This is a genomic window from Nocardioides sp. (genome assembly GCF_047607365.1).
Classification (GTDB): Bacteria; Actinomycetota; Actinomycetes; order Propionibacteriales; family Nocardioidaceae; genus Nocardioides.
Genome location: NZ_JASGDD010000117.1, coordinates 1 through 56,693, shown reverse-complemented (window position 1 = coordinate 56,693; position 56,693 = coordinate 1). Strand labels below are relative to the sequence as shown.

General features: G+C 67.3%; 44 protein-coding genes. 28 read left to right on the top strand and 16 right to left on the bottom strand.

Annotation, left to right across the window (positions count from 1 at the left end; all coding sequences use genetic code 11):
• On the top strand, nucleotides 1-237 hold a 237-nt coding region (locus QM572_RS08960), incomplete at its 5' end, for a hypothetical protein (protein ID WP_415092208.1).
• Nucleotides 238-251: 14 nt separating this feature from the next.
• Entirely contained in the window at nucleotides 252-1,943 is a 1,692-nt protein-coding gene (locus tag QM572_RS08955; protein WP_415092206.1) for an HtaA domain-containing protein, read from the top strand.
• A 15-nt stretch (nucleotides 1,944-1,958) separates the two neighbouring features.
• Here QM572_RS08955 and QM572_RS08950 read toward each other — a convergent pair whose 3' ends face one another.
• From QM572_RS08950 to QM572_RS08935, 4 genes are all read right to left on the bottom strand, one after another.
• A complete protein-coding gene (locus QM572_RS08950; protein ID WP_415092204.1) occupies nucleotides 1,959-2,531 on the bottom strand; it encodes a TetR/AcrR family transcriptional regulator in 573 nt (190 codons plus the stop codon).
• Between the two features lie 78 nt (nucleotides 2,532-2,609).
• Complete coding sequence (locus tag QM572_RS08945) at nucleotides 2,610-5,288, bottom strand: Ig-like domain repeat protein (protein WP_415092202.1); 2,679 nt, start codon at nucleotides 5,286-5,288, stop codon at nucleotides 2,610-2,612.
• 161 nt (nucleotides 5,289-5,449) lie between these two features.
• Nucleotides 5,450-6,109, bottom strand: coding sequence for an HtaA domain-containing protein (locus QM572_RS08940; RefSeq protein ID WP_415092200.1), 660 nt, complete (start codon nucleotides 6,107-6,109; stop codon nucleotides 5,450-5,452).
• A 291-nt stretch (nucleotides 6,110-6,400) separates the two neighbouring features.
• Nucleotides 6,401-7,219 (bottom strand): purine-nucleoside phosphorylase, encoded by an 819-nt coding sequence (locus tag QM572_RS08935; protein WP_415092198.1) that lies wholly within the window; start codon nucleotides 7,217-7,219, stop codon nucleotides 6,401-6,403.
• 40 nt (nucleotides 7,220-7,259) lie between these two features.
• Between QM572_RS08935 and QM572_RS08930 the strand changes: the two genes are divergently transcribed.
• Nucleotides 7,260-8,024: a DUF4184 family protein gene (locus QM572_RS08930; RefSeq protein ID WP_415092196.1), complete on the top strand. Its 765-nt coding sequence runs from the start codon at nucleotides 7,260-7,262 to the stop codon at nucleotides 8,022-8,024.
• Here QM572_RS08930 and QM572_RS08925 read toward each other — a convergent pair.
• Complete coding sequence (locus tag QM572_RS08925) at nucleotides 7,994-8,446, bottom strand: gamma-glutamylcyclotransferase family protein (RefSeq protein ID WP_415092194.1); 453 nt, start codon at nucleotides 8,444-8,446, stop codon at nucleotides 7,994-7,996. The two genes, QM572_RS08930 and QM572_RS08925, sit on opposite strands and share 31 nt — an antisense overlap.
• A gap of 37 nt (nucleotides 8,447-8,483) precedes the next feature.
• On the opposite strand from QM572_RS08925, the gene QM572_RS08920 reads away from it, so the two are divergent.
• Both QM572_RS08920 and lpdA read left to right on the top strand, forming a co-directional pair.
• Nucleotides 8,484-9,428, top strand: coding sequence for a nitroreductase family protein (locus tag QM572_RS08920; protein ID WP_415092192.1), 945 nt, complete (start codon nucleotides 8,484-8,486; stop codon nucleotides 9,426-9,428).
• 31 nt (nucleotides 9,429-9,459) lie between these two features.
• Nucleotides 9,460-10,857, top strand: coding sequence for a dihydrolipoyl dehydrogenase (gene lpdA / locus QM572_RS08915; protein WP_415092190.1), 1,398 nt, complete (start codon nucleotides 9,460-9,462; stop codon nucleotides 10,855-10,857).
• Nucleotides 10,858-11,020: 163 nt separating this feature from the next.
• Here lpdA and QM572_RS08910 read toward each other — a convergent pair whose 3' ends face one another.
• The 4 genes from QM572_RS08910 to QM572_RS08895 form a co-directional block, all read right to left on the bottom strand.
• Complete coding sequence (locus QM572_RS08910) at nucleotides 11,021-13,723, bottom strand: ATP-binding protein (RefSeq protein WP_415092188.1); 2,703 nt, start codon at nucleotides 13,721-13,723, stop codon at nucleotides 11,021-11,023.
• On the bottom strand, nucleotides 13,720-13,851 hold the full coding sequence (locus QM572_RS08905) for a hypothetical protein (RefSeq protein WP_415092186.1): 132 nt from the start codon (nucleotides 13,849-13,851) through the stop codon (nucleotides 13,720-13,722). The genes QM572_RS08910 and QM572_RS08905 overlap by 4 nt, the downstream gene beginning before the upstream one ends.
• Nucleotides 13,852-13,969: 118 nt before the next feature.
• On the bottom strand, nucleotides 13,970-14,695 hold the full coding sequence (locus tag QM572_RS08900; protein ID WP_415092184.1) for a toxin glutamine deamidase domain-containing protein: 726 nt from the start codon (nucleotides 14,693-14,695) through the stop codon (nucleotides 13,970-13,972).
• Entirely contained in the window at nucleotides 14,695-15,504 is an 810-nt protein-coding gene (locus QM572_RS08895) for a hypothetical protein (RefSeq protein ID WP_415092182.1), read from the bottom strand. The genes QM572_RS08900 and QM572_RS08895 overlap by 1 nt, the downstream gene beginning before the upstream one ends.
• A gap of 369 nt (nucleotides 15,505-15,873) precedes the next feature.
• On the opposite strand from QM572_RS08895, the gene QM572_RS08890 reads away from it, so the two are divergent.
• The 5 genes from QM572_RS08890 to QM572_RS08870 all read left to right on the top strand — a co-directional run bounded on the left by QM572_RS08890 (nucleotide 15,874) and on the right by QM572_RS08870 (nucleotide 26,234).
• Nucleotides 15,874-16,095, top strand: a complete 222-nt coding sequence (locus QM572_RS08890) for a hypothetical protein (RefSeq protein WP_415092180.1) — start codon at nucleotides 15,874-15,876, stop codon at nucleotides 16,093-16,095.
• Entirely contained in the window at nucleotides 16,092-18,656 is a 2,565-nt protein-coding gene (locus QM572_RS08885) for a vWA domain-containing protein (protein WP_415092178.1), read from the top strand. Before QM572_RS08890 ends, QM572_RS08885 begins: the two co-directional genes overlap by 4 nt.
• A 43-nt stretch (nucleotides 18,657-18,699) precedes the next feature.
• The gene (locus tag QM572_RS08880) at nucleotides 18,700-22,053 is read left to right on the top strand and encodes a tubulin-like doman-containing protein (protein ID WP_415092176.1); all 3,354 of its coding nucleotides are present in this window, start codon (nucleotides 18,700-18,702) and stop codon (nucleotides 22,051-22,053) included.
• A 35-nt stretch (nucleotides 22,054-22,088) separates the two neighbouring features.
• Nucleotides 22,089-24,626: a hypothetical protein gene (locus tag QM572_RS08875; protein WP_415092174.1), complete on the top strand. Its 2,538-nt coding sequence runs from the start codon at nucleotides 22,089-22,091 to the stop codon at nucleotides 24,624-24,626.
• Between the two features lie 72 nt (nucleotides 24,627-24,698).
• Complete coding sequence (locus tag QM572_RS08870; protein ID WP_415092172.1) at nucleotides 24,699-26,234, top strand: hypothetical protein; 1,536 nt, start codon at nucleotides 24,699-24,701, stop codon at nucleotides 26,232-26,234.
• 105 nt (nucleotides 26,235-26,339) lie between these two features.
• Here QM572_RS08870 and QM572_RS08865 read toward each other — a convergent pair whose 3' ends face one another.
• Nucleotides 26,340-26,999: a DUF2201 family putative metallopeptidase gene (locus QM572_RS08865; RefSeq protein WP_415092170.1), complete on the bottom strand. Its 660-nt coding sequence runs from the start codon at nucleotides 26,997-26,999 to the stop codon at nucleotides 26,340-26,342.
• Between the two features lie 182 nt (nucleotides 27,000-27,181).
• Between QM572_RS08865 and QM572_RS08860 the strand changes: the two genes are divergently transcribed.
• The 8 genes from QM572_RS08860 to QM572_RS08825 all read left to right on the top strand — a co-directional run bounded on the left by QM572_RS08860 (nucleotide 27,182) and on the right by QM572_RS08825 (nucleotide 36,362).
• Complete coding sequence (locus QM572_RS08860) at nucleotides 27,182-28,210, top strand: hypothetical protein (protein WP_415092168.1); 1,029 nt, start codon at nucleotides 27,182-27,184, stop codon at nucleotides 28,208-28,210.
• 1 nt (nucleotide 28,211) lies between these two features.
• Nucleotides 28,212-29,309 (top strand): hypothetical protein, encoded by a 1,098-nt coding sequence (locus tag QM572_RS08855; RefSeq protein ID WP_415092166.1) that lies wholly within the window; start codon nucleotides 28,212-28,214, stop codon nucleotides 29,307-29,309.
• A gap of 65 nt (nucleotides 29,310-29,374) precedes the next feature.
• Entirely contained in the window at nucleotides 29,375-29,788 is a 414-nt protein-coding gene (locus QM572_RS08850; RefSeq protein WP_415092164.1) for a hypothetical protein, read from the top strand.
• Nucleotides 29,785-31,917: a type IV secretory system conjugative DNA transfer family protein gene (locus QM572_RS08845; RefSeq protein ID WP_415092162.1), complete on the top strand. Its 2,133-nt coding sequence runs from the start codon at nucleotides 29,785-29,787 to the stop codon at nucleotides 31,915-31,917. Before QM572_RS08850 ends, QM572_RS08845 begins: the two co-directional genes overlap by 4 nt.
• Entirely contained in the window at nucleotides 31,914-32,261 is a 348-nt protein-coding gene (locus QM572_RS08840) for a DUF5663 domain-containing protein (RefSeq protein WP_415092160.1), read from the top strand. The genes QM572_RS08845 and QM572_RS08840 overlap by 4 nt, the downstream gene beginning before the upstream one ends.
• A gap of 248 nt (nucleotides 32,262-32,509) precedes the next feature.
• Nucleotides 32,510-34,507, top strand: coding sequence for a hypothetical protein (locus QM572_RS08835; RefSeq protein ID WP_415092158.1), 1,998 nt, complete (start codon nucleotides 32,510-32,512; stop codon nucleotides 34,505-34,507).
• Nucleotides 34,508-34,518: 11 nt separating this feature from the next.
• A complete protein-coding gene (locus tag QM572_RS08830) occupies nucleotides 34,519-35,430 on the top strand; it encodes a patatin-like phospholipase family protein (RefSeq protein ID WP_415092156.1) in 912 nt (303 codons plus the stop codon).
• Nucleotides 35,431-35,582: 152 nt separating this feature from the next.
• Nucleotides 35,583-36,362, top strand: coding sequence for a hypothetical protein (locus tag QM572_RS08825; protein ID WP_415092154.1), 780 nt, complete (start codon nucleotides 35,583-35,585; stop codon nucleotides 36,360-36,362).
• A 22-nt stretch (nucleotides 36,363-36,384) separates the two neighbouring features.
• On the opposite strand, the gene QM572_RS08820 is transcribed toward QM572_RS08825, so the two are convergent.
• Genes QM572_RS08820 through QM572_RS08805 form a run of 4 tightly spaced genes read right to left on the bottom strand, consistent with a single transcriptional unit; the run spans nucleotide 36,385 to nucleotide 41,037 of the window.
• Complete coding sequence (locus QM572_RS08820) at nucleotides 36,385-37,635, bottom strand: DUF2201 family putative metallopeptidase (protein WP_415092152.1); 1,251 nt, start codon at nucleotides 37,633-37,635, stop codon at nucleotides 36,385-36,387.
• Nucleotides 37,636-37,640: 5 nt separating this feature from the next.
• Entirely contained in the window at nucleotides 37,641-38,774 is a 1,134-nt protein-coding gene (locus tag QM572_RS08815) for a hypothetical protein (protein ID WP_415092150.1), read from the bottom strand.
• Complete coding sequence (locus tag QM572_RS08810) at nucleotides 38,771-39,913, bottom strand: hypothetical protein (protein ID WP_415092148.1); 1,143 nt, start codon at nucleotides 39,911-39,913, stop codon at nucleotides 38,771-38,773. The genes QM572_RS08815 and QM572_RS08810 overlap by 4 nt, the downstream gene beginning before the upstream one ends.
• Nucleotides 39,910-41,037: a hypothetical protein gene (locus QM572_RS08805; RefSeq protein WP_415092146.1), complete on the bottom strand. Its 1,128-nt coding sequence runs from the start codon at nucleotides 41,035-41,037 to the stop codon at nucleotides 39,910-39,912. The genes QM572_RS08810 and QM572_RS08805 overlap by 4 nt, the downstream gene beginning before the upstream one ends.
• Before the next feature lie 145 nt (nucleotides 41,038-41,182).
• Between QM572_RS08805 and QM572_RS08800 the strand changes: the two genes are divergently transcribed.
• Nucleotides 41,183-41,674, top strand: a complete 492-nt coding sequence (locus QM572_RS08800; protein ID WP_415092144.1) for a hypothetical protein — start codon at nucleotides 41,183-41,185, stop codon at nucleotides 41,672-41,674.
• Between the two features lie 47 nt (nucleotides 41,675-41,721).
• Here QM572_RS08800 and QM572_RS08795 read toward each other — a convergent pair whose 3' ends face one another.
• On the bottom strand, nucleotides 41,722-42,828 hold the full coding sequence (locus QM572_RS08795) for a hypothetical protein (RefSeq protein ID WP_415092142.1): 1,107 nt from the start codon (nucleotides 42,826-42,828) through the stop codon (nucleotides 41,722-41,724).
• Between the two features lie 569 nt (nucleotides 42,829-43,397).
• On the opposite strand from QM572_RS08795, the gene QM572_RS08790 reads away from it, so the two are divergent.
• Together QM572_RS08790 and QM572_RS08785 are read left to right on the top strand one after the other, a co-directional pair.
• Nucleotides 43,398-44,288, top strand: coding sequence for an AAA family ATPase (locus QM572_RS08790; protein WP_415092140.1), 891 nt, complete (start codon nucleotides 43,398-43,400; stop codon nucleotides 44,286-44,288).
• A gap of 2 nt (nucleotides 44,289-44,290) precedes the next feature.
• Nucleotides 44,291-45,907: a hypothetical protein gene (locus QM572_RS08785; RefSeq protein ID WP_415092138.1), complete on the top strand. Its 1,617-nt coding sequence runs from the start codon at nucleotides 44,291-44,293 to the stop codon at nucleotides 45,905-45,907.
• Here QM572_RS08785 and QM572_RS08780 read toward each other — a convergent pair.
• On the bottom strand, nucleotides 45,904-47,205 hold the full coding sequence (locus QM572_RS08780; protein WP_415092136.1) for a hypothetical protein: 1,302 nt from the start codon (nucleotides 47,203-47,205) through the stop codon (nucleotides 45,904-45,906). The genes QM572_RS08785 and QM572_RS08780 overlap by 4 nt on opposite strands.
• Nucleotides 47,206-47,878: 673 nt before the next feature.
• Here QM572_RS08780 and QM572_RS08775 point away from each other — a divergent pair.
• From QM572_RS08775 to QM572_RS08745, 7 genes are all read left to right on the top strand, one after another.
• Nucleotides 47,879-48,847: an AAA family ATPase gene (locus QM572_RS08775; RefSeq protein ID WP_415092134.1), complete on the top strand. Its 969-nt coding sequence runs from the start codon at nucleotides 47,879-47,881 to the stop codon at nucleotides 48,845-48,847.
• Nucleotides 48,840-51,398: a S8 family peptidase gene (locus QM572_RS08770; RefSeq protein ID WP_415092132.1), complete on the top strand. Its 2,559-nt coding sequence runs from the start codon at nucleotides 48,840-48,842 to the stop codon at nucleotides 51,396-51,398. The genes QM572_RS08775 and QM572_RS08770 overlap by 8 nt, the downstream gene beginning before the upstream one ends.
• 508 nt (nucleotides 51,399-51,906) lie before the next feature.
• On the top strand, nucleotides 51,907-52,506 hold the full coding sequence (locus tag QM572_RS08765) for a hypothetical protein (protein WP_415092130.1): 600 nt from the start codon (nucleotides 51,907-51,909) through the stop codon (nucleotides 52,504-52,506).
• Nucleotides 52,507-52,563: 57 nt separating this feature from the next.
• On the top strand, nucleotides 52,564-53,397 hold the full coding sequence (locus QM572_RS08760) for a PP2C family protein-serine/threonine phosphatase (protein ID WP_415092128.1): 834 nt from the start codon (nucleotides 52,564-52,566) through the stop codon (nucleotides 53,395-53,397).
• Entirely contained in the window at nucleotides 53,394-54,488 is a 1,095-nt protein-coding gene (locus QM572_RS08755) for an FHA domain-containing protein (RefSeq protein WP_415092126.1), read from the top strand. Before QM572_RS08760 ends, QM572_RS08755 begins: the two co-directional genes overlap by 4 nt.
• Nucleotides 54,489-54,490: 2 nt before the next feature.
• Nucleotides 54,491-56,026, top strand: coding sequence for a serine/threonine-protein kinase (locus tag QM572_RS08750; RefSeq protein WP_415092210.1), 1,536 nt, complete (start codon nucleotides 54,491-54,493; stop codon nucleotides 56,024-56,026).
• A 2-nt stretch (nucleotides 56,027-56,028) separates the two neighbouring features.
• Nucleotides 56,029-56,693, top strand: a 665-nt coding sequence (locus QM572_RS08745) for a hypothetical protein (protein ID WP_415092124.1), incomplete at its 3' end; no start/stop codon positions are given.

Sequence of the window (56,693 nt, the reverse complement as noted above, 5' to 3'; positions counted from 1 at the left end):
GTGCCCGGCGCCGGCGTCGTCGCGACCGCCGCCGGCTCTGCCGCCCATCCCGTCGAGACCGTCCTCGCCCTCAGGTCCGCGACCACCGCCGCACCGGCGGACGCCCCGCGCTGGCCCTGGGCCGCGGGCGCCCTCCTCCTCCTGATCGCCGCGGCCCTCGTCCTCCTCGAGGTGGGACGCCTCCGACCCCGCCCCGATCACGCCCCCCATCCCGAGAGCCGGCGACCGCTGGCATGAAGAGAGGAAACACCATGTCCACCACCACCATGCGCCGAAGGGTCGCGGCCCTGGCAGCCGGCTCCCTCGGCGCCGGGGCCCTCGCGTTCGTCGCGGCAACCCCCGCCGCCCACGCCGCCGAGGCCACCCCCGTCAGCAACGCTGCGCTGACGTGGACCTTCGCGCCTCAGGCGGCCTCGTGGGGCATCACCACGACGGGCAACGTCGCGGCGACGAACCCGACGACGGCCACGCCGTCGTACGCGACCGGCGACTCGTTCACGAAGGCCGAGGGCTTCTCGCTCAGCAGCGGCTCGGGTTCGTTCGACTCATCGACCTCGACCGGCGAGATCGACTTCACCGGCTCGGTCACCTACAGCCCGTTCGCCAACTACGGCTCGCTCGTCGCCGACAAGTCGACGGTGACCTTCACCGACTTCGAGCTCGACATCACCTCCGCGACCCGTGGTGCGCTCACGGCCCAGGTCTCCTACCACAAGCCCAGCGGCGACCTCGCCGCGACGGAGGCGACCGTCGCCAACTTCGACATCACCTCGCTCACGGTGGACGACAACGGCAACCTCGCTCTCCAGACGGCGGCCCCGGACTGGACCGACGTGACGAAGGACACCGGCGGCAACCCCGGCGCCACGTCGTACTACGACTCGTGGCCGATCAACCTGGTGACCACGCTGCGGACCAACGTCGAGTCGAGCAGTGACATCTCGGTCTACTTCTACCGGACCGGGAACACCAGCGGGAACACGGCCAAGATCCCCGCTGCCTTCAGCGCGACCGGCTCGCTCCGCACGGTCACTCCGAGCGTCTCCTACGGCGACGGGTCCGGGACGGTCAGCGTCTCGGGCACGTACTTCAGCCCGACGGACGGCAGCAGCTCCGCCAACAACGGCATCTACGTGGGCGTGGCTCCGTCCGGGGGACTCCCGGATGTCTCCTCGCAGGCTGCGATGGCGAACTTCGCCGGCGCGAACTGGGTGAGCAACTCCGGGATCGTCGACGGGGCATTCTCGACCTCCTTCGCCATCGACCGCACCAAGCTGGACCCGACGAAGTCCTACAGCGTCTACACCTGGCGCGCGCACTCCCACTCGGAGACCACCCAGGACAGCGAGACCCCGCTGGCGATCGACTTCGACAAGCTCAAGTCCACGATCGCTCCCGCGGTCTCGGGCACGACGAGCCTCACCTACGGCCAGTCCTCGGTCCTCAGCATCACCGCACCGGCCGCGGGCACCGTGACCATCAGCGGCCTCGGCGCCACGACGACCGTGGCCGTGGCCGACGGCAAGGCCAGCTTCACGATCCCCGCGACGCTCGCGGGCGGCTCCTACACCGGGACCGTCGCCTACACGCCCGCCGAGGACGAGACCTGGTACAACGCCACCAGCACCACCGTCGCGGTGACCGTGGCGAAGCTCGCCGCGGCCGTCGCCCCGACCGTGCCGAAGAAGGCGTCGAGCAAGAAGGCGCTGGCCGTCACCTACTCGCTGGGCACCGCGGCGACCGGGAAGCTCACGGTCACCTTCAAGAAGGGCAAGAAGAAGGTCGTCAAGACCGTCACGCTCAGCGGCGGGAAGGCCACCGTCAAGCTGACCAAGAAGCAGGTCAAGAAGCTCGGCAAGGGCACGTGGAAGATCACGACCTCGTACGCCGGCAACGCCGCCGTCAAGGCGTCGAGCTCGACCACCAGCCTCAAGGTCAAGTGACCCGGGGCTGACCTCTCACTCTGAGCCCGCGGCACCGACCGCCCGGAGAACGAACGCCTCGATCGTCTCCGGCGGGACGTGCCGCGGGCTCAGGCATGCGTGGACCAGGCGCATGGTCGCCTCGAGGTCGTCGACGACGAACTCGCCCGAGTCGCGCCCGGCCACCAGGATCTCCGCCAGCACCTGCTCGACCGCGGCCACGTGCTCCCGGATCTCGCCGAGCGAGGAGGCCGGCAGCACGCCGTAGAGCTGGGGGCCGAGGCCCATGTGGAACTCCTCGCCGGAGTCGAGGTGGCTGCGCACGTAGATCCGCAGCTGCTCCGACGGGGTGTCGGCGACGGCGAGCCGCTCGGACAGCCGTGCGACGTACCGTGCCGTCTCGTGGCCGGCGAAGGCGACCACGACCGCCTCCTTGTCGTGGAAGTGGTGGTAGATCGCCGTCCGGCCGAGCCCGGCCCGTTGGGCGAGCTGTGCCATGGTGATCGCGTCGTAGCTCTGCTCGCCCATCAGCGCCGAGAACGCGCCGAAGACCCGCTCGAACACCAGGAGGCGGTGCTCGGGCAGGGTCTCGGCTTGGATCCGTGGCACGGACGGGACTCTAGACGACGAGCGTCATGCCGGCCGTCCGCGCCACGGACGAAGGACGTCAGTGTCCTCGGCGGCCGATCACCGCTTGATCCGCAGCGTCAGCGTCTTGGTCGTGACGGCGCTGGTGCCGGACGTGGGCGAGAGGCTCCCGGTGAGCTTCCACGTCCCCTTCTTCAGCTTGGGCAGCCTCACCGTGGCGGCACCGCGAGTGACGGTCCCCGTGACCCGCTTGAGGGCCTTGCCCTTCTTCAGCGTGACCGTGACCCGGCCGGCGACGGGCACTCCGGTCGCCGAGGTGAAGGAGAGCCGGACGAGCCCGCGCTTCTTCGAGGTCGGCTTCTTCGCGACCTTGAAGGTGGTCACGCGGACCGTCGCGGGCGACACGGTGAGCGTCGCCGTGGCGGTGGTGCCCAGATGGGTGGCGTCGCCGGCGTAGGTCGCCGTGAGCGGATAGCTGCCGACGGCCAGGGTGGCCGGCAGGGTGAAGCTCGCCGTGCCGCCTGCGAGCTCGGCCGTCTGGGTCGACCCGGCGCCGGCGAGCGTGACCGTGCCGGTCGCCCCCGGGATGCTGAGCGTCGCGCTGGCCTGGGCGCCGTAGGAGCTCGGGGGAGCCGTCAGCGTCGCCGCGGGCGCCGTCTTGAGCTCACTCGGCGCGACGACGGTCAGGAAGCCGAACGCGCTCCCGCTGTAGAGGTCGAGCCCGGCCTTGCTCGCGAAGGCTGCGTTGAGCGTCGCGGGAGCGAACGCCCAGGCGTTGGTGTCTCCGTCGGTGCGGGGGCCGGAGTGGCTGAGATCGATGTCGAGGACGCGCACGTTGGTGAACGGCACCTGCTCGGCATTCCCGGCCTGGGCGTCGGACATCGAGCCCGAGGTCTCGCCGTCGGCGTAGAGCCGTGCGCTCAGGCCGTCGTTCGCGATCTCCAGGCGCGGGTTGGTGATCTTGATGTCGATGCAGTGGGCCTCGAGGACCCACCGCAGTGTGCCCTGGTACTGCACGACCGTCTTCCCGGCGGCGTTCTCGTAGGCGCCGGTCTGGGTGAAGCGCCATGACGTGTCGTCGGTGTCGGAGGGGAGGCTGGCTCCGTCGCCGACCTCGATGCCGTGCAGTCCCTTCGGGCAGGCGGTGCCGCCGCTGGCCCAATCCGTCTTGATGTAGTTGAGCCACGACTTGACGTTGCTGCTCCCGCCGACGCCGCGCGCCGTCCACTCCACGCCGGTCGACCGTGTGGCCGTGGAGGAGATGGTGGCGGGCAGGATCGTTCCGGTGGTGACGCCGGCGTAGTAGGCGGTCCAGCCGACGCTGGCATCCCCGAGGACGTCTCCGGCCAGGGAGTAGGTGGCGCCCGCGGCGAGGCCGGTCACGGTCGTGTCTCCGGCCGCCGAGCTGTTGTCCGGCTGCGTGTACGTCGTGGTGGCGCTCCAGGCGGCCGTGCGGTCGTCACGGGTGGCGACGAAGACCTCGCCTCCCGTGAAGATGACCGAGGGAGCGACCACCTTGACCGTGATGGCACGCGTCCAGACCGCCGTCGCGCGCCCCCCTTCGCCGAAGGCGATCAGCGGCGCGACCACGGGGTTGTCGGTGGTGTTCGTGCCGACCACGACCGGGTCGCCCCAGGTGCCGTCGGGTGCGACGGTGGCGACCTCGACCCGCGAGTCGGTGTCGGTGATCTCCGGCCAGGTCACGCTGGCGGTTCCGTAGGGATCGAAGGCTGCCGACGGCACCCCCTTGCCCGCAGTGAGGGCGCTGTCGGCGCCGACGGCGTTCGTCGTGCCTGTGCTGAGCTCGTGCGGCGTGCTCCAGACCCCGACGGCGGCACCGGCGAGACGGACCGCCGCCCTGGCGCCGTCGTTGCTGCCCCACGTGGCCACGGCGGCACCGCTCGTGTCGACGGCGATCGAGGTGCGCCGCGCCGTGGGCACGTCCTCGGCCAGAGTCACGGCATCGCCGGCCCAGGAGCCGCTGCTGTTCTGGGTCCGCGCCTTCACGTCCCAGGCGGAGGCGGTTGCGTCGTAGCTGCGCCAGGCGAGAGTGGCACGGCCCTCCTGGTCCAAGCCGAGTCCGACGGTGTCGAGCGGCTGGGTGCTGCTGGACGTCTCGACGCTGGTCTCGGTGCCCCAGGTTCCGTCCGCCGCTCGGCGGACGATGTGGACTCCGTCGCCCGCGGGCCAGGCGAGGGCGGCCTGTCCGTCCGGGTTGACGTCCAGGGCCGGCGGCACGCTGGTCGGAGAGGTCGACGAGGTCAGGGCACTGGTGCCGACCGTCGCCGCCGAGCTCCAGGAGCCGTCTGCTCCGAGCGCCACCGTGGTGAGTGCGACGGAGGTCGGTGGGTTGTTGCCCGCGGACCCGCTGAGGACGGGCCAGGCGACGGTCGGCCGGCCGGCGCCGTCGACGTCGATCTGCACGCTCCTCGCCGTGGGGTACTGCGAGCCGGCCGCACGGTCGAAGGTGCTCAGCAGTGCGGGCGCCTCCCACGCTCCGCCGGCGTCGCGGTGCGAGGCGTAGATCCAGTACGTCGCGGCGGAGCTGTAGGAGCCCTTCTCGGTCGAGGCGACCCAGGTGAACCACGCCGAGCCGTCGGAGGCCACCGCCAGGTCCGAGCTGAGCCTGGAGAGGGCGCTCGGGTCGTCGGAGGGATCCTCCGAGAGAGTGTCGGGCCCGGTCCAGGCTGCGTTCGCTGCCGCGGGGAGGCAGAGGGCGGAGACGACGAGCGAGGCTAGTGCGCCGCGCTTCCAGCGCTTCCGGATGAGATGGGGCATGGTGCTGGTCTCCTGCGTTCTCGGGTGGAGGAGTGGGCGGTGGATGCGGGGAAGCGTGAGGGGATCGGAGGGTGGGTGGTGCGCGCGGTGTGGAACGGCTGCGGAGTGCGGACGAAGCGCGCGCACCACCCGGATTCAGCGGGGATGGACCCGGCTGAAGCTCAGCTGAAGGCGACGGAGCCGAAGGCGTCGCCCTCGGCGTAGCTGCCGTTGCTGCCGCCGTTGAAGATCTCGGCGCCGTCCTCGGTCAGCGTCACCGTGTAGAGGCCGCTGGTCGCGGTCTCGGAGATCTCGAACGCCGCGGTGTCGTAGAGATGCTGCTCAGTGCCGCCCACAGGCACGTAGCTGGCGTCCACGAGGAGCTGCTCCGGTCCGGACGAGTTGTCCTGGATCTTCAGGTCCGACAGCGAGATGTCGATCGAGTGGGCGCTCATGTCGAAGTCGAGGCCGCCCTCGAGCACGACCGTCCGCGGTGAGCCCGAGTCGGAGGCGACGTCGAAGGCGTAGTCGTAGGCGTAGTTGGTCGGGGTGAAGCCGATCCCGAAGGACCAGCTCGTGTCGGGGGAGCCGGCTGTGGAGGTGCCGCCGTTGCTCGATGTCACGGCGACGGAGCCCTGGCCGGTGTAGCCGTACCAGGCCGGGTTGGTGAGGTAGTCGACCCAGCTGGTGCGCAGGTTCCAGGTCACGGAGCTGACGGGGGAGGGGGTGCTCGCCTCGGCCGCGGTCGGCGCCAGCGTCGATCCGGCGATGAGCGCAGCGCAGGCCACGGTGGCTCGTGTGAGCCAGCGGGCGGAGCGAGGGGTGGGGAGGATTGCGGACATCGATGTCCTACCTTTCGGCATAATCGCCATCGGCCCTGTCGCCGATGTGTCGTGTGTGCATTCGCGTGTCGCAAACACGAGGCGGCGGTGCTGCCGGGGTGGCGCTCTTTCCACGGGGAGCCACCCCGGCCCACCGGGCCTCGTCGCCAAACTCGGGAGTATTAGGCAAGGCAACCCTAAGTTCGACGAGAGGAACGTTAAGAGTTTCCTGACAACCGGTCAAGACCGCAGCACAAGGAGCCGTCGCACGCAGGTGCGACGGCGGGTGGCGATGTGAGGAGCCCGACTCCTCTAGAGGCGCGGGACGATGGTCGCGAGCAGACGGCCCATGCGCGTGGCAGCCTCGCGGCCCGCGTCGATGACCTCCTGGTGCGACAGGGGGGCGTCGGAGATGCCCGCCGCGAGGTTCGTCACCAGCGAGATCCCGAGGATCTCCATCCCGGCCTCGCGGGCGGCGATCGCCTCGAGCGCGGTGGACATGCCGACGAGGTCGCCGCCGATGACGCCGGCCATCCGCACCTCGGCGGGCGTCTCGTAGTGCGGGCCGGGAAACTGCACGTAGACGCCCTCGTCGAGGCTCGGGTCGAGCTCGCGCGCGATGCCGCGCAGGCGCGAGGAGTAGAGGTCGGTGAGGTCGACGAAGTTCGCGCCGACCAGCGGCGAGGCGCCGGTGAGGTTGATGTGGTCCTTGATCAGGACCGGGGTGCCGGGGGACCAGGCCTTGTTGAGGCCGCCGCAGCCGTTGGTGATGACGATCTTCGAGACACCGGCCTTGGCCGCCGTACGGATCGGGTGGACGACCGCCTCGACGCCCTTGCCCTCGTAGTAGTGGGTGCGCGCGAGGAAGGCCAGCACGTTCAGGTCGGAGCCGTCGGCGGCCGGGATGCGGATCGACCGGATCTTGCCCGAGTGGCCGGCGACGGCGGCGGCGGAGAAGCCGGGCAGGTCCGCCCGCTCGATCTCGGCGGTCAGCTCGCCGGCCTCGGCCAGCATGTCGGCGGCGGGCAGCCACCCCGAGCCCAGCACGAGCGCGACGTCGTGGCGCTCCACCCCCGTCAGCTCGGCGAGGCGGATGGCGGCGTCCTGGGCGGCGGTGTAGGCATCGGTCACCTGCCGAACCGTACCCTGAGCCGCCCCTACTCTGGAGCGTATGCCGATCACCCTTGCGCATCCGGCCGCCGTGCTGCCCCTACGGCGCACCGGCCTGCCGATGACCGGCCTGGTGCTCGGCTCGATGGCGCCCGATGTCCCGCTCTTCCTCTTCGGGGCGCACGGCATGAGCCTCACGCACAGCTGGTGGTCGGTCCCGACCCTCGACACGGCGATGGCGGTGGGGGCGGCGCTGGTGTGGTTCCACTGGCTGCGCGACGCCCTCGTCGCCATGTCACCGGCCTGGGTGCGGGGGCGGCTGGCGCCGCACTGCGTCATCACCCGGCGGCAGCAGGTGCTCACCCCGCTGGCCGCGGCCGTCGGCGCGGCCACCCATGTGATCTGGGACTCCTTCACGCACGCCGACCGGTGGGGCGTACGCCGGATCGCATGGCTCCACGAGTGGCACACCATCGGGCCGCGATCGGACTGGGGCTACCACTGGGCGCAGTTCGGCTGCGGGATCCTCGGGATGGCGGTGGTCCTGGCGGCCGCGGGCCTCTGGCTCCGTGGGCAGGCGCCGCACCGCCCGGTGCAGCCCCACCGCGTCGGGCCCGCGATCCAGGCCGGCGTCGTCGCCGTCGGCATCCTCGCGGGGCTTGTCGCGGCGGTGCTCTACCGGCGCCACGGCCTCGAGCTGATGGCGGTCAACGCGGTGGTCTGGAGCCTGGTCGTCGTCGCGGTCGGCGGCATCGTGGCCGCGGCGGCCTGGCCGCTCGTGCGTCCGGAGCGCGATCAGAGGCCGGTCGAGCGACAGGGCCGATGACGCAGCGCCGTCACGTAGTCCTCGGGAGCGCCGGCCGCCTCGGCGGCGTCGGCCAGCACGCTCAGCAGGTGAGCCGAGGGCAGCCCGCCCTCCCACGCGTCGAGCACGTAGGCCCACGCCAGCTCCTCGCCCGCGAGGGTGGAGACGCGGATCCGGGTACGCCGGTACAGCCCGGTGTCCATGGCCTCCCACTCGTCCAGCACCCGCTGGTCGGCCGGCGTGACGTCGTACACGGCGACGAAGACCTGCGCGGCCGGGTCCTCCGCGATGGTCGGCAGCGCGCCGTCCCAGCCGTGCTCCTCGCCGCCGAACGTCAGCCGCCAGCCGATCAGCCAGCCCGTCGTCCGGAGCGGCGAATGGGGGCACCGGACGCCCATGAGGGCGGGGTCCATGTTGGCCCCATAGGCGGCGTACAGCGTCACGACAGGGAAGCCTACAAATCCGTTACGATGCGGGGCGATGCGACGCTGGTGGAAGAGGGAGTCCGAGCCCACTGAGCGCTCGCCGTGGGAGGAGCTCCTCGCGGAGATGCGGCTCGACGCGGAGCGCTACTTCGCCCACATGATCCGGTCCGGCGGCGATGAGCGCTTCTCCGAGATGACCGGGATGCAGCTCGACGCGGCGACGACGCGGCACTACCACCGGATCGAGAAGGGCTTCTCGATGCCGGGCACCAAGCGCCCCTTCGGCACCCGCGCGATCCCCGTCCTGACGCGTGCGCTCGCCAACCCGGCGCTCGACGAGGAGTTCATCTACCCGGCCGAGGCACGCTCGGTGCTCACCGCCCTCGAGCGGTGGAACGCGGAGCAGGTGCGCGAGGACGTCGTCGCCCCGCTCGGGGAGTCGCTGCCGACCAACCCGCTCGACCCGGAGACGCTCGCCACCTTCATCACCTCGCGGCACAGCATCCGCGACTTCGACGCCCGCCCGGTCGACCGCGCGATGGTCGAGGAGGCGGTCCGGCTGGCCAGCCATGCGCCCTCGGTGTGCAACCGGCAGGGCTTCCGCGCCTACTGGTTCGACGACCCGGCCGACATCGCCCGCGTCCTCTCGGAGCACCAGGGGTCGCGCGGCTTCCGGGAGAAGGTCCCCGGCCTCTTCGTCGTCACCTTTGACATCCGGGCCTTCGAGGACGTCCGCGAGCGCAACCAGGGATGGATCGACGGCGGCCTCTTCGCCATGACCCTCATGCTCGCCCTGCACGGTCTCGGCCTCGGCACGGTTCCCCTCAACTGGTCGCGGCGCAACGGCGTCACCAACCGCCTCCGCACGCTGGCGGCGATCCCCGAGCACGAGAACGTCGTGATGCTGATCGCGGCCGGGCACCCCGCCCCGGGCTACCGCGTGGCACGCTCCACACGCCGGCCCGTGAGCGAGATCCTGCGCATCGGGATGCCCCGGTAGCCGCCTCCCCACGCGGGACTAGGCTTGGGCCGTGACCCACTTCGATGTCCTCGTCCTCGGCGCTGGCCCCGGTGGCTACGTCGCCGCCATCCGCGCCTCCCAGCTCGGCAAGTCCGTCGCCGTGGTGGAGGACAAGTACTGGGGTGGCGTGTGTCTCAACGTCGGCTGCATCCCGTCCAAGGCGCTGCTCAAGAACGCCGAGCTGGCGCACACGCTGACGCACGAGAAGGACAAGTACGGCATCGAGGGCGACGCCACGATGTCCTTCGGCCCGACCCACAAGCGGTCGCGTCAGGTGAGCGCGGGGATCGTCAAGGGCGTCCACTACCTGATGAAGAAGAACAAGATCACCGAGATCGACGGCTGGGGAACCCTCACCGGCCCGACCGGGATCGACGTGAAGGGCCACGACGGCGAGGTGACGTCGTACACGTTCGACAACCTGATCCTCGCCACCGGCGCCACCGTGCGACTGGTGCCGGGCGTGAGCATCTCGGAGAACGTCGTCACCTACGAGGAGCAGATCCTCACCGACCAGCTCCCGGGCTCGATCGTCATCGGCGGCTCCGGCGCGATCGGCGTGGAGTTCGCCTATGTCCTGGCGAACTTCGGCGTGGACGTGACCATCGTCGAGTACGCCGACCGGATGGTGCCCACGGAGGACGCCGACGTCTCCAAGGAGCTCCTCAAGCACTACAAGAAGCTCGGCGTGAAGGTGCTGCTCTCCACCGCCGTGCAGAAGGTCGTCGACGACGGCTCCTCGGTCACGGTGACGGTCGCGCCGGCCGGTGGCGGGGAGGAGCAGACCCTCACCGCCGACAAGTTCCTCGCCGCCTTCGGCTTCGCCCCGCGGCTCGAGGGCTACGGCCTGGACGCCGTCGGCGTGAAGACCACCGACCGCGGCGCCATCGAGACCGACGCGTACGGCCGCACCAACGTCGAGAACGTCTACGCCATCGGCGACGTGACCGGCAAGATGATGCTCGCCCACGTGGCCGAGGCCCAGGGCGTCGTCGTCGCCGAGGTCATCGCCGGCGAGGAGACGATGCCGGTCGAGATCGACTTCATCCCGCGTGCCACCTACTGCCAGCCCCAGATCGGCTCGTTCGGCTACAGCGAGCAGCAGGCCAAGGACAAGGGCTACGACGTCAAGACCGCCACGTTCCCGTTCTCGGCCAACGGCAAGGCCCAGGGCCTCGGCGAGGGCGTCGGCTTCGTCAAGGTGATCGCCGACGCGAAGTACAACGAGATCATCGGCGCCGCCATGATCGGCCCCGACGTCACCGAGCTCCTCCCGGTCCTCACCCTCGCGCAGAAGTGGGACCTCACCGCCGACGAGGTCTCCCGCAACGTCTTCGCCCACCCCACCCTCGGCGAGGCCGTCAAGGAGGCCGTGGAGGGCATTGTCGGCCACATGATCAACTTCTGATACTGGCGCTCTGGCTCAGAGCTCGAACGATCAGTGCGCTGGTCTAGACCGCTGAGCCTGCAACGCCTTGGCCGATTGCATCGGTTGATCAGAGCCAGTCGTTCCACGGACCTGTTCGAAGCATGAACCGAGGTCGGGCCGTCTACCGCCTCGCTGTCGAGAACTACGTTGCGAGCCCGGCGCGGCGTGCGATTCCGTCCGCGACGCCGCTCTGGAGCTGGGCATCGCGAACACCTTCACGGATGCCAGCAGTCAGCACGCTGCGCGCGAAAGGTGCGTCAACGAGTCGCGACACTTCAAGGAGTTGCCCCTTCGCCCAGTTGATGACGTCGAGGAGACTTTCGTCCCACCGAGTGCCGCGTAGTTGGGAAAGTGGGAACTGGTCGGCGGGGTAAACGGCGTTAGCAATGGCGCGTGCGCCAGTAGGGGTCGTTCCTGATGCGCGGTCCCTGGCGTTGGACCATGCTTCGAACAGGTTGGCCAGGGAGCCGTCTTGGGACGCCTCGGCGAGTTCGTTGAACTGGAACTGCGTGGTGACGATCCTCCGGATTCCGCACCAGGCGAGGCACTGGGGATTGGTGCCCACCTCCAATGCGAGAGTCTTCAGGTCGTCCGTGCTGCGTGAACGCAACTCGGACGAAAGGCCAGCCGTGGCGTAGAGCGCGCCGACAGGAAGCGCCATGATGCGCGCGGCCTGATCTTGAGCGTTCCATGCCCTGTAGTGCTCGGTTGCGGATATGCACCCGCAGGGCCACGGGGACGGTTCAGCGGTCAGCGAGGTCATCTCCGCCTCGAACGCGCGAGCCGCCGGGGAAACGGAGATTGTTTGCGGCGTCGGCTGCGTCCGGGTCGACATGACCGCTTCGCCCCTCGCGAGTGATCCGAGAGACTGGAGTTCGATCTCTTCCATGCCGAGCGCCCCAGCCATCAGTTTCTGGTCGTCGGGGTGGGTGATCCGGTGACAGATCTTGAGATTCGTGTTTCGGATGACTTCGGAGCTGACCTTGGCCGGGCTTTGGTCGACGACAACTACCTGCTGCCCGTAGGACCGAACCTCCGCGAGCATCGCGGCCAACAGCTCAGAGGAAACTCGCTGCGCCGTTCCGCCCTCGCCGGCGGCATCAGAAGGGCCAAGTTCCGGGAGTACGCGGTGCGCTTCTTCCAGCACGAGGAGGTGTCGGACGGCGTTACCTCCACGGTGGTGCTTCGCGTTGGCCCATGTCGCAAGTGCGAGCACCAGCACGATGAAGCTGCGCTCCTCGTCATCAGGAATGTCAGCGAGGGTGACGACCGTGGGTTGGCTGAACAGATTGGCGACGAGATCGGAGTCTGCCCAGCAGAAGCGGTGGGCCCGCGACGGCGCCAGCAGGAGGTTGAGTCTCGTGCGCAGTGAAGCCTCGATGTTCAGGCGGGCTTCGACGGCGTAGCCCAGATCCTCAACGGTGTCCTTCAGAAGCCCCCGAACATCGAACAGAGAGCTTCCGCGCCCCTGGTCTGGGAGTTCCGTCAGGCGATCGAACAGTTGAGTAACGACGTAGGGCGTCGGGGACGGCATGACGAACGACCCCTTGAACGCCTGTGCGACGCGCGCGATGTGCTCCACCTGGTCTTCGCCGGGCCACGCGGCCAGGAGGTTGAGGCTCAAGGCACGGCCGGTGAGTTGGCGCATCCCACCTCGGACTACGCCAGCCATGTCGGAGTAGTCGTCTTTGACCGGGTCGATGATGAGGAACGGAACACCGTGCTGGTTCCAGGCGTCGACGATGAGGCGGTGGAGTGTTGTGCTCTTGCCTGATCCCGTGGTGCCTGTGACGAAGGCGTGTCCTTCCAGGTCAGCGATGCCGACTCGGGCGTCCAAGTCCGTGCCGGAGTAGGTGCCGAGAGTGATCGAAGCCGAAGAGGTGTCCGGTCTCCGGTGCGGGGGCGGTGCGTCCTGAACGAGCAGGCCTGGCGTGGACACGGGCGGCGATTGCAGTAGCCCGGCTACGTCGCGCGTTGAGAGCAACGAGATCGGCGGTGGTGCGGTCTGTCCGAAGTCGAGGTCGTGTGCCCAGAACTGGCGTCCTTGCCTGTCGTGTACGCCGCCGTGCAGCGCGCCTAGCACTCGGTTGAGGGTTTCGTCGTTGGGCGCCGTGGCCCAGGTTGAGACGGCCCATCCACCTTGCGATCCGCACTCGGTGAGGTGGCCTTGGATCAGGTTCATCCAGTTGACGATTCGCTGCCATTCACTGGAGACCTGCGTGACTGACTCCACCGCAGAGAGTTGGAGAGAGGCGGTGACTTGGCCAGACGCCTGTTCGGCGATCTCGCCGGCGTGCTCGCGGGTGTCCATCAACTCGTACTGGCGTAGCCCGCGCAGGTGTAGGTCGACACTCCAAGGGCCTCGGACGGCGGAGAGCCGTTCCAAGAGCGAGCCTGGGACTCGCTGGTTGTAGTCCAGTTGCAGTTGGTCTGCTTGGAGACGGAAAATCACACCTGCGCCCTTGGGGCCGACCAATGCCGGAGCCCGCTCATCCACCGCGACTCGGTAGAACGGCGTCAGCATCCTTCGCGCTTGCTCGATGGTCGGGTCGTCGGCAGCGGTGAGATGCACCGATGTCTCGCCAGATGCTGATTGTCCTATCCGCACCCGCAGCTCACGAGGGACGCCTGCGAACGCTGCCAAGCCCCGCTCAAGGGCCCCCGTCTTCTGAGGATCGTGCTTGGGTAGCGCGGTCAGGCGCAGCCATGGACGTCCGAAGTCGTCCATCGGGGGATGGCAGGTTCGGTCTGAGTACGGCCCCAACGCCAGTTCTTTCAGGATCTCCGTCGGGTTGCCGTTGCGTCCGGCGTGAACGCCAACGATCCGATCAAGCGCGCTAGTCACGAGGACTCGTCCTCAGCAGTCTTGCGCAGGAATGCGAGGGAGTCCCATCCGATCAGGACGCGTTTGGCAGCGCCTGCGTCGGTGACGATCCACGGCGCCTCACCCATCGGCAGCTCGACATCGGCCACCGCCCAACTGAAGATCCAGCCGAGGTCGTATCGGTGCGCTCCGTATCTGCTTGCGTCCTGGGCGGGACTGCCAAGATGAGCCAAGATGCGGCGAGCGTCCGCCTCTGAAAGTTGCTGACTACTCAACGGGGCGCCCCTTCGCGTCCCAGACGAGCACCTGGTGCTTGCTGATCGGTGAGATTCCGGGTCGCACGGATTGATCATCAAAGGGCAACACCTCGTGAGTCTGGGCGTCGGCGACTTTGATCTGCCCGTGGTCGTTGACCACGTTGTACGCGTGACCTTGCGGGTGCCCGGACTCGTCTATCCACCGAGTGTGGACGATGGCGCTGCCGCCATGGCCTTCCCTTTGCAGTTCCTCCCTGAGATCGGTCGGTTCGAGGATGCCTCGCATGTCCCGGCCGGCCCACTCTTCCGTCATCGCGCTCGGCTCGCCGCCGACGTACAGCCCCGGCAGGTCGGAGTCGTGCTGGGAGTTCACCTCATAGGCGCGGCCAGCGGCCTCCTCGATGTTGCCGCGCCACGACCGCTCGAAGCACCGGGCGGAGTCCGCGCAGTTGCTTCGGTACGACTCGTCTGTGGCGTAGTCGGGGTTCACACGCTCGACCAGATATTCCGGAGCAGTGTGCGGTTCGACCTTCTCGCTGACCCGGTTCATTGGCTCCAGGAACTGCTCGGCGTGCTGGCGCCGGAACTCGCTCTCGGGTTGGTCGACGTAGGACTTCTCCGTGTTGGGGTCAACTTGCTCAATCTGCTCGTGCGCGATGCGCTCTTGCTCGACTTGCCGCTCGGCTTCCTCAGCGGCGCGTTCGGCAGCGGTCCCATCCAGGCCTGTCGTGGCCATCAGAAGGCGCTCACTAGGAACCAAATCACGAGGATCAGGAAGACGACCATGAGCACGGCCCGCAGGTTCCCACCCCTGGCTCGCGGATCGACGTAAGCGGTCGTTGTGGCGCCGGTGCGGGCATTGACCATGGACGAGACGGTGAGGACGCCGTGACGACTCAGGCGTCCTTCGACGTCCACTTCGTCGCCTTGCCGAAGTGAGCCACCACGCAGTTCGCCGCGCAGCATGCACTCCACGCTGTCGCCGCTGTGTGTCTGGAGCAAGAAGGTGTTGATCGGGATCGAAAGTTGGTCTGGTCCCTGGGGGCCACGGAACATCATCGAGGGGATCATCAGGAAGCGCAGCGGCGCGAAAAATATGCCCATCAGTATGCCCATCGCCCGGAATGGCGCGGTCAGGCATCCGCTCGCGGCCATCTGGGCGGCCTTGTGTCCGGAAAGGCTGACGGTCTCGCTACGCGGCTGGTCGACCTGCACCACGAGTCCGGACATCCTCAGAGGTGAGAACTTGGCGAAGAAGCCGCCTCCGCCGCCGGCCTCCTCGATGACACCTGAATCGTGGCCGGCGGGCACCGGTGACGCCACGGCGCGCTCAATCGCGGGAGGTTCTGCGTCGTAGCGCGACGACGAGTCCCGAGCTTCCCACACCACCGGCGTGTCGCTTCCCAGCCAGTCGTAGGAGGCGGGGTTCTCGACCTCGGCGAGATGCGACGGCGTTGATGTGGATGATGAGCCGTCGATGCTCCACCCGCACTGCGTGCAGGAAGAACTCAGCACCAGGACGTGACAGTTCGGGCACTCGTTCATTTATGATCACCCGCCCGCCATTCTCGAAGAAATCTGAACTGCCCCGCTATGCATTCTGCTTTGATTGCTCCTAGCCCGCCGCACTCTAGTGCTCAACCTTCCAGCGCGGAGGGCAAATCTCCCACGCAGGCAGGAGCCTGTGGTTGGGAGTCTCGGGTCGAGTTTCGGAAAGCAACGTTGGACGAGAGGGCGGCCCGCGACGTGTCTTGGCTCGATGACGCGCCTTCGGCGGAGGTTCCGGTGATGCGCCGAGCGCCCACCGTGCAGTCGGTCGCCCGCCGTTGGCCACTTCACGGCGTTCTCGGTGTCAGTGGCGTGGGACTTGTCGTGGCGATCTTCCGAGCGCCACTGGCATCCACAGTCGCGTACGTGGCTCTACTGCTCGTCGGGTGCGGGCTGCTGTTCTATCGACGCTTCGACGCCATCGCGACCACACGCAGCGCAGGTGGGTCTGGTGCCCTCAGCGTTCAGCCGGTCGAGAAGGGCGCGATCGCTGCACTGGCACTGGCTTGCTTAGCGAACGGCGTTGTCATTGCGTTGGAGGTCGCTAGGTGGCCGGTATGGGCGCAACTACGGGAGCAGTTCCTGTGATCCGTCGCCCCGTCGCGGCCGTCATGGCCGCCCTCACCTGCATGCTCTTTGTCATCATTGGCTGGACCGCTCCTGCAACCGCGGCTCCCGCACCCACGGTCGTACGAGTCGCCGCCACGGCCAGCGACGGTTCAGAGGACGTCGCGACCTGCCTTCAGTCCGCTCGAAGCCTCAGTGCGCTCTTCCTGTTCGACCAATCGGGAAGCCTGAGTAGTTCAGACCCGAACGGCATCAGATACGACGGATTGAAGGTTGCGCTCCAGAGCTTGTCGCGCGTGCACCGCCCCGACGGCGCAGACGTTGCCATCGAGGTCGCTGTCTCCGCCTTCGACAACAACTACTACAAGGCACGCGATGTCGTGAGCTGGACTCGCATCAACGATGGCAACGACGATGACGTCTCCGAAACCATCGACGAGGTCATTAAGAAGGCCGAGGAGCGGACCCATCCCGACGGGGGTACGAACTTCACCGCCGCCATGGACGGCGCCTATGACGATCTGAAGGATCGTGGCTCCCAAGGTACCTGTCGCGTGGTGTTCTGGTTCACTGACGGAGCGGACGAATCCGGTGCTGTCTCAGGCGACGCCTGCCGTGTCGATAGCGGCGTTGTGGATCAGATGCGCCGTGACGGGATCGTGATCGTCGGGCTGCAACTGTGGCCGTCCAACATCATCGATCCTCGCCCAGACGATCTGGAAGCGATGTCGACCGGCAAGTCTCCGACGCTTGAATGTGGGCGACACCCGATCCCATCGGACTGGGCTCGGGGAGTATTCATTCGGGCAGATGATTCCGCAGCGCTTCGCCGGCTGTTCGGCACGCTCGGCAACATAGTCAACGGGTGCGCCCCGCAGGGTGACCGTGGCGGCGTGATCGACCCCGGTGTAAGGGCTATGAACGTCACCATCCACACGCCCAAGCAAGTCAAGGCAGTCAGGCTGGATGCGCCGGATGGCACTGTCATCACTGCGGCGCCTCGCGGATCGACCACGCAGGGCGGCTACACCGCGCTCGCGCAGTCAGACGACACCTATGTCTCTCTCACGGTCGACTTTCCCCCGGGGGAAGGAGCCGGCGAGTGGACTGTCTCGGCTGGGCAGGCTGTAGCAAATGACGACATCGAGTTCTGCGTCTTCTCCGGGCTCCACCTGGTTCGGGTCGATCCGACGGCGGCGCCGAAGGCGGGCAAGGCGGGCGAGTTCGCCTATCAAGCAGTCGACAAGGACGGAAACGTCGCTGATCTCTCTGTCTATAAGGACGTCGCGGTGGGAGCCTCGGTTGTCGCCTCCAATGGCGACATCCGCAAAGCCACCGCCGAACGTGTGGGCGACCAACTCGTCGTGCGGTTCAAGTCCGAGGCCACCGACGCCCGACTCCAGGTCCGACTCACCGCGCAGTTGACCACGGTCTCGGGAGTCGAGCTCACGCCGCTCGCGATCGATGAGGGTGTCGGCCTCACGCTCAGCAAGGCTTTCCCCACGATCTCCCCGATCGACCAGCTCGACCTCGGCGCAGCCATCAACACGCAACCGGCCAGTGCGAAGCTGACTCTCGTTGGCTCGCCGATGGGTCCCTCGCAAGTCTGCTTCGACAAGCCCACCGAGATGGTTGTTCCAGAGGAGGCCAGTGGCGCCACGCTTGATGTTCAGCGCGGCTGCGTTGACCTTGCTCAAGCAGAAACGAAGACCGTCACCGTAAGTATCACTCCCGACGACCCGACGGTTGGCAACGGCGAAGCAATCCTCCCGATCCGGCTTGTGCCCGTCGTGGGCAGCGAAATGGACGGACAAGAGGCCGAGGTCAACCTCCCGGTCATCTGGCGCTACGAGAACCCGCGCGACCCGGTCGTGCTCATCGCGGTGTTGGTGATTGCCTCGCTGCTCTCAGTTGCCTTGCCCCTCATCGCGCTCGGTCTCGCGAACTTCCTCACCGCTCGCTTCCAGGTCTCGGGCCTTCGAGCGGAAGTGATTCCGGTTGTCATCGGAGAGGACGGCCCAAGAAGGATCGAACCGCTCGAAGGAAACCCCACAGCGGTGATCGAGAGCTACAAGACCTCGGTGGTGCCGACCACAGGTCGGCGGAAGTTCCGCTACGGCCCCGTTGAGCTTGTCAGCAAGGCTTACCTGAGCCCGCTCAAGGCTCCCTCCTTCCTGGTGCGCCCGATCGCGGCCGGCTACCGGGTTCTCTCATCAGTTCCTCCGCCGATGGCTGACGGGACTGTCGCCAACGCCTCACCTGGTTTGGGCTTTCTTGCGATCGCTGTGATTGCGGAGGCGGATCTGAAGAATCCCTCTCTCGGCGAGGTACCCGCTCAACTCGTCGTCTTGGTGCGCGACAAGAACGTCGCTTCGGCAAACCTCGATCCGCTGATGAACAGCAAGGTCGACTGGCGAGTTGTCACCGAACGCTGGCGCGAAGGTGTCGATGTTCGGCCGGGTCATCCGAGCAGCGGAGATCACCCCTCCGGCACCACAAGTTTCAGCCACCTCGATGGCGGCTCCAATACCTCCACGCTGGACCTCGGTTCGATGGGGCACTTGGACCAAGGGGACGACTGATGGTCCAAAATGAAATGCACAAATCCGTGGGAAGGCGGCGCTAATGCCTATTCAGCCATTCATATTCGTCGGCGTCGGAGGCACTGGCGGCAAGACGCTTGGTGTAGTTCGAAAGACGCTCTCCGACACCCTCAGCAGGATCGGCTGGGAAGAGGACTGGCCGGAGGGTTGGCAGTTCGTCCACATCGACGTTCCCGCCGACCCTGATGCCGACGCAGGAGACACGCCGTACTCCCTGCCGCGCACCAGCTACGTCCCCCTGACCACGGCACGCAGCACCTACCAAGGGTTCCACGACGCCGTGACGCAGGAGCTTGCTCAGTCGGGCGCCGACGCTCCCGACCAGTACCACGCGTGGGGGTCGTGGCATCCCGAGCCAGCGAGCGCCGTCAAGGTCGAGATCCCGAACGGGGCGGGCCAATACCGTGCCATCGGACGTGTGTGCGTCCTGAAGTCGCTCAAGCTGGTCGACCAAGCACTGACCCGCGCCTACGACGCCGCGACGGCGGCCGAAACGGCTCCTCAGTTGCGGCGAGTCCAGGAGAGGATCGGTCGCGAGAAGCCGACGGCGGGAGACGTTCGTCCGGTCATCTTCGTGATCGGTTCGGTTTCCGGAGGATCGGGGTCAGGCATGATTCTCGACGTCGTGGACGTACTCCGAGCCCACGGCCACCGCGAGATCAACGCAGTTGTCTTCACCCCTGAGGTCTTCGAGAAGGCGACCGGAGAGACAGAGCCGGGTGTCGCCCCGAACACCTTCATGGCCCTCAGTGAGATCTCCAACAGCATGTGGACGCACGCCCAGGCGGACGCACCTCTGTCCCGCGACCGAATGTTCGGTCGCGCCGGAGTCCGCTACCCCGTCGGGCACGGTGGCCCGAGCACGGTCTTCCTCGTCGGACGACGCAACCGCTCCGTCACCTTCGACACCGCTGACGACGTCTACAAGATCGTCGGGCGGTCCCTGGGCGAACTCACGCTTGACGAGAAGCTCACTACTGCTGTCGTCAACTACGACATCGCCAACGGCAACGCGATTGCAGCCGGAGCCAAGGACTCACTCAACTTGTCGACGCCCGATGCCAACCGAGACGTTGCGCCCTTCCGAGGTCTTGGTTTCTCCCGGTTGTCGGTGGGCCGTGACTTCTTCGACCGGTACGCGAGCGATCGGTTGCTGCGTCGTGCTGCGTTGCGGCTTCTGGACGGGCATCTGGAGCGTCGGCGTGCGGAGGATGCTTCGTCGGACGACGAGCTGAAGCAGCAGGTCGTCCAGGAGGCGTGGCCAGCATTCCTTCGTGACGTCAAGCTTGATGAGGTGCGGGAGAAGAACGCGATCTCGGATCGGCTCGACACCTGGAACGAGCCGGAGCTGGCTGGGGCTCGGGCGGAGTTCGCCAACCTCGTGCGCGACGACGTGACGGCGGACCCGCGCAGGGGCAAGGTGCAGAACGCCCAGGCGCGCGCGAACGTCGTGGTGCGGGTCAACGCGGCCCGTGGCGCCAACACTGGTGTTGCCACCGCGATCCAGAAAGCCACCAACCGTCTGGCCCTGGAGTTGCAGGGGGACGTGCAGGTCACCCTTGAGCGGGTCATCGTGCGCAGCATTGCTGCCTACGGGCTGCCCGTGACGATCGACTTGATGGACCGTCTGATTGATCGCTCACGCGAAGGCGTGGAGAGCCTTGCCGCCGACCGCACCTACGTTGGACGCAAGATCAACGACATGCTCGGAGCGCTGCCCACCCCGCCTGCGGGTGCTCCTGCGGAGTTCCCGGTCGGTTCCGTCGAGGACGTTGAGGCCATTGTGTCGGAAGCGCAGGACGTGCTGCGCAAGCACGTCCAAGTGATCGCCTTGGAGATCTCCCACAGTTTCCTCGACGACCTCACGACCAACTTGTTGGAGCCGTGGCGGCGCGCACTGAGTGACGCCGACGGCCTGCTCCGCCTGGACCTTCGCCCCGCAGTGGGGCGCAGCCCGCTGGAGATCTGGCCCGGCGACGAGGGCGTCCCCGACTACCTGCGTCCAAGCAAGGTTGAGTTCCTGCTCGACGACGTCGACGGGTTCCCCGAGCAGTTCGTGAGCGTGATCGAGCGCTCGGTGAGCGGAGACAAGGGGCTGGCTGCTCTCATCACGGCGACTGAGCAGGTCATCGCCGGCGAGGAGTTGGGGGTTCACGCCCGGACCCGGCCGGTGGCGCTCCTTGAGCAGCGCTGGGTGCCCAAGCTGGAGATCGCCCGCCGCAAGGGTCAGAACCAGGCGGCCGCCCGACTGTCGATCACGTTGGGCTTGGAGGATCTCAAGGCTCGCACGCACGAGTGGCTGGTCGACCAGGAGAAGTACGTCGGTCAGTTCCTCCAGCACTCGCTCGGCGACTACCTGACCGACCCGCTCACTCCCGCGCCGGAGCGGAAGAACCGTCAATCCCGGCTGGTGGGCCACTTCGAGTCGATGGTCAAGGCATCTCTGCCGCTGGTGGCACTTGAGCCTGCCATGACCAACCTCATCCACGGCCACGACGTGCCGCCCTACAACCTGCACGTGTCGACCCTGAACGTCCCCAGCCAGATGGAAGACGTACGGCAGCAGATCAAGGACGCCGCCGTGGCATTGCTGAAGACACCGCAGGCGGTGAAGTTCAGCAACACCCCGCGTCAGGACGCGATGATGATGACGCTCCTGTCCGAGCCGTACCACCTGGTGGAGGTGGCGAGCATCATGTCGCCGATCTCCAAGCAGTGGTCGAAGGGTGGCCAGGGACGTGAGCTGTGGCAGTACCGTCGCGCGAGGCCGCTCAGCGAGTGGGTGCCGCTCGGCCCTGACGCCCGTCGGGCGTTGGTCACTGGCTGGTTCGCCGCGAGGCTTCTCGGCACGGCCAGTGTCGACGGTGAGGGCGGCACCGAGCTCACCGTGAAGGTTGGAGCCAAGACGTTCGAGGTCCCGAAGGCCGGGGTTCGACTGCCGACCCGTCGCGATCACGTCGGCATGCTGCTCGAAGCGCTTCCCGCTGCCTTCCTGGAGTGCTTCAACAAGAAGTCTCTCGCTGGCGTCGAGTTGTATCAGTACCTCATCAACCTCGGGGCTGCCGTTGATGACGAGATCAACCCCATCTCTGCATGGCTCGCGGGAGGCAAGGGGGCGGGCGCACCGGAACTCGCCGGAGCGATCGCCAGTGGCAAGTCACGCCAGGAGGCCGCACGACTGTTGCTGTCTAGTTGGCGCAGTTCGTATGAGGGATTTTTCACTCAAGATGTCGACGCCGCCACGGCCCAAGCGCATCCGACGCTAGAGGCGACGGATGATGTCCGAGAGGCCTTCAACAGGCTCCAGGTCGCCGTCGATCGTGAGGTGGTTGTGATTGGCGGCGACATCACCAAGGAAAACTCGGTGAACTTCTAGTGACCATCGCAGTTGTCGTGGTCAGTCCCTCAGACGTGCGCGATGACGCGCTCGTCTGGGGGCAGGCCGGTCTGATCGCCGACAGTTTTTGGGTCTCCTCGGACCACGCTGGCACGATCGACCCCGACAGGCCGAACAGCGTCAGCGCACAACGCATCCTGCCGCGAGAGATCCGAGAGCCAGCCCCGCTCGCGCTGTCGCTGGCGGAGCTCGGGTCGCTCGACGAGATCCGAGTAGCGTGGATTCGCCCGCCTGAGCCGGAACTCACCGAGTCCATGAAGTCCCTTGAGCACCTGCTGCGCGAGATGCTTCCGCCTGATGTGACCCGCTGGCTCGACATCGTCGTGCCCTCCGCGCGCACCGACGCCACGGTGGCGCCACTCCCGGGCCAGTGGCTTCAGCTACGCATCGTGGCCGAAGACCGCAGCGCGCCCGACGTTACCGACGCCGGATGGGATCTCGACCTCGACGTCCCACTGCACTCGGCACTGATCGCTGTCGGCATCTTGGCAGGCACCTTCGAACGACTTCCTTGGGGAGCCGAGAGCGCCGCCGAGCACTACGAGTTCCGCACCTTCAGCCGTCTGGTCCTCGGGGCGCTGGAAGCAAGCGTCGAGGCTGACCGCTTCATCACCCAGACCATCCCTCAGTCCAGTGCAGGATCGTTCTACCCGACCCGATTCCTGGAGTTGGAGAGCGAGGCAGCTCATCGGTTGCTCGCGGAGGCACTGACCTACATCCTTGAAGCCGACTCCGCGACTCTCTCCTACAACGACCCAGAGCCGTCACGTTTCCAGCCGCCGCCCAGCCTGACACGCTTCCAACACCTCCTGGCGTTCTTCCGATTCTTGGGGTTTGGCCTGCTCTTGCTGCTTGGGTTGAAGGCCGAGCCCGAGGCCGTCGTCCACTCCAAGTACGACTTTGACGACCTCGGCTACAACGTGGACAAGCCGACGCCTGCGATCGACTGGGGTGTCAAGATTCCCGACTTCGACGCGCTGGACGCCGAAGCAGCCGAGGAGGCACGCAAGGACCTCACAGCACTCGATCGTCAACTACGACGCGACCCGCCTATGCCGCCTTCGCGAGTCTGGCGCTCCCTCGTCCGCTTGGTGACGTCGATCAACGACGGCGGCGCCGAGCCGGACGGATGGGATCCCCCGGAGCATCAGGATCGCAAACCCGTTCTCGCGGCCGCGATGGTTCAACCCTCGGCGGCGAGCCTCGTCACGAGCGACACCCCAGAACTCGCCGAAGCGCGCAATGCTGGAATCGCCAACGCAGCCATCGACGAGGCTCGCCGGCGCCGCAACATCCCTCTGGTTGCTCTCGATGACGCAACTGGTGTCGTCGTGACTGCCCAGCGACTTGCTTCAGAGGGCAACGAGCGCGACAGCATCCGCCTGGACGAACAGCTCAGCACGCTGTCAGCACCGCAAGGCGCTGGCGCACGCAGCCTGCTGGACCAGATCGGCAGTCGCGTGATCGGCGCAGCCATCAGGGCACGGCTCGACACAGAGCGCTGGACAGAATGGGCGACCGGCCCGTCTGAGAGGGACCCGCTCGACTGGAGTCAAGCCGAGCGCAAGTTCCGCAAGCGCACTCTCATCGGCATTGCCGTCTGCGCGGTCATCGCGCTGATCTGGGCAGCCGTCGCCTACTTCGCTCGCAACGTCCTTCCAGCCTGGCTCACGGCCCCGGTTGGCTTCATAGCGGTTGGCGCGCTGGCGGTGGTCTTCCTGCTTTGGAGCCTGTACGCGTTCTTCCGCGCTTACAGCGCCTTCCTCGAACGCGGCCGCCGTCGGCTTGAGGTCCGTCGACGCTGGCTGGAGCGCGCCCAGGTAGCCATGCGTGAGCACGCCCGCCTTCGGATCGCACGCGTGATGACGACGAAGTGGCTGGACATCCTCGCCGCGATCTACCCGCCCAGCGAGACGACCGTCCGTTCCGTCGACAGGACCATGCCCGCGACAGCGCCGAAGGGCATGGCCGCCGCGCTACCTATCTACAGCGAGCGAGAGATCACTAAGTGGCTCATCAACGAGGCCGCTGAGGTCGGCTGGCGGATGCGAGCACTGGAGCGAGTCGCGTCCAACGCGATGGAAGCGTCCGCAGCGGACGCCGTCAAGAAGCTCGTCGAGGACGACGGCCTCAGAGGTGGTCCACTAGCAGACCTGTGGGAACGACGCGTTGATCTGTGGACGGCTCATGCAGGAGAACTTCGCGTCGAGGTGTCTGGCGACGTTGCGCGACGATTCCTCGAAGCCGAAGATAAGCTGGTACGGATCCTCACGCCGACCTCACGCGCCGCCTCGCCGGTCACGTTCGGCGAGTTCGGGGCTGAGCCCTGGCCCGAGGCGAACCCCGACGACCTCGCCAGTTGGGACGAGCGTCGAGACTTCACGCTACGCGACGGCCTAGCCCGTGGAGGATCCGGCTCGGCGCGAATAGGCGACGACGTCTGCGCCGTGGCATTCCGGATGCAGTTGCGACGCTCAACCGCCGTGACCCGGTCCGCGCCGGTGCCGGTGCCGGTGACGGAGACGGATGGTGACGATGACGGCATCTTCTAGCGTGACGGGTGCGAGCCAGGACGGACGGACGCATATCGATGCATCTACACCGACGAAGGCGGAGCGTTCGAGGTGAGCAATAAGGGGCGGAAGGCTCGGCAGGAGCGCGAGGCGAGCCGCGAGCGCGCCCGGGTGATGGCAGACCAACTCGCCGCGGTGAGACACACCCGACAGTGGATCATCGGTCTCGCGACGCTCTGTGCGACGTTGGGCGCAACCTACCTCTACCTGAACAACGTGGGCGGAGATCCGGTCGAGCGCGACGCCAACCTTCAGGTCACCTCAGGTCAGGGAAACACGTCCTGGCGACTGGCGAGAGACTTTGGCGGCATGCCCATCCTCTGTGGGTGCGCGGATCCGACAGGCCACGACCTGGGGATCGAGGGGGGCACGCCGTGGGAGGGAACCTTGATTCCGGCAGACCAGTTCACCATGTCTCTCGAGGACGGGCAGCCATGGGCCCTGCAGGCAATCGCCCCGGACTCCGGGCCCGCCGCCTGGCTCGGCGCTGGCATCGTCCCCCTGAACCTCCGGGTCACCGTGCAGGGCACGGATGGTGTCGGTTATCAGTCGGACTATTCGGTGACGTTCGACAAGACGAAACTCTTGTCCTCCAACGGCGTCTACGGACTGACCCTCGATGGCTTCGACAGCGTCGACGTGGACGTCGAGGATCAGTGGCCATTGGTATCGGTCATGAGCCCGAGCGGATCCAGCTCGGCCGTGCACGTCGAGTCCGGAGCGCGCCCGTACGAGCCCGCAGCCGCCGGTCTGATCATCGATGTGCTGGCGCAGTCCGCGCATGGAGCCGGGATGTTCCTGAATGTCGCGAATGAGTCGACCCTCACCGCTGTGGCAGGTCGCAATGCGCGTGTGATCGTGGGGACGCGCCTCGTCGATCATGTGGTTCCGGGCGCGAGCGTGGAGATCGTCGTCTCCTCACCGATCGGTCCGGCACAGCTCATGGCGTTCCCCACCACCTCCGCATGGCGACACCGTCTCGATGCGCTCACGACGGCGAGCCCCGACGTCACCGTCGTCGACCACACGACCGGCGACGTCCCCGACCCCCATGCTGTGGATCCCCCGACCGCAGACCTCCCGGCAAGTCGCATCAGGCTCGACTCGATCCTTACCCCCTCGGAGAGCAGTTGGCAGGCCTTCCTGAAGCGCACGACGCCCAAAGATCCCGACGAGCCGACAGGCCTTCCTCCGCTCCCGAGTGATCGGAGGATCGAGATCTTCGGGCCCATCGAGGAGCTGCAGTCGAGAGCGATGTCCGGCTCCGTCAGCGTCGGCAATGAGAGTTGGGCCATCACCCAGGCCGACGACCTGCAGTTGCGTTCCTCTGAGGGCATCTCAAGCGGCCCATGGACCCCATCCCTCGGGCTCTCCGTTGGCTCTGCACCGGTCGAGACCACCATCTCCACGAAGGCCGACGTGTCCGTAGGCGGCGCGCCTGTGACTCTCACTGATCGTGCGGACGGCTGGGCAAGCGCGGTCCTCAACGTGCTCCTCTTGCTTGCTGGAACGGCAGTTGGTTTGCTGCCCGAGTGGAGGCGACTCAGGCGAGAGGAAATCATGCTGAGGGGTGGCGGAGTCCGATGATCGGGTCGGCGGCCGATGTTCATGAGTGTAAAATTCGGCCATGCAGATCACCTGGGGTCACGAGGCAGCACGCGCTGACGACGACCTCACGTCACTCGTGACAGATCAGGCGTCGACCGAGTAGATGGTTATCTGCGAGCCGGGCACTCCGAGCGCCATCAGTGCCCCGTCGACCTCCCCGAGCGCCCTGGCCAGAAGGTTGTCGTCGACGCTGTAGGAGGTGTCGATGATGATCGAGACGCGCGGGACCGGCCTGTGCTGGCCAGGGAGGACCACCCCGGGGAGGGAGGACGAGCGTCGAGAGGGTTTGGTGTAGGTGTAGTCGCCACGACCGGCCGCCCATCCGACGGCGCGTCGTACCGCTCCGGCGAGCAGGGGTTCCCACGGGACGTCCGGCTCCAGGGTTCGCTTGACCCATCGCAGTGCGTCGCCTGGGTCGCTGCCCCGGCCGGAGGCGTGTCGGTCGTATTCGACGGCGACCTTGCGACGGATCTCGGTGGCCTCGTGTTTCGACACGGCGCCGACGTCGGTGTCGGGGGCGTACTCGTTGTGGCGGAGCAACCCGTCGGCGCCGCTTCCGCAGCCGTCGGTTGGGCCGAGCGCGCCGCCCTGATCGGCATCGCCATCCGATGGAGGCGGCGGTGGGCGCGAAATCAGTGGGAAGTATTCCTCTGCGAACCTTGCCGCGGGCCGTTCCAGGTCGCCGCCGCAGCCGCCAAGCTCACCAACTCGTCGACCAGGGCGTCGTCCACTAGTCCTCCTCATTCGCTCGGCAGAGGCCCAATCGTCCCATGTCGAACGCGCCCGGACCGGCCACCGTCGAAGTCGTCATGGATCGTCTTGAAGCCCACCTCGGGCGTCTCTCATCTGTGCTTACCCTCAGGTCCGATTGCCGCGCTCGGGGGAAAACCCCCGCCGAACTGGTTGATGTGGGCCAAGATGCTCGCGTGGACGTGCTGCTGATCGACGACAAGGAGGGCGAGGGCGCCCTTCTTGTGCGCGAGTGGGAGGAGGCCGGGATCCGTGTCCTCCACTCTGACGATCTGGACGATCTCGCGGTCATGCTCGATGGCGGACGCCCAGACGGCTGGCCCGACGGTCCTTACGAGATCGAGGCGGCTGTCATCGACCTCGACCTCGGTGGCAAGAAGCTGGGACTCAAGACACTCGGCGCGGCTGGGGGGATCGTCGCCACCGATCGGCTCTTCCGCTGGAGACAGAGGTCAGGGAAGAACTTCCCGATCGCTCTGCGGACAGCCGACGTCATCGACGATCGCGCGCTCGCAGCGGTACTTGCGGCCGAGATCGCGGGGCGTCCGCTTCCACTCTGGGGTAAGTCCTCTGTCGCGGCGCAGCGACTGCGCGCCTTCGTGCTCGACTCCCTCGACGACGTGGTCCAGGAAGCGGCCTATGGCGCGGTCATGGTGCATCCCGTGCGCTTCGTGAAAGGCGAGCGAGGGGAGAACCTGCTCGGGGACTATCTGTACGACGGCAAGAGGGCCGACGTCTGGCGCAAGCTCTGGGACGGCTGGGAGGTCGAGCCGGCGATCCTGGCCGCGGGCTATCGAAGCCATAACAAGTTCTGGGAGACCCACCAGTGGCTCATCGCCACCATCCTGCATCTGCGTGACCAGGGGAGAGGACTCCACGAGCTGAACGGTGAGAGGCTCCGTCTACCCGACTACGAGGAGCAGATCTGGGCCGAGACCATCGGTGACCTCGATCAGGCCATCTACGACGTAGCGAAGCAGGACGACCTCGCGGACAGTACGAAGCGGGTCATCCTTGCCAGCCTCCGCAAGGACCTGTCCGAGATCGAGATGTTCCTCGCCGGGAAGAATCTGAAGCGACGCAAGAACGGCAACCTCGTCAACACCCGCCCGAGCCAGAAGCGGAACGTCGAGCAGGGTGAGTTCCTCGGCGTCTATGGCCAGGTGCTCGGCCACCCCGAAGTCGTGAAGCTGTTCAGGCACTGAAGTGGCAGACATCGGCGATCCGCGGTCGGCCCTCGGACTGGTGATCCACGCCGGCTACCGGCTGTGGCCGCAGCTCGACGCGCTCGCCCAGTGGGGCGATCAGCTGGAAGAGCTGCGACTCGTCCTGGCGTACGGCGACGACGAGGAAGGAGGACCAGCCCAACGCATCGAGCGCTTCGTCGCCGAGTTCCTCCCGCATCTCAAGGTCACGCGGGTCGGCACCGTGTACGACGATGATCCACAGCAGACGGCCATCGCGATCGCGGCTGCCACGGCCGACCGCGGTCCGTGGATCGTCGACATCTCGGGCGGCACGCGCCTGATGTTCGCTGGAGGAGTTCTTGCGGCCAGTCGGCTTCCGGACCTCGCGGTCGTGTTCCGCGACACCGCCGGACCCTGGTACCAGATCGCGCGCGACGGTGAAGCCGTCCCGCTGGAGGGCATCTCGACGCGAGCCATCGAGCGATTCACGGTCCAAGGTCTGCTGGAGGTCACGTGGGCGGACGAAGACCGGCGTGTGCGAATCGCGCAGCCTCCGATCGAGCCGGAGATCTGGACAGCTGCGCAGAACGTGTTGGCGAAGCCCGAGCGGAGCTGGCGCAACGAGCTGGAGCAGGCCACCTCCGCGATCACGAGGCGCCAGAGCGCCCGACCCGATGGCGGCCTGCTCTTCGAGCGTTTCGTCCTCAGCCTGCTGCGCCAGATGGGAGTCGCCGAGGACGACTCGGCCGTCGGGGTCAAGCTGACCGACGACGGCAGCCCGGTCCAGGAGGTCGACATCGTGGTCAACTCGAACGGTTGGCTCCACGTCATCGACTGCAAGATTCATGACGGGAAGCCTCGTCGCGCCTTCCACCCGCCCGGCAGGTACGACCCTCCGCCGCTCGGAACCCAGGTCCGAGAGGCCTTCGCCACCCGACGACTTCTCGGTGACGGCGGCGACCAGTTCATCCTGCTCCGCCCGAACATGGTGATCCGGGAGGAGTTCCGCAGTCTCTGTGGGGAGTACCAGATCAACGTCGTCGACAAGGTGGACCTCGCCAAGCATTCGCTCCCGGTCATCCTGGAGCGCCTCATCCAGCCGCCCGGGAAGGTGTAGCTGCCATGTCAACGGACAGAGGGCCGAGCATCGGAGAACTTCCGCGCATCCATGTGGCCTTTCGCATGGCGGGAGTGCGTCGGGTCGAGCACGGCGACCTCGAGGAGACCCGACGAGACATGGTGGCGATGCTGACAGCGCTCGAAGGCCATCATGGGTGCACCTTCACCCTGCAGTGGCTGGCCTTCCCCAGCGTCGGCGACGCACGCGGCGGCCGGATCGAGGTCTCGCTGATCGTCGCGATCCCCGGAACCTCAGGTGGGGCCCTGGTCGAGGAGATCACCGACGACGTCGACGACGTCCTCAACGGTCCGCCTGGACTGTGGACCTTCGATCGCGTGACCGACCCGGCGGAACTCGAAGCCATCCTGAACCCCTTCGAGCCGGCGTACGTCGCCGAGATCGTGCGCCGCGAGGAGGATCTACCCGGCCGGGAGCAGGGTCCTGATTCGGTCCAGGGAGTGGGGCAGTACCTGTGAGCACCGTCGAATCAGATTCCGAGCTCTGGACTCTGTGGACACTCGGCCCATCGACTCCCGACACCCATCGCCTGGCAGCAAGCCTGTTGGCCCAAGAGGCGCCCGTGTGCGTCCGGATGTCGGTCACGCCCACGGACCTCACGGACGTGGAACGTGACGGTCTGGAGGCCCTGGTCGAGAGGCACAAGTCCGACGTCAAGGAGTCGGCGTCACGTAAGGCGGCCCATCGAACGCTGGAGTCGATCCTCTATCTCCGTCCCCTCTTCCAGTCTCGATGCGTGGTGGCAAGTCCGGAGCCACTGGCGCCTGCGCTTCTGAGCACCATCGGACACACGTTGAGCGAGCCTGCCGAGCACGTCTCGGAGCCACCCCCGGCTCTGGCGGGCGGATATGCGATCGAACGCGGGTCGGACAGCCTGGGCGTCTTCGAGGGCGGAGCGGCCAAGGGGGAGTTGCCCTCCAAGGCACCAGCAGGGCTGGGGCGTCTCCGCTCCCTCCTCGGTGTCTGGGAGGCTGCCAACCTGTTCCGGCTGCCCGTCGTCACCGATGAGGATTATCAGGCGCTCCCCATCGACGACAGTCCGTTGCTCCCCGGCGTACTCGCCCACCTGCCTGTCGAAGGCACCCGCATCGGCAGCATCAGCCGCCTGCCCCAGCGGTCGGTGGCCATCGCCTCCGAGGACCGGTTCCGCCACGCCTACGTGGTCGGCCAGACCGGCACAGGGAAGAGCACACTCCTCATGAACATGGCCTTGGACGACATCGCCGCCGGCGACGGGGTGTGCGTCATCGACCCGCATGGGGACCTGGTCGAGGGGATCCTCTCTCGCATTCCTCCGGAGCGGGCCGGCGATGTCGTTCTCGTCGATCCGGCCGACCCGGTTGCGGTCGTCGGTGTCAATCTGATCGAGGCCGAGTCCGACCTGCAGAAGAACTACCTCACGACCGAGGTCGGCAACATGCTGCAGAAGCTCTTCGACCCGAACAACACCGGAATCGTGGGTCCGCGATGGCACTCGATGATGAGGCAGGCGATCCTGCTGCTGCAGAGCAGCGCCGAGATCAAGAGCTCGCTCCTTGATGCGTCCACGGTGTTCAGCGACGTCGCCGTCCGCAAGTTCCTGGTCGACCGTGCACAGGACGACCCGATGGTCATGCAGTACTGGCTGTCGGAGGTCCCGCAGGCATCGCGTTCCAACGAGTGGGGCGAGGTGGTCGCGTGGTTCAACTCGAAGTTCGAGGTCTTCCGGGCCAGCAGACTGCTCCGCGGTGTGATCGGTCAGAGCGAGTCCAGCGTGTCGTTCAGCGACATCATCCGTGACCGAAGGATCCTTCTGGTCAATCTCTCGAAGGGCGCGATGGGCTCGAGCAACGCGGAGCTGTTGGGACACGTGGTCGTGATGAAGCTGTGGGGGACGATCCTCGAACGCACCCGGATCCCGCACTCCCAGCGCACGCCCTTCTACGTCTACATCGACGAGTTCCAGAACATCACCACCGACTCCCTCGACACCATGCTCGCGGAGGCTCGCAAGTACGGCGTCGGTCTGACCCTCGCCAACCAGTTCTTCGACCAGTTGAACGAGAGCACGCGCGCAGCCCTGCTCGGAAACGTGGGTACCAAGTTGGCCTTCCGGCTCGGCCCCGCCGATGCCGCTGCCTTCTGCCGCTGGCTCGGCGGGGACGTCGAACCGGATGAGCTCACCCACCTTCCGAACCACCAGATGGTGGCCGCGCTGTCGCCTGGTGGCGTGCCCACCTCGCCGGTCCTTCTCAAGACCCGCGCTCCTTCAGAGCCCGACTTCGCCGCGGCCGAGGCGGTGCGAGAGCGTTCACGCACGGCGCACGCAGTGGCGGTCGACGTCGCCGAAGAGCGCTTCACCCGACGTTGGGCGCCCGTCGCGGGATCATTCGCTGCCAAAGCGCTGGAGGCCAGGCGCAAGGCGGAACCATCCGACCCTGGCACGACCGAAACGCCCGGGGTCGGGCCGACGCAAGGCGCTCCCACGTCCTCGTTCCTGGACTCCTGGCTCGCCAAGCGCACGGATGCGCCCGCCGCCCGCGACCAGCCGCACGCAGGGGCTTCCGACGACGCCGCCACCGACCCTCTGACCGGGGATGCCAGATGATCAAGATCGACCGCTCGCTCCTCGAGGAGCTCGGCCTCGACGCCCTCCCGCCGCGTGAGCAGGATCCGTTTCTCAAGCACATCTTCGAGACCCTCGAGATGCGGGTGGGGATGAGATTGGCCGATCTGATGAGCGAGGAGCAGCTCACGGAGTTCGAGAGCTACTTCGACGCCAAGGATGACGCGGGCGCCTTCATGTGGCTTGAAGCGACCTTTCCCAACTACAAGGAGATCGTCCAAGCGACGTTCGAAGCGCTCAAGACCGAGATTGCCGGGTCGGCCGCAGCGATCCTGATCGCCTCAGGCGTGGAGATCGGAGATGATCCGACAATCTCGAGTGAGTAGTCGGTGTGACGCCGCGCGAGAGGTGGTTCATGGCCGGGGGTCTCGTGGAGGCGGCACGGTTACGTCAGCGTGAGGCCAATCGCTGACAACTGAGCGTCGATCGGTACGACATCGGGCCGAAGTGAGGCGGCCGACGCGACAGGCGCCGGCAATATCGCCGACAGTCCGGAGGGCCGACTTGGGCGGTTCCTGCCCGGCCTCCCCGGTGCTCTGGCATGCTTCGTCCCCGGACGAGATAGGAGAACGGAATGGCGGTGCGAGGCCCGCTCGCGAACGCGCAACAAGACGCGGCGATCAATCTGCTCAGTTGGTTTGGCGCCGCGGCTTCCATCGTTCCCCTCTTGCTGTCCATCGCGTCCGCGGTTGGGGATCATGACTGGGCGAAACTGACGCCCCTGGCGATGCTGCTCTTGGCGCTTGTAGTCCTGTTTGGTCGTCTGATCCTGCGGCCGCAGGCTAAGCCGGTCATCGCGACCACGACCTTCCGGCCCTTTGATCCATCGGGTGCCCGCACGGTGTGGCCGCGGCCGATCGAAACGAAGCGCATTGTGGACGAGCTTCTGAGTCCGACGCGGCCGCTGCCAGTGGTGGTTGGGACGAGCGGCGCTGGCAAGAGTGTTCTCTTGAGGGATCTCGTGCGCACTTCTGTAGAAGACCGGGATCCCGACGCGGAATACATATATGTAGATGTCTACGACCAGCTAGAAGAGGTGGTCGCGACCTTTCTAGAGGCGCAGAGCAACTCCATACGTATCCTCGTCCTGGACCAGTTCGAGCAATGGCTCGCGCGGCTTGTCGACGAGCCTCCGGCCGAACGACGGGGGCGCCAAGCGTGGTTCGCCAGGGCGGTTGCGACGATTGTACAAGATCCTGAGACGCGTGTGCTCATAAGCATCAGGAGTGAGTGGTATTACGCTCTCAGATTCTTGGGAGACGTACTTCCGTCGATTCAGGACGTGGACGATATTCGAGGACCTGAACTTACCGACACAGATGACCGGATGCTTCGCGCGATAACTTCCGGCCTCCGTACCGTCACAAAGGACGCCAGAACTCTCGAGGTGGTTCTCAAGGACATTGGCGGCGACGGGCGATTGCTTCCGTTGGAGGTTCAACTGATCGGCGCCTCGCTTGAGCGAAGTCGCGAACAGGGAGAAGTTGTTGATGTCGATTATTACCGGGGCACCCTGGGTGGGGCCGGAGGATGTATCGACAAGTACTTCGACGGAATCCTTGCTGCGGCGCCAGATCGCAGAATCGCTGCGAAGATCCTTTGTACCCTTTCCGTCCGAACAAGGTTCAGGTCTCAGATCGAACTATCCACGATCCTCCGCCGACTCTACGAACCTCGTGAAGAGGTAGAGGATTCGCTCACGTACCTCGTATCGCAAAATTTGGTAGCGAAGCGCGGTGTTGCCAGTTACGAGCTGTCTCACGATTTTCTAGCGGCATACTTCAATGCTCGAAGCGGCAGTGAGCTATTGCCATATGAACGCGATAATCTTCTGTTCCATTCCGAAGGCGATGATCGGGCATCCAAGACGGTCCGTGGATTCGATCGGCGAGATCCTGCGCACTCAATTCCCTTTGGAATCACGTTCGTCGCGCCGTTGCTCATTCTTATACTGATACGCCTTCTTTACCTCGGGATTCCCTGGCCGCAGCTGGGCGGGCCGGACCCCTACCCCGCCTACGGCCCGGTCCTTGACTTGACCTACGTTCCGATCGCGATTCCCCATGCGATATGGATTACATATATCGCCATGCTTCATGACCGCGTTTTGAGACGTGTGATCGAGTCGCCGATGGCTCGCGTCTTTTCGAAGTTCGTCGTCATCAATCTCGGGATCAGTGTCCTTTTGGGGATATTCATCCCATTCTCCTTTATTGTTTCGATCGGAACTGGTGGCGTTGTCGCAGGTTTGAAGTTCATGTCCATTGGCCTGCGCCGGGACCTGAATAGATCTGCAAAGTCTCGACTCAACGAATATGGGGTTGTGACAGTCTTCAACACCTTCTTTGCTATCGGACTTGGTGTGGTGCTCTGGATCTGGTCGGCGAGTTCCTGGCATGGACCGAATGACACGGGGCGTTGGCTAATTTACGCAGGCGCGCTCTCGCTCCTGTCTACCTGGGCATGCATTCAAATATGGCCGCTTCACGCTGGCAGGCGCGCGGCTTCGCAATTGCTTGGTCTGATCGGTAGACCTCGCACCGGAACTATTCCTAGGCCTGATGCGCTATGACAACTGACACCATGAAGCTTGGCGATTATCTCAAGTCCTTCATCGGAAAGCCTGCGACGGAGAGGCCTTCCTTGGCGGTTCAGGGGGGAGGAATGCGAGGAGTTTATTCTGTTGCTGCGCTGGCTGCTCTTGAGGATGCTGGCTTGACGAAGGCATTTGGCCGCGTGGGCGGGAGCAGCGCGGGAGCTATCAACGCAGCGTACTTCCTCGCAGGCCAAGCGAACGAGGGCGTTTCGATCTATGTCGACGATCTGAGTGCCAGCCGATTCATTTCTTTCTTGAGAATCAATAAGATTGTTGACATCGACTACCTCGTTGATGTCGCGCTGCGGCAGCATCACCCTCTCGACGTAGCAGCGCTGCGCGCTTCTGATTCAGAACTCTTGACCACGATGACGTCGGTGAGTACCGGAGAGGGCGTCCTCGCTTCAAGCTGGGACGCTTCCCTTGACGCCTACGAGGTCATGCGAGCAACCGCGGCGCTCCCTGGTCTGTACGCGCGGCAAGTCCAGGTTGGAGTTGACCGGTATGTCGACGGCGGAGTAGTAGTTCCGATTCCGATTCCTCAGGTTGCGCCGGCACTTGAAGACGCTGTGTTTGCCATTTTTACCCGCCCAATTGGGAACAGGAGGCATGGTCGCTCTCCGTTTACAAGGCGGCTGGCGTCAGCGGTCCTCCGGGTCCCACCTCCAGTCGCCGCGCGAATGGGAGCTCCGGATGCGGAGTACAACCGTGAGGTGGCTCAGTTCGAGGCTGTCCGAGCGAGGCGTTCAGGCGTCAAGTGGGGCGTCTGGCCGTCGGACGGGAAGCGCCTCGCAAAGCGGACGACGATGTCCTATGACAAACTCCGGGACTGCGCGCGGATGGCGAAGGAAGACGTGTTCGATCTGTTAGAAGAGGACTTTGAGCTTCCGGTCTCATAGTGCCGGTTCGGGATGAGCCGACAGATGGGTCCCCCAATGCGGCGCTCCGGCGGGCGAGCGCGGCCTTCGCGGCGGATCGGCCCGGAAATCTCCCGCACCACGTTGGCTGTGTCGAGCCATGCTGGTCAGTCGGAACGACCGAGGGAGACGCATTGGACGACCATGAGCGGGTAGCGTGGCGGAGTATCCGCGACGCAGCCGACGAGGACGCGCTGGCGTTCCTTTGTGGCCAGGACACGATGGTGACCGAGGCGGTACTACGCGCCGCGCTTGCCGCGCATCACCAGTGGCCGGGCGGTCTGCTCGGCATGGCGGAACTGCATGGGCAGCGCTCCCGGCAGACCTCCGATCGGGAATGGCGGGTTGGTCACGACCGCGCTCAGGCGGCCTACCTCGCCCGCTTCGAGCAGGCCGAGGCCGTCATCCGGTCGGCACTGGCCTGCCTGCCACACGCCGATGGCGAGGCGACCGCGGCGACGGTAGTGGCCGCCGCCCGCGAGCGGGGCGGCCGATACGGCGCCGACGAGGTCTGGCTACAGCGCGCCGCACTCGACATGGAGGGGTACGGAGAGGCCACGGGCTTGCGCCTCGTATGCCGCGAACTGCTCGACGTGGGCCGCCGCGAAGAGGCCAACGACCGGCGTTGGCTGCGTCGCGGCATCATCGCGCCACATGAGATGTCTGACGCGGTGGTACGGGCGCTGCGCCCGATGTGGACGGCCGCTACGACCGACGAGCACCGGGCCGAGGTGGCCGGCGTTCTCGAGTCAGGCGCCGTCAATGCCCTCGAGACGGGTGACTTCCACGACCTCTACTCTGCCGTCCGCGCGCAGCAGGTCGTCGTGGGAAGGCCCTTTGCTACGTGGCTGCAGACTCTCGTCGACCAGGCCTTGGCTGCCGACGTACAGCGAGAACTGGAGCAGACCTGCTGACGACGGCCCCTCTTAGCCTGGCTCACTCCAGGAGGCACTCGACCCGGATTGCCCATGGCGGGGTCGGGGGAAGTGAGGTGCGGTCGCGGCCGACGAGGGCGACGATGACGCTGCATCCGGGCGGCGCGTGGGGCGTCCAGGGGGTCTCTCCGTCGGTGAAGACGACGATGACGTCGGGGCGTGGGCGTTGTGCCTGCGCAGCGGCCATGCCGACGCGGAGGTCGGTGCCGCCGCCTCCAGCGAGGGTGGTGTCGCGGGCACGGCGGACGCGCTGGACCGTGTGAACCGCGGAGTCGCAGGAGTAGACGGTGACGTCGCCGCCTGCAACGCCGAGGGCCTTGAGTGCTCCGTCGACCTCGCCGAGGGCGCGGGCGAGGAGGTGGTCGTCGACGCTGGCGGAGGTGTCGACGACCATCGCCACCCTGGGGACGGGTCGGTGCATGCCTGGCAGGACGATGCCCTTGACGCTGGAGGCGCGCCGGGAGGGCTTGGAGTAGGTGTAGTCGCCTCGGCCGGCGGCCCAGTCGACTGCTCGTCGTACGGCTTGGGAGAGCAGGGGCTCCCAAGCGATGGTGGGCTCGAGGATGCGTCCGGCCCACCGCCAGGCCTCGCCGGGTGCGTCGCCGCGTTGGGCGGAGTGTTCGCGGTAGTCGATGGCCACGCGGCGGCGGATCTCGCGGGCTTCGGTGAGGTCGAGGCCCGCCTCCGCTTCGGGTGGGAGCTCGTGGCTGCGGGGGATGCCGTCGGCGCCACTGCCGCAGCCGTCGTCGGGGTCGAGGGTGCCGACGCTGCTGCCGTCGTTGGGTGGGAGCTTGGAGAGGATGGCGTAGTACTCCTCGGCGCTGCGGTCGGGTGGGAGGTGGAGCGCGCGGGCGTCCTTCATCTCGGTCGGGGTGAGCCGGTCGGGCTTCAGGGTGGCGGCGATGGTGGCGTCGGCGGCGTGGTGCCAGTGCTCGGCGGAGTGTGAGTCGACGTTGAGGCTGCGGGCGCGGTCGGCGTGGTCGGCGAGGAGGTGCCAGACGAGGTGGGCGAGCTCGCGGGCGACGTCGCTGATGTCGACGGTGGCGTACCACCCCGGGTTGAGGTAGAGCCGCCAGCGCTCGTCGATGCTCATGGTCGGCACGGCGTCCGACGGGATGGGGATGAGCGCGTAGAGGGCGGTCGCAAGGTAGGGCAGGTCGCGTGGGCCGGACGCGTCCGGGCGGCGGCTGGCGTCGGGCGGCGGGCTGCTGATCAGCCAGAGCTTGGCGGCGGAGAGCTTGGTGAGGTCCATCGGGGTCAGCTCTTGCGCCCGGGGAGGAGTCCTGCCAGTGCGAGTGCGGGCGCGAACACGCTGATCTCGGAGGGGACCGAGGCGCCGCTCGGCCGCATCCCGTCACGTAGGAGCGCGCGGACAACGGGGACGGCGGGGTCGAGCCCGACCGCCTCACCGGCGGCGGCGCACACTCGGATGGCGTCGGCCCAGCGCTCAGGGGTCTTCTTCCGCGCGACGGCGGACAGGACGCCCTGGAGGGTGACGTAGACGCGGTCGGGTCGCATGTTCTTGAACGGTGCCGCGGCGGGGTCGGTGAGGAGGTCTTCGGGGTCGGGGAGGTCGAGTGCGGAGACCCAGGAGAGGAACTCGTGGGTGACGGCCTCGCCGATGCAGCCGGTGATCAGCAGGCGGCGTACGGCGACGGGCGCGCCGACTGCTTGGGCGAAGGCCGACAGCCGGGCGGCGTAGTCCCACGTGCGGGGTGTGGGGAATGCTCGGCCGCGGGAGGCAGCGTCGGTGGGGATCGAGCTGAGCTGGGACTCACGGGCGCGGAGGAAGCCCGAGACGAGGACGAGCTCGGCCGCGGTGACCTCGGCCAGCCTTGCGGGTGCGTCGTAGACCGGGAGGATGGGCCAAGAGCCGGTCACGAGCCCCTCGGCGTAGACCTCCAGCGGCAGCGTCCAGTCCAGGTGCACGAACCGCGACGCGGTGGGGGCTGCGAGCTCCCATCCGGCCGCGGCGACGTCGGACGGGTTCGCAGCGGCGACCCAGGAGACAGTCTCGGGGAGCTGCTTGGAGCCGACCTCGTAGTGGGTGAGTGGCCGCAGAGCGGCGGCCTGGAGGGCGGGGGAGGCGGTGGAGAACTCGTCGAGGAATCCGATCGAGGGGCCGGTGTGTTCGGCCAGGCGGACGGCCCACCCGGGCGGTGCGAGCTCGACGGTGCCGGCCGGGGTCACGACGGGCAGACCGGTGAAGTCGGAAGGCTCGTAGTGGCTGATGATGAGCGACTCGACGTGCCAGCCGGCATCGCGGGCTGACTCGATGACAGCCGTCTTTCCCTCACCGGGATTGCCCCAGAGGAGCACGGGGATACGTGCGCTGACGCAGATGCCGACGGCCTGCAGTGCGTTCTCGTAGTCGGTGCGGGTTCTGATCACCAATGGTCCCTTCGTCGTCTCTGCCAGGTGGTGAGGTCATGTGGAGTGCGTACGCCGTCCTCGACCGCGTCGATGAGCGCCCATGGCGACGCCGAAGAGACGAGGAGTCCGACCTGGGTCCGTGAGATCCCGCTGCGACGGATCCGCTCGTTGGCCACCAGGGCGTCCAGCGTGGCGGCCTCCGGCGCCGGTCCGGTGACATGCCGCAGGTCATCGCCCCGGGGAAGGCAGCCGACCGCGACCCAGGTCAGGAGAAGTCGCGAGGACGTGGACGTGGTGCCGCCGATCGCCCGCGCCAGCTCGTCCAGATCGGCCGCCGTGTAACCGACATCCATCAGCCTCAGGGCCTGCTGTGCCGACCCGTGGGTGGCGGCCAGCAGCTCACCAAAGGCGACGGGCCTTCGAGGCGCGGGTGACGCGGGACTCCAGACCAGCCACAGGGCCTCCTGAGCACTTGTCTGGCGGGCGAGCTCGCGGTCGCGACCGGGATAGGACTCGAGATGGGCGATGCCGAGGAAGTAGCTCAGCGGCACGACACCCGTCACAGCTGGGATGTGGGCCAGCATGTCGAGCGCGACCGCAGGCGGGATCCCAGCCTCCCACAGTGCCCGGCCGGCAGCGGGGTCGCGCGTCAGCTCGCCGAGCTCAGGAGAGCGCCATCGTGACTCCAACTCCGGCGCCCAATGGACACGCAGCGCCTCGATCAAGGGGCGGGCGTGGTGGAACCAGGCGCCGTGCTTGGCCGCGACGTGGCTCGGGCTGGTCGCGTGCTCGACTGCAGCGGCGGCGTCGCGGAACCAGTAGCCCATGCCCCAACAGCAGTCGTGGACCTCGTCGATCACGACCCAGCCCTCGTCGGGGTCGTATCGGACCCGTGCGCGGGTGCGGCGCAGGTGGAGGTCGAGCCACTCCTGAGCCGCCGGGATCGCGCGTCGACGCAGCTCGAGACAGTCGCAGTAGCCCCCGAGGGCCTCGGCGATCTCCTCGGCGGCGAGGTCGTGCGGAGTCTCGATCGACCAGTCCGCGTTCAGGGTGACGGCGTGGACCGTGCAGTCGGTGGTGTCGGGAGAGCGGTGGCAGTCGATCTCGGCGATGACGCAGCTGCCCCCGAGGGTGGCGGGGATCTGGGTGCCGTTCATGCCAGGTCCTCCGCCCGGCGTACGCCTTGGGACAGGGCGACCTCGACATCGTGGGCCGACCCGGTCAGGGCGAGCATGACCGCGAGTTCGGTGCGACTCGGAACGGGCTCGTAGGGCCGGGCACGTTTGACGAGCAGGTCGATCGCCGCGGCACTGGGCCGGACGTGGTCGCCGATCCCGTGACGGTCCAGGAGGCTAATCTGGTCGGCCGAGGGCCGGCAGCCTGCGGTCCCCCAGACCGCGAGAATCCGTGCCGCACTGCGGGTGGCACGGTGCGTCGCGGTGGCCAGATCGACGGCCTCGCCCGGGCCGATCATCGCCGCCGTCAGCGCCTCGATCTCCTGCCGCCCCACGCCCATCGCGAGCCACGACCCGACATCGTCACAGGCCAGGCTGCTCTGCACCGACGTCCACGCCAACCACGACGCCACCATTGGATCCGGGCGATGCACGATCGTCCGCGCCAGCCAGTCAGGGTCGGTCCCGGCGTAGCGCAGACCCACGAAGTAGCTGACCGGCAGCGCCTCGCGCACACCGACCGCGTGCGCGGCCATGGCGGGAATCTCCGACGGGTGGATGCCGGCCGCCCAGAGGTCACGGATGCCCGAACCCTCGAGCACGAGGCCGCCCACGCCAGGATGCTGCTCCAGCACGCGATCGAGCCTGATGGCGTCGCTCGCGTCGTTGACCGCTTCAAGCACCGCCTTCAGCCCACGCACCGCGACGCCATACTGGCGGGCGAGATGAGCGGGGGAGCGTAGATGATCGCCCGCGTTCTGCACGGTGGTGAAGTTGGCGGCGGAGCAGCAGCCGCGAATGCGCTTGACATGCCAGGATCTGCCGTCTCGCCGCTGCACCGGCAACGGCTCCCGGCGACTGAGGAGCCCCATCGAACGAGCGACGGCTGGGATCACGTCATCGACCAGCTCCAAGCATGAGGTGAATCCGCCGAACGCGGCTGCGACGCGTTCCGCAGCGAGGTCGTGCGGTGTCTCGACCGACCAGTCCGCATGGATCCTGATCCAATGCGGGCGGCCGCGTGACGCGTTCCTGCTCGTTCGACACTCGACCGAGAGCTGCAGAGGACTGCCGTCGGCCGTGGGTCCCAAAGCTTCGGTGCGCACACCTCGCAGCCTGCCGCTGACCGCCGACATTCCGCGGGGGAGATTTCCTCGCGGCCTGCTGTGACGTTCAGCGTGAACACCATGGCCGTTCCGGCCGACAAAAGGCTCGACTCGCGTCGAGTCGAAGATCCGTAGAGTTCGCGCCATGAGCCTGGGCAACGACGAGCGACCCGAGTCTCCGCCTCTCTCCGCGGAAGTCATCTATGGCGCCATAGCCGCACGTCGCCTTCAGTTCGACAACCTCCTCTGGCAGGTGCCGGTCCTGAGCCTCACGGCGCAGGCCTTCCTCTTCTCGATCGCGCTTGCGGGTGGCTCGACCAGATACGCACGCACGGTCGCATGCGTGTTGTCGATCGTTACGAGCTTCGTCTCGGTTCAAGCGATGACGCGTCACCGTCAAGCTGAGATCGTGGATGCGCACTGGCTTGAGGACCTCGAGGCGACCGGTCCCCTCCCCGGGGCACACGGGCGCGAGTGGAGGCGTCGTCGGAACGAGACCTCAGCAGAAGCAGGAGTCTTCGATCCTCTGAGGCACCTGCCGGGATATCGGACCTGGGCCATTGCGTTGGCGACGTTCGGGCTGGCTGCGCTGCTCACTCTGGTGGCGACGTGGGCGGCGCCGGGCTGGCTTCGATGAACGTTGCCGGGCCCTGCTCGTTCGAACGGGGCCCGGCAGGACGGGCGTTAGGCGGGCATCGCCCATCCGAGGTAGTTGGACCAGGACGTGTAGGGCTTCACGGTGTTGGCGGTGCCGGAGTAGTCCATGCCGGTGGTGGTGAGGACGAGGCCGTTGCCGAGGCTGATGGTCTCGTGTCCGTAGCTGGTCACGTTGAAGAAGGCGACGGCGCCCACCGGCGGCGTACCGCCGTTGATCCTCCCCGCGTTGGCGTATGAGCGGTAGTTGGCGATCGCGTTGCCCTTGGGGATCGAGACGCCGGAGGCGCGCCATCCGACGTACGGCGGCTTCGGGCAGTCGCCGGCCCACTCTCCGGTGGGGCCGGGCTTCCACTCGGTCGAGCCGAACAGAGCGAGGTCGGCGCTACGAGCGTACGTCTCGCCGTACCGCTGCACAGCCGTCTGGGCCGCCCAGACCGCCTTGTTGGACGAGCAGGCCGGGACGCCAGTCTGGTTGCGGACAACGGCTGCGCTCACGAAGCCCTCGGTCGATCCTGCCTTGACCCAGAACCAGCGGTTGGTCGCGTACCCGTAGGTGTAGTTGGAGCCGTCTACCCAGCAGGTCATCGAAACCCTGGTGTTCTGGCTGATCGTCGGGTTCTGCATGCCGCCGAGAGCCGTGCCACAGCCGGCGACCGACGTGTTGACGCAGAAGCGGACCTGCTGACTGGCGGCGAGGTACGTTCCGCTCGGCGTCGAGGCGGGCGGGGTACTGGGTGCCGCACCACACTCGGGCTCGCCAGGCGTGGCCTGGTTCGCAGCGTTGGGAGTGTCGGTGTAGCGGTCCGCGATCCAGCCCTGGGCGTTGCTGATCGGACCGGAGGCCACGCGGACGTAGTGCCAGCGACGGTTGTTGTTCGGTCCGACGGACGTTCCCCAGGCGCCACAGATCAGCTCAAGGCGCGTGCCGTAGGTCATGTAGTGGGCGGAGTCGCGGGTCACGTTGTTCATGTCCGCGCCGTTCCGAAGGTAGATGCCGCGCGTCGAGTCGTGGTCGGCGTTGACTGCCGAGTACAAGAGCCCCGTCCCGGCCTGCGCCGGCGAGGTGAAGCCGATGAGGGCGATGACGGCCGCAGCCGAGGTGATCACCGAGCCGATGAAGCGCATGGCACGCATGGTGGGGTCCTTTCCCTGGGTGAAGCCAGATCGTCGGCTGTCGCCACGTCGCGCCGCACGGGAACTTCTCCCTGGCGAGGGGGGAGATTTCCCCACCCATCAGGTTGCCCAGCATGCATCCCTCGCCGTACTGTCGCTGTTCTGCGCGATGTCGGCCCGGTCCCGGGCATTCCGTGCAGAGCTTGAGAGATGTCAACGAACCGGATGCGGTCGCACACCTGTGCCCGCACGACGGCAGGCGTTGACAACTCAAGAGCGGAAAAGGGTGGCGGTCCACCCGGCTTTCCGGGCGATTGCCCGGGTGCCGGACGCCGAGTGAAACGCAGCGACGCTGAGTAGCCAGTCCACCGACCATGCGGCTCACGGACCGCGCGACCTGACAGTCGCCGCGTTCGCGGATCACTGGGGAGTGCCCGGGCGCGCGTGAGTATCGAACCCCCAGACCACCAGGTCGCCACGACCCGCCCGATCGGACGGCGAGCGCCATCACACCCTTCGGTCGGATCGCCACCGCGGTCCGACCTTTCGCACTCCTGCGACCCGTGATCCGGGTCAGGAAAGGACCATCCATGACTGCAACCATCGACAGCGAGCTCGGCATGACCGAGGTGGAACTGAATCCGCTCTGCGTACCGGTCGAGCGGCTGGCCCGCGTGCCGGAGCCGGCGACGGGGTACGTCTCGCGAACCAACGCACTCGGCCTGAATCGCAGCGACTTCGACGTGCTCGACTACGCCCATCGGCACGCCTACAACGTGCTAATCGAGGGCCCGACCGGGCTCGGCAAGACCAGCGCCGTGATCGCGTGGGCGGCGCGCAACGGCAAGCCGTTCTACGCCATCTCCTCGAACGTCGCCATCGATCCGTCACAGCTGTTCGGCAAGTTCGTCCCCGCCGGGCTGGGTGGCTTCCGCTGGCAGGACGGGCCGCTCACCGACGTCGTCCGATATGGCGGTGTGCTGCTGATCAACGAGATCAACTTCCTCCCCGAGCGGATCAGCACGGTGCTCTTCTCGCTGCTCGACGCGCGCCGCGAGATCACACTGCTTGACCACGACGGCGAGGTGATCGCCGCCCATCCGGACCTGTTGATCATCGGCGACCTCAACCCCGACTACGAGGGCACTCGGCCCCTCAACAAGGCGCTCCGCAACCGATTCGCCATCCAGATGGTGTGGGGCTACGACGACGCGATCGAGGGGCAGCTGATCCGCGGAACGAGCCTGCATGAGCTCGCCGGCCTCCTGCGCCGCGCTCAGCGGGACGGGGATGTCGACGCACCGGTCTCCACCGGAATGCTCGTGGAGTTCGAACGCATCGCCACCGGGCTCGGCCTCGATGCTGCAGTCGCCAACCTGCTCAACCACTTTCCGACCGATGAGGAGCGCAAAGCCGTCGCGGTCGTGGTCGAGGCGATGGCCGACAACCTCGCCACCGACTATGCACCGAAGGGAGCCTGACGATGACCACGGAGAACCGACAACACGACCAGGTCGTCGCGGTCTACGAGCGAGCCAACCGGATCTTCTCCGGGCTGTCGGTCACGTGCGAGCTGGAGCCAGCAGGCGACATCTTCGATTTCACGGAGATGACGCTGAAGGAGGCACCGCCTGCGTGGAGCCTCGGCTCCCGGATCGTCTTCGCTCTCGAGTCCGTCGAGAGGTCGTTGAGCTCGCCGAAGGCGAGGGCCGCGTTGGCCGGTCTGAACTTCCACGAGCTCGGCCACGTCCTCTACACACCGAAGCCGGACTCGTGGATGCGGACGAAGCTGAGTGAATGGCAGGGCCGCGAGCTCGCGTTCAACGCCCTGGAGGACCAGCGGATCGAGACACTCCTCGCCGCCAGCTACCCGGCGTTGGCCGGCCACTTCGTGCAGGCATTCCAGTCCTTCGTGGTCGAGAACACCGAGACCGTCTACACGAGTCACCTGCTGGCCCACGGTCGCCACTTCCTGCCAGGACCGCTCCGTGAGGTGCTGCGGGCCGAGTTCGTCGGCGCCTGGGACGAGCGCGCGGAGGCCGAGGCGATCATCGACCAGTACCGCACTCTGGTCCTCGGCCCCGAGGAGTCCGACGACGCGCAGGTCGCGGTCGCACTGGTGGCTCGGTTCGCTCGTCTCGTCCAGGATCTGGGGGAGAAGGTGCCGAGCCGCCCGCACGGCATCGGCTACGGCGGCTCCGTCACCACCCTCATGCAGATCGACGCGCAGCGTGCGCGTGAACTGCTCGAAAGCGGAGCCCCCGTCGCCCTCGGAGCGGTCGGCCAGAGCACGCGCCGGAGCCCCAACCGGAGGCACGAGCACAGGTCGGCATCGGTACTGCGCCGCCGTACGCCGTGCGGACCGACCCTCATCGAGAACCGGACGCTCAGGACGGCCGCGGTCCCGCGGGCCTACGTCGACGCGGCCCGCCGTTTCCGAGTCGAGCTCGACCGACTGCGCGGTGACGCCGACGCAGGCTGGATCCGCAGGCAGTCCAGCGGCCGGCTCAACGTCCAGCGGGCGATGCTCGGCACAAGCCCCGATGCAGCCTTCGACCGATGGACGGACGCCTCGTTCGACGCCGCCGACATCGAGGCCGTGCTCCTGCTCGACGCATCAGGATCGATGTTGGAGTCGATTACCGAGGCCTGTGCTGCCGCGTGGGCGATCAAGCGGGCCGTCGAGGCGATCGGCGGGCGCACCACGATCCTCTCCTACGCCTGCGAGGCAGGGCTGGTCCACGGCGCCGGCATCCGCGCCGAGGCCACCACCATGAGGGTGATCGACGCCGAGGGCGGCAACGAGCCCGTCGCCGCCCTCGACTCGGCGCGAGCGATTCTCGGTGCCTCCCATGCCGCCAACCGGATGCTCATCACCTTGGCGGACGGCGACTGGGGCAGCGAGGAGGAGACGGCACACCGGATCGTGGACGACGTCCGGGATCTCGGTGCGATGACGGCGATCGGCCTCCTCGGCCGGTACGTCGCCGACGACCCGCATCACCACGAGGTCGCGATCCGGCTATCCAGACCCAGCGCACTGGTGACGATGGCACGAGATCTCGTGCGGGGCAGCGGCCGGCGGCGAACCACTGCCTAAGTGGCCAGAGGCAGCCGAGTGAGCAGTGACGGGAACTGGAACGGTTCGAAGTGCAGTCCCATGACGGGTCTCGTTCGGAACCAGTCCGCTCGGGATCGGTGGTGCGCGGCGGTGGTCTCGTCGCCCATCAGCGTGAGCAGCTCGGCCAGCTCGGCGTGGATCTGGAGGCCCAAGAGACCCAAATCGACATGAGAGCCATGGCTCCGATCGATCAGGTCGAGCAGCGGGCGACCGCGATCCCTCGCGTCGACGAATCGGCTGAGGACCCAGCCTGCGAGCAACTCCACGCCCGCCGCCGACCAACCGCCTCCGGCGTCCGCTCCGGAGTCGCATGCAGCGGCACGTGTCTGAGCCCTGTCGGAAGCGCCAGTGATCCAGTCGATCGCAGCCAAGGGCCCCAGAAGCCGCGCGTCACTCTCGTTGCACAACCGGACGCACGAGCCAGGCCCGTGACGGCGCTCAGCTCTGGCTTCGTGATGGGCGCGCAGCGCGTCGCGGTCCGGCGGGGACGACCGGTGGAAGAGCCTCGTTTCATCGACCAGCGTGCTCCACGCCGCAGCCTCTGCATCCTGGCCGTCAGCGAGGAGCTCGGCCGCGAGGTGAGTGATTCCACCGAATTCGGCGGCGTCGGCGAGGCTCATTGGGTCGAGCAATTCAGCCGTCAGCCTTGCCTCCGCCGGGCGCTCTTCGTGACGGCGGAGGCGGAGCAGATGGATGGCCGGCGATACGCACCCTCGGCGTGCCGAGTCACCGAGGATCTCGGAGACACGGGCCGCATCACCCTCTCGGTCAGACTCGAGCAGGTCGATCATCGACGCCTCGCTGCCGATGGGCGCGGAACGCACGACCTCTCGCACTTCCGCCGGAAGGATGCGGCGCCATGCGGCCAGCCAAGCGGTCCCAGCCAGCTCCTCGACCGCGTCGATCCCGGTCGACGCAGCCGCGACCAACTGCTCTCGGACGGCATCCGCCGCACAGCTCCACTGGGATGATCCGAAGACCCAGCCGACCAGACCGCCCGTGTACTCTCGCCTGCCGGCGAGAGCAACGGCGTACGCCGCCGCCCGGTCGTCCCGCCATCGACACAAGGTCTCGAAGCCGGTTTCCCAGGACTCTCGGTCGAAGAGCGACTCGGTGCTTCGGTCTGGCTTGTCCCGCTGGAACTCCTCTGCCGCGAAGTCATGAGCAGCGTTGAAGAGTTCCTGCTCGAGCTCTCCGACTGTTAGGAGCCCGCGGTCGTACTGGGAGAAGACGCGCTCGGCCCGCTGCGCGAGTTCCGGCGGCACGTTCAACGACACGACACGATGCTATGCGGGCGACCCGTTGACGTAGCCCAGGTGGATTCCGCTGCTCGACGTTGATCGCGGGAAGACCGGAATCTCACTCGGCGCCCACGGCCCGCCCGGTCACTAGTAACACATGTGAACTGGTAGGCTCTCTGACCTGCGCAGATGGCGGCTTTAGGCCGCCGATGTACCACCCATGTAACAGGTCATCGGCGGTCTCGCTGTTTTCGACGCCCTTCGAACGCTCGTCATGGCTGCAGCGATCGCCTCGGGGCACGCTCCATCCCCGTCTCGATCTCGCCGCCGATCTGCAACACCCGGATGAGTGGCGCTGGAGATCGTGGCGAAGGCCATCGGGTTGGAATCAGCCAGGGTCGGACGCCTGCCGTCGATCGCGGGCGTCGCCGCCGCAGATCGGTGGTTCGAGCAGGGCTGACCGTTTCCTAGCTCAGCTTGCATCAGTCACGTCTGGCTGTCCGCTGGATACGTGGTGCAGTTCCGACGCGCGGTCTGAGAAGCACTGAGCCGCGGCCTGCGTGGGTTTCTGGGACCGCGCTGAGGCCCCGACGAGACAACTTTGATCCAGTCGACATTGATGTGTTCTGGCGAATGCACTCCTGTCGGCACCGTACGATAGAAACGGCGTACGTCGCCGATGATCAGGGCACGCGATCAGGAGGAGACCATGGCCGGGCTGGGTGAGCACATCACCGCGATGGTCCGCAGCCACGCCTCCGGTGACGACTCCGCCTTCTACTCGGTGGCTCTTCAAATCGCAGCCCGGGAGGCGAAGCAAGGGCACCACGCGCTCGCCGGTGACATCAAGAAGGCAGTGGACGCCTCTCGGCAGGCCGTTCCCCGGAGCAACATCACCAAGCTCGCCCAACCGCGTGGGGATCTGGCTGACCTGGTCGAGACGTCCCATCCGGAGGTCGGCCTTCGCGACCTCGTGCTGCCGGCAGATCTCACGGTGCAGTTGAAGCAGGTACTTGCAGAGCAACGTCAGCGGAAGGCGCTCTTGGACCGAGGTTTCTCTCCGGTGCACCGACTGCTGCTCGAAGGTCCGCCTGGTACGGGAAAGACGATGACTGCCTCCGTGCTGGCGCACGAGCTGGCCCTGCCGATGTACACGGTGCGGTTGGACGCTCTGATGAGCAAGTTCATGGGCGAGACCGCAAGCAAACTACGACTCGTCTTCGACGAGGTCGCCAGTCGTCGTGGCGTCTACCTCTTCGACGAGTTCGACGCCCTCGGTGCTGACCGCGCGGGCAACGACGTGGGCGAGGCGCGTCGGATCCTCAACTCCTTTCTCGTCTTCCTCGAAGCCGCCAGCCCGGAGTCAGTGGTCATCGCAGCGACGAACCACCGGACCATCCTCGACAAGGCTCTGTTCCGCCGTTTCGACCTTGTCCTGAGCTACACCCGGCCCGACGCACGCCAAGCCGGCGCGGTTATCCGGGCGCGTCTCGGCTCGCTGATCAAGGGGACCAGCCTTGCCAAGCTCGGCGACTTCACAGACGGGCTCAGTCACGCCGATCTGGTCAAGGCTGCTGAGGCAGCGGCAAAGGCCGCGCTCATGCGAGGCGACGCGCATGTGGATCGAGACGACCTGATATCGGCGTTGGCTGCGCGCCGGTCAGCAAGTCTTGGCTGAGGAGCTGCGGCACCTCGATCACCTTTACGTCATCGAGCACGCCGCCGATGAGGACTTCCATCGCCGCGGAGGCGGAGGCAATGCCCGACTCCGGCCTGTCGAGCGCCGGGCGCACGGCATGGCTCTGCGTGGCGATCTCGACCAGGTACTGACGGAGGACGAGGACGCACGCCGTCAGCTCGGGCTAGACATCGAAGAACTGCAGGCACTCGGCACGATCCTTGTGCTCGAAGGCGCGGGCGCCGCCTACCCGCTCCAACTCGACTCCCTCACTTCGATGAGCCGTCACCGGAAGAGTCCCCGCCGCCCACAGTGGTTGCTGCTCTCCGTGCAGCCTCCCGAAGACGACCGGCCCGAGCGAGCAACCATCTGGGTGGCCGACGAATACCGCGCGCAATTCATCAAGATCTTCGAGGACTACCTGGACAAGGTCAGCACGCAAGGCGATCCCGAGAACTGGACGACTCCCGAGGGCAATCCGCGGAACCAAGCCCTCGTGGCGAACATCTCGCGCATCAGGCGAGCGCTCCTCGACGACATGTGGACCTCGGCGGGTGAACCGCCGAGGCACGGTAGTCACTGGTGGGAAGTGTGGCTCGACACCACGCGCCCCAACCACCAGAACATCGAGGGGTTCATTGAGACCTACGAGCTGCGTTCGATCCCGCGAGCGATCGTCTTCCGTGATCGGCGCATCATCTGGCTGGAAGCCACATGGGCGCAACTGGAAGTTCTCCCTCTCACAAGCATCCCGGTTGCCGAGATCCGTCGCCCAGAGTTCCTGGACACCATCGAGGACCTGCCCAACGCGGCGCAAGCTGAGTACGTCGACGAACTCGCCAACCGGTTGATCCCCGCCCCGGATCACGCGCCAGCCGTCTGTCACCTCGACACCGGCGCCTACCGCGACCACCGACTGATCTCGGAGTCCCTCGACCCCAACGATCTCCACACCATCGTCGGTAGGTCGGGCAACGATCTCCATGGCCACGGCACGGGCATGGCAGGCATCGGCCTATATGGCGCTCGCCTCGACGATCTTTTCGTCGGCAACGACCGTGTTCAGCTCGCGCATCGACTTGAGTCGGTGAAGATGGTTCCCACCGCAGGCGAACCGCAGCATGATCCGCGCGACTACGGCACGGCCACGGTCGAGGCAGTCACGCTCCCGGAGATCGCTGCGCGGAGGCGTCGGACGTTCTGTATGCCGATCAGCACTGCGCCTGACCGGCCCGGCGAACCGACGCTCTGGTCTGCAACGGTCGATGCCCTCGCAGTCGGCACCGATGTGACCCGTGATGGCACCGAACTCCAGCTCATCAGCACGCCGGAAGCAGAATCGTCGAGGCTCATCCTGGTGGCGACAGGGAACGTCGACTCCTACCAGCTCGATCACCGCACCCACTCCGACACTTCGCCGGTCGAAGACCCGGCGCAAGCGTGGAACGCTCTTACTGTCGGCGCACACACCGACCTGATCGGTATTCCCACCGATCCCCAGTACGCCGGGTGGACGCCGCTCGCCGCGGAAGGTGACGTGTCACCGCACAGCCGCACCTCCGTGATGTTCGACCAACGCAAGTGGCCCATTAAGCCGGACATCTGCATGGAGGGCGGCAACGTTCTGTCCGACGGAGCGAACGGGTTCGAAGATCGCCATCCGTTGCTGTCACTTCGCACGACCGGCATCGGCAACGACCTTGCGCTGACCTCGGCAAACGCGACCAGCGCAGCAACCGCTCAGGCGGCTCGCCTCGCCACCTTGGCGACGGCTCGTTACCCCGAGTATTGGCCTGAGACCGTGCGCGGGCTTCTACCTCACGCCGCAGACTGGACTCACACGATGCGCGCCGAAGTCGATGGCACATCCACGAAGGGCGAGCTTCTCCAGCTTCTCCGACGCTACGGGTGGGGAGTGCCGTCCGAGGAGGCCGTCCTGACCTCGCGCGGTCGTTCTGTCACGCTGGTCAGCCAAGACGAGTTCGTGCCGTTCGAGGGCGACGAACTGCGCGTACGCCGGTTCCGGCTTCACTCGCTGCCGTGGCCACAAGATGCCCTGCTAGAACTCGGAGAGGCCGAGGTCCGACTTCGGGTCACTCTCTCGTACTTCGTGGAACCCTCGGCCTCACGGCGTGGGTGGCGCCAGCGGTACTCCTACCCCTCCCACGGTCTTCGGTTCGATCTCCAGGGGACACTGGAGACCCAGCAGGAGTTCATCCGTCGCGTGAACTGGGAGGCCCAGGACGAGGAAGGCGGCGGGGCCGGTCCGGCCACGACGTCCGGGCGCTGGTTCGTCGGCTCGACCGGTCGCCACCTTGGATCGCTGCACCAGGATGACTGGTACGGAACTGGCGCCGAACTCGCCGCTTGCAACTCGATCGCCGTCTACCCGGTCGGCGGTTGGTGGAAGAACAACCGACGCCGCGACCGGTCGGGCCTACCCGTCCGCTACGCGCTCCTGGTTTCTCTGCGCACGGCGGCCCAAGACGTCGACCTCTACACGCCCATCGCGACGCAGATCGGCGTGCCGGTCGAGATTGCGATCGAATAGTTCGGGGCTGGCGCGGCACTCGTTCCTCGTCTCGGGCCGATGTACCACCGATGTAACAAGGCGACGGAAGATGGCATCCGACGTTGGATGACGGTGGAAGGCGTTTCCCAGCCCGACCAGCGGCAGGTGCATCGTTGCCGCAGGTGGCAGCCGTCGCCGTCACATGATCAACCTGTAGGACTCCGCGGGGCGGGCCCCTCAGGCCTGCTGGAACTCGATCCGGTTGCCGAACGGGTCGGTGGTGTGGAACCGGTGGATGCCGGGCAGCTCGCCGGAGAAGGCGCGCGCCGGCGAGCTACTCGCCTGACTGCCCGCAGCGTGACCCTCGACTTCAAGCGGTGACCACTAGACCCATTGGTCCGCCCGATTGGTCCAGCTCGGCGTGGCTCGCTGATCCGGACTAATGGACCGGACCAATAGGCCGGACCAATAGGCATAGCGATCCGCAGAGCAGCAGGGTGGGCGAAGGGCGACGGGAATGTCCGCGGCGACACCTACCGTCGGCTACATGCGGATCTCCGAACGCGAGGCGACCGACCGTCTCAACGCGCTGACCGGGCTGACGCGCACGCCCGCGCGCCGCCTGCTGGGAACGAACATCGCGGGCTCGCCGACTCGCGGCCCCGGCGGCCAGCGGCTCTATGACATGGCCGCCGTCGACGATCTCGGCCGACGCGGGCTGCCCGACGACGCCTGGCTGGCCGAATGGCTGCGCTTCGGCCTCCTCCACGTGAGATTGGCACCCTCGGTGGAATGGGACGTCGGCTGGAGTGCCGAGGAGACGTGCGACCGCCTGCGGGGGTGCCGGCCGACCGGAATCGTCCGCCTGATCCAGCTCGTCGGCCTGGTCCGGGACGCGGGACGGCTGCCGATCATCGCCACGGTCAGCGGATTCGTCGTCGGGGGAGCCGACCTCGTCGACCCCGTCATCGAGGTCGACGGCGCCGACCGGGGGCTCGCGCTCACGACGCCGGGTGCGTGGTACTCCGGTCTGGCCGCCGCTCGGTGGCCGTCGCCGCGCGGCGGCGCACCGCTCCGGTGGCACGATCCGGCGGGTTGGAGGTTTGCGGGGGTGGCCCGAGGGGATATGGACCATGCAAGATGTTGAGAACTTGGTAAATTCCCGCCGCGTAGCGCAGGACAACCACTCGACTCGGGGGGAGACGTGGAAAGCACGACCGACCTGACGGTCGCGACATGGTCGCCTCCGGACCCGCGTACGGCGGCGACCACCCTCGCGGCGGCCGGCGCGTCCCACGTCGGACGCGTGCGCAAGGTCAACGAGGACGCGCATCTCGTGGCGCCCCCGGTCTTCGTGGTCGCCGACGGCATGGGCGGCCACGCCCTCGGCGACGTCGCGAGCGCCCTGGTGATCGAGTCGTTCACCCCGCTCGGCGGCCGCGGATCGGCGACGCCGGCGGAGGTCGAGGGGGCGATCGGCCGCTCACGGGTGACGATCGCGGCGATCGATGCCGACGGGCAGGCCGAGCCGGGCGCCACGATGGTCAGCGCGGCCTACGTCGTCGAGTCCGGGCGGGGCTACTGGCTGATCGCCCACGTCGGCGACTCGCGCGCCTACAGCTGGCGCGACGGCGAGCTCGAGCAGATCACCCACGACCACTCGCTCGTGCAGGAGATGATCGACGCCGGCCACCTCGACGCCGCCCAGGCGGCCGTCCATCCCGAGCGTCACGTGATCACGCGCGCGATCGGCCCCGTGGGCAACGCGCAGGCCGACTACTCGCTGGTCCCGCTGGAGGCCAAGCAGCGGATCCTGCTCTGCTCCGACGGCCTCACGAGCGAGCTGAGCGACCGCTCGATCGCCAGCATCCTGAGCAACGAGGAGTCGCCCGAGGACGCCGTCTCGAGCCTCGTCGAGGCCGCGGTCAACATGGGCGGCCGCGACAACGTGACCGCCATCATCATCGACGTGGTCGACTGCGCTCCTCCAGCACCGGAGCGCGACGACACCGTGCCGCTCGGAAGGGTCCAAGCATGAGCTCCCGTTACGTGCCGGGCGATGCTGCGGTCCTCATCGGCGACCGCGGCGTGGTGGCCACGGGACGAGACCGGGCTGCCGGCCTGCTGCCGCTCGTCGGCTCGGACCCGGTCGTCCTCGCCGTTATCGACTCGCTCTCCGGCGGCGTCCTCGCCAACCTCCCCGACTTCGCCTGCGCGGTCATCGACGGCGACGACCTGCGGATCGTGCTGCGCGGAGGCTTCACCGCGACCGCCGGCGGCGAGACCTGGTCCGGCGAGGGCGCGGCGACCTGGCGTGAGTACGCCGTCCCCGGCGGCACCGCGTCACCGATCGTGATCGGCACCCCCGGCGCCGGGAGCACGCCCGAGTTCCCGATCAGCGGCGGCGTCGTCCTGGCCTCGCGGGTCACCTGGCTCGCCGCCGGTACCGCCCCCGCCACCTCGCCGTCGACCGCGTCCACCGCGTCCACCACGTCCACCCCATCCGCGCAGCCGACCCAGGAGCCCGAGCCCACGCCCGAGCCCACCCTCGAGGCCGAGCCCATCCCGGAGCCCGAGCCCACCCCGGCGCCCGAGCCCGCCGTCTTCCCGCCCCCTGCCTCCAGCCCTCCGCCCTCGGCGACGATCGACCCCGAGCGTGACCCCGAGCGCACGCTGATCGGCTCCGAGATCGAGCTGCAGGGCGTCCCGCCGGGCGACCACGACGGCCGCACCATCACGGCCGCCCAGCTCCAGGCGCTCAAGGCCGCCGCGGCCGACACCCCGCCACGGCCGCGCGCCGCGGTCGTCCTGCCCGACGGCGTACGTCATCCGATCGCGCCGCGCCTGGTGATCGGCCGGCGCCCGCAGGCGCGCCAGGTGGCGACGGCCCAGGTGCCCGCGCTCGTGACCGTCGAGGACCCCTACGTGTCGAGCACCCACCTCGAGCTCGCGCTGGTGGACGACCAGGTCGTCGTGACCGACCTGTCGACCAACGGCACGCTCCTCGCGCGGCCTGGCCAGATCCCGGCGCCGCTGGAGAAGAACGCCCCGACGACGATCCCCGACGGCAGCCGGCTGAGTCTCTCCGACGACCTCGTCGTCACGATCGAGCTGCGGCGGGGCGCGTGACCATGCAGACCACCGCACCGCCGGAGATCCCCGGATTCACCTTCGTCGAGCCGATCGGCGAGGGGGGCTTCGCGGACGTCTACCTCTACGAGCAGCGGCTGCCGTCGCGCCGGGTCGCGGTCAAGGTGCTCAAGAAGGGCACCGACGCGCAGGGCCTGGAGATGTTCTACGCCGAGGCCAACGTGATGGCCCAGCTCTCCAGCCACCCTTCGATCATGCCGATCTACCAGGCCGACGTGAGCGCGGACGGGCGGCCGTTCCTGGTGATGGAGTTCTGTCCCGGACCGCACCTCGCCAAGCGGTTCCGCACCGAGCGGATCCCGGTGGCCGAGGTGCTCGAGACGGCGGTCAAGGTCGCGAGCGCGGTCGAGACCGCCCACCGCGCCGGCATCCTGCATCGCGACATCAAGCCGCACAACATCCTCACCAACGTCTACGGCAGCCCGCTGCTGACCGACTTCGGCATCGCGTCCGTCGGCGGCGGCAACGAGGGCCTCGAGTACGCCATGTCGATCCCGTGGTCGGCTCCCGAGATGCTCGCCGACTCACCTCACGCGGACATCCGCAGCGACGTGTTCTCCCTCGCCGCGACCGTCTACTCGCTCCTCGCCGGCCGCTCGCCCTTCGAGGTGCCGGGCGCCGTCAACGACTCCGCCACGCTGATCAGCCGGATCGAGCGGCAGCAGCCCAGCCGGATCCTGCGCAGCGACGTCCCCGAGTCGCTCAACGTGGCGCTGCTCCACGGCATGGCCAAGCGCCCCGGGGACCGGCCGGCGACCGCCATGGCCTTCGCGCGGACGCTGCAGGAGATCGAGATCGAGCTCCACCGCCAGCCGACGCGGCTCGAGGTCCTCGACGCCACCCCGCCGGGCGAGGACGACGGCGACGCGGTCAGCGACGACCGCACCATGATCAAGCCGGTGTCGGTGATCATCCCCGACCAGATCGACCCGACGGTCCGGCCCAGCGTCATCGCCGCCGGCGGTGCGGAGACGATCGTCCAGCGCCGGTTCCAGCCGGTCGCGGCCGGTCAGGTCGCCCAGGGGCCGGCGATGCGGATGGCCACGGGCCCGCAGCACTCCGTGGCCCAGCACGACGCCGCGACGCCGTCGTCGGGCGAGCGGCGGACCAACGTCGCCGTGATCGCCCTGGTGGCGCTCGTGGTCGCCGCGGTCGTCGTCTTCGGCGCCATCTCGATGCTCACGGGCGGCAAGGAGCCGGTCAAGGAGGCCGAGGGCTTCGACCAGACCCCCGCCGACGCGGTCGGCCAGCCCGCGCCGGCGCCGGCGGTGAGCGCCAAGAGGGTCGACGGCTCGTGGCGCTTCACGTGGGTGAACTCCGAGCCGGAGGAGGGGGACCAGTACAAGGTCGTGCGCACCCTCGACGGCGAGGAGCTGCCCGAGCTGCGCATTCCCGCGACCAGCGTCGACTTCGTGATCAAGCCCGGGCACACCGGCTGCGTCACCGTGACGGTGATCCGCAAGAACCTCACCCAGCGCGCCGAGGCGTCCCAGCCGCTGTGCCAGGCGGGCGGTTGATCGTGCCCGTCCCGCTGTCCATCAGCCGCACCACTCGCGACGAGGAGTCCCGCCTCGTCGTCGAGTTCTGCGGCGAGCACTACGTCGTCACGCCCGACCGCACCTTCACGATCGGTCGGGTGGCGGACCTCGAGGTCGACCCGGACAACGCCTACCTCCACCGGCGGCTGATCGAGCTCTCGTGGGACTCGGGCTTCTGGTGGATCAACAACGTCGGCAGCCGGCTGTCGGTGACCGTCAGCGGCGAGGTGGGCAGCCTCCAGTCGATGATCGGCCCCGGCGCGCGGCTCCCGGTCGTCGTCCAGGAGTGCTCCCTGCTGTTCACGGCCGGCCCGACGACCTATGAGGTCAACCTCGTGTCGCCCGTCCCCGTCTTCGACATCGTGCGGCCCGAGCCGGGCGGTCACGGCGAGCCGGGCGAGGAGACGCTCGGCGGTGTGATCCTCACCGACAGCCAGTTCCGGCTGCTGCTCGGGCTGTGCGAGAACGCGCTGCGCCGGGCGGGCTCGGGACCCGCCGACGTGCCGACCAACATCGCGGTGGCGCGCCGGCTGGGCTGGCCGATCACGACGTTCAACCGCAAGCTCGACAACGTCAGCGAGAAGTTCGACCGCGCCGGCGTGCGCGGGCTGCGCGGCGGTCCGGGCCGCAACGCGACCGGCCGGCG

Coding starts and splice junctions, on each gene's coding strand:
- QM572_RS08955 (WP_415092206.1), top strand. CDS start 252: ATGTCCACCACCACCATGCGCCGAAGGGTCGCGGCCCTGGCAGCCGGC.
- QM572_RS08945 (WP_415092202.1), bottom strand. CDS start 5,288: ATGCCCCATCTCATCCGGAAGCGCTGGAAGCGCGGCGCACTAGCCTCG.
- QM572_RS08940 (WP_415092200.1), bottom strand. CDS start 6,109: ATGTCCGCAATCCTCCCCACCCCTCGCTCCGCCCGCTGGCTCACACGA.
- QM572_RS08930 (WP_415092196.1), top strand. CDS start 7,260: ATGCCGATCACCCTTGCGCATCCGGCCGCCGTGCTGCCCCTACGGCGC.
- QM572_RS08920 (WP_415092192.1), top strand. CDS start 8,484: ATGCGACGCTGGTGGAAGAGGGAGTCCGAGCCCACTGAGCGCTCGCCG.
- QM572_RS08900 (WP_415092184.1), bottom strand. CDS start 14,695: ATGGCCACGACAGGCCTGGATGGGACCGCTGCCGAACGCGCCGCTGAG.
- QM572_RS08895 (WP_415092182.1), bottom strand. CDS start 15,504: ATGAACGAGTGCCCGAACTGTCACGTCCTGGTGCTGAGTTCTTCCTGC.
- QM572_RS08880 (WP_415092176.1), top strand. CDS start 18,700: ATGCCTATTCAGCCATTCATATTCGTCGGCGTCGGAGGCACTGGCGGC.
- QM572_RS08865 (WP_415092170.1), bottom strand. CDS start 26,999: ATGAGGAGGACTAGTGGACGACGCCCTGGTCGACGAGTTGGTGAGCTT.
- QM572_RS08850 (WP_415092164.1), top strand. CDS start 29,375: ATGGCGGGAGTGCGTCGGGTCGAGCACGGCGACCTCGAGGAGACCCGA.
- QM572_RS08840 (WP_415092160.1), top strand. CDS start 31,914: ATGATCAAGATCGACCGCTCGCTCCTCGAGGAGCTCGGCCTCGACGCC.
- QM572_RS08835 (WP_415092158.1), top strand. CDS start 32,510: ATGGCGGTGCGAGGCCCGCTCGCGAACGCGCAACAAGACGCGGCGATC.
- QM572_RS08830 (WP_415092156.1), top strand. CDS start 34,519: ATGAAGCTTGGCGATTATCTCAAGTCCTTCATCGGAAAGCCTGCGACG.
- QM572_RS08820 (WP_415092152.1), bottom strand. CDS start 37,635: ATGGACCTCACCAAGCTCTCCGCCGCCAAGCTCTGGCTGATCAGCAGC.
- QM572_RS08810 (WP_415092148.1), bottom strand. CDS start 39,913: ATGAACGGCACCCAGATCCCCGCCACCCTCGGGGGCAGCTGCGTCATC.
- QM572_RS08800 (WP_415092144.1), top strand. CDS start 41,183: ATGAGCCTGGGCAACGACGAGCGACCCGAGTCTCCGCCTCTCTCCGCG.
- QM572_RS08795 (WP_415092142.1), bottom strand. CDS start 42,828: ATGCGTGCCATGCGCTTCATCGGCTCGGTGATCACCTCGGCTGCGGCC.
- QM572_RS08790 (WP_415092140.1), top strand. CDS start 43,398: ATGACTGCAACCATCGACAGCGAGCTCGGCATGACCGAGGTGGAACTG.
- QM572_RS08785 (WP_415092138.1), top strand. CDS start 44,291: ATGACCACGGAGAACCGACAACACGACCAGGTCGTCGCGGTCTACGAG.
- QM572_RS08775 (WP_415092134.1), top strand. CDS start 47,879: ATGGCCGGGCTGGGTGAGCACATCACCGCGATGGTCCGCAGCCACGCC.
- QM572_RS08765 (WP_415092130.1), top strand. CDS start 51,907: ATGCGGATCTCCGAACGCGAGGCGACCGACCGTCTCAACGCGCTGACC.
- QM572_RS08755 (WP_415092126.1), top strand. CDS start 53,394: ATGAGCTCCCGTTACGTGCCGGGCGATGCTGCGGTCCTCATCGGCGAC.
- QM572_RS08750 (WP_415092210.1), top strand. CDS start 54,491: ATGCAGACCACCGCACCGCCGGAGATCCCCGGATTCACCTTCGTCGAG.